Annotated in this window: 33 protein-coding genes; 11 read left to right on the top strand and 22 right to left on the bottom strand. The window is 75.2% G+C overall.

From position 1 onward, the window contains the following. On the top strand, window positions 1–2473 hold a 2473-nt coding region (locus A0J59_RS12615), incomplete at its 5' end, for an ABC transporter permease (RefSeq protein ID WP_064316324.1). 64 nt (window positions 2474–2537) lie between these two features. Here A0J59_RS12615 and A0J59_RS12610 read toward each other — a convergent pair. Together A0J59_RS12610 and A0J59_RS12605 are read right to left on the bottom strand one after the other, a co-directional pair. After that, on the bottom strand, window positions 2538–3896 hold the full coding sequence (locus tag A0J59_RS12610) for an MFS transporter (RefSeq protein WP_064316323.1): 1359 nt from the start codon (window positions 3894–3896) through the stop codon (window positions 2538–2540). 1 nt (window position 3897) lies between these two features. Next, on the bottom strand, window positions 3898–4443 hold the full coding sequence (locus A0J59_RS12605) for a MarR family winged helix-turn-helix transcriptional regulator (protein ID WP_064316322.1): 546 nt from the start codon (window positions 4441–4443) through the stop codon (window positions 3898–3900). A gap of 283 nt (window positions 4444–4726) precedes the next feature. Between A0J59_RS12605 and A0J59_RS12600 the strand changes: the two genes are divergently transcribed. Continuing rightward, window positions 4727–5872 carry a glycerol dehydrogenase gene (locus A0J59_RS12600; protein ID WP_053369460.1) on the top strand — a complete coding sequence of 382 codons (1146 nt, stop codon included), beginning with the start codon at window positions 4727–4729 and terminating at the stop codon, window positions 5870–5872. A gap of 102 nt (window positions 5873–5974) precedes the next feature. On the opposite strand, the gene topA is transcribed toward A0J59_RS12600, so the two are convergent. The 3 genes from topA to A0J59_RS12585 all read right to left on the bottom strand — a co-directional run bounded on the left by topA (window position 5975) and on the right by A0J59_RS12585 (window position 11778). Further along, window positions 5975–8737, bottom strand: a complete 2763-nt coding sequence (topA, locus tag A0J59_RS12595; RefSeq protein ID WP_064316321.1) for a type I DNA topoisomerase — start codon at window positions 8735–8737, stop codon at window positions 5975–5977. Between the two features lie 168 nt (window positions 8738–8905). Then, the gene (locus A0J59_RS12590; protein ID WP_082918998.1) at window positions 8906–10000 is read right to left on the bottom strand and encodes a phosphatase PAP2 family protein; all 1095 of its coding nucleotides are present in this window, start codon (window positions 9998–10000) and stop codon (window positions 8906–8908) included. Window positions 10001–10062: 62 nt separating this feature from the next. After that, window positions 10063–11778 carry an ABC transporter substrate-binding protein gene (locus tag A0J59_RS12585; protein ID WP_064316320.1) on the bottom strand — a complete coding sequence of 572 codons (1716 nt, stop codon included), beginning with the start codon at window positions 11776–11778 and terminating at the stop codon, window positions 10063–10065. A gap of 136 nt (window positions 11779–11914) precedes the next feature. Between A0J59_RS12585 and A0J59_RS12580 the strand changes: the two genes are divergently transcribed. Beyond that, on the top strand, window positions 11915–12622 hold the full coding sequence (locus tag A0J59_RS12580) for a TetR/AcrR family transcriptional regulator (RefSeq protein ID WP_255365184.1): 708 nt from the start codon (window positions 11915–11917) through the stop codon (window positions 12620–12622). A 138-nt stretch (window positions 12623–12760) separates the two neighbouring features. Here the strand turns inward: A0J59_RS12580 and A0J59_RS12575 are convergent, their stop codons facing one another. The 3 genes from A0J59_RS12575 to A0J59_RS12565 are packed head-to-tail and all read right to left on the bottom strand — an operon-like array spanning window position 12761 to window position 18884. Further along, window positions 12761–16423, bottom strand: coding sequence for an ATP-binding protein (locus tag A0J59_RS12575; RefSeq protein ID WP_064316319.1), 3663 nt, complete (start codon window positions 16421–16423; stop codon window positions 12761–12763). Next, window positions 16423–17187: a DUF4194 domain-containing protein gene (locus A0J59_RS12570; RefSeq protein WP_064316318.1), complete on the bottom strand. Its 765-nt coding sequence runs from the start codon at window positions 17185–17187 to the stop codon at window positions 16423–16425. Before A0J59_RS12570 ends, A0J59_RS12575 begins: the two co-directional genes overlap by 1 nt. After that, window positions 17184–18884 (bottom strand): DUF3375 domain-containing protein, encoded by a 1701-nt coding sequence (locus tag A0J59_RS12565; RefSeq protein WP_064316317.1) that lies wholly within the window; start codon window positions 18882–18884, stop codon window positions 17184–17186. Before A0J59_RS12565 ends, A0J59_RS12570 begins: the two co-directional genes overlap by 4 nt. Window positions 18885–19260: 376 nt before the next feature. Between A0J59_RS12565 and A0J59_RS12560 the strand changes: the two genes are divergently transcribed. Next, entirely contained in the window at window positions 19261–19965 is a 705-nt protein-coding gene (locus A0J59_RS12560) for a vitamin K epoxide reductase family protein (protein ID WP_255365183.1), read from the top strand. A 122-nt stretch (window positions 19966–20087) separates the two neighbouring features. On the opposite strand, the gene A0J59_RS12555 is transcribed toward A0J59_RS12560, so the two are convergent. Both A0J59_RS12555 and A0J59_RS12550 read right to left on the bottom strand, forming a co-directional pair. Further along, window positions 20088–21584 (bottom strand): S1 family peptidase, encoded by a 1497-nt coding sequence (locus tag A0J59_RS12555; protein WP_064316329.1) that lies wholly within the window; start codon window positions 21582–21584, stop codon window positions 20088–20090. 118 nt (window positions 21585–21702) lie between these two features. Beyond that, on the bottom strand, window positions 21703–22674 hold the full coding sequence (locus A0J59_RS12550) for a LysR family transcriptional regulator (RefSeq protein WP_064316316.1): 972 nt from the start codon (window positions 22672–22674) through the stop codon (window positions 21703–21705). Window positions 22675–22761: 87 nt separating this feature from the next. On the opposite strand from A0J59_RS12550, the gene A0J59_RS12545 reads away from it, so the two are divergent. After that, window positions 22762–23418 (top strand): TetR/AcrR family transcriptional regulator, encoded by a 657-nt coding sequence (locus tag A0J59_RS12545; protein WP_064316315.1) that lies wholly within the window; start codon window positions 22762–22764, stop codon window positions 23416–23418. A gap of 34 nt (window positions 23419–23452) precedes the next feature. Here A0J59_RS12545 and A0J59_RS12540 read toward each other — a convergent pair whose 3' ends face one another. From A0J59_RS12540 to A0J59_RS12525, 4 genes are all read right to left on the bottom strand, one after another. Next, window positions 23453–25129, bottom strand: a complete 1677-nt coding sequence (locus A0J59_RS12540) for a methyltransferase (protein WP_255365182.1) — start codon at window positions 25127–25129, stop codon at window positions 23453–23455. A gap of 103 nt (window positions 25130–25232) precedes the next feature. Beyond that, on the bottom strand, window positions 25233–25769 hold the full coding sequence (locus A0J59_RS12535; RefSeq protein ID WP_064316314.1) for a hypothetical protein: 537 nt from the start codon (window positions 25767–25769) through the stop codon (window positions 25233–25235). Between the two features lie 109 nt (window positions 25770–25878). Then, window positions 25879–26496, bottom strand: a complete 618-nt coding sequence (locus A0J59_RS12530; RefSeq protein WP_156532992.1) for a hypothetical protein — start codon at window positions 26494–26496, stop codon at window positions 25879–25881. 93 nt (window positions 26497–26589) lie between these two features. After that, window positions 26590–27327, bottom strand: a complete 738-nt coding sequence (locus A0J59_RS12525) for a DUF981 domain-containing protein (protein ID WP_255365181.1) — start codon at window positions 27325–27327, stop codon at window positions 26590–26592. A 107-nt stretch (window positions 27328–27434) separates the two neighbouring features. Between A0J59_RS12525 and A0J59_RS12520 the strand changes: the two genes are divergently transcribed. Both A0J59_RS12520 and A0J59_RS12515 read left to right on the top strand, forming a co-directional pair. Next, complete coding sequence (locus A0J59_RS12520) at window positions 27435–28118, top strand: TetR/AcrR family transcriptional regulator (RefSeq protein WP_064316312.1); 684 nt, start codon at window positions 27435–27437, stop codon at window positions 28116–28118. 136 nt (window positions 28119–28254) lie between these two features. Then, window positions 28255–30492, top strand: a complete 2238-nt coding sequence (locus A0J59_RS12515) for a glycoside hydrolase family 3 N-terminal domain-containing protein (protein ID WP_255365180.1) — start codon at window positions 28255–28257, stop codon at window positions 30490–30492. Window positions 30493–30576: 84 nt separating this feature from the next. Here A0J59_RS12515 and A0J59_RS12510 read toward each other — a convergent pair whose 3' ends face one another. Next, complete coding sequence (locus tag A0J59_RS12510; protein ID WP_064316310.1) at window positions 30577–32892, bottom strand: sodium-translocating pyrophosphatase; 2316 nt, start codon at window positions 32890–32892, stop codon at window positions 30577–30579. A gap of 232 nt (window positions 32893–33124) precedes the next feature. Between A0J59_RS12510 and A0J59_RS12505 the strand changes: the two genes are divergently transcribed. Beyond that, window positions 33125–33658, top strand: coding sequence for a sigma-70 family RNA polymerase sigma factor (locus A0J59_RS12505; protein ID WP_047231616.1), 534 nt, complete (start codon window positions 33125–33127; stop codon window positions 33656–33658). Next, window positions 33655–35082 carry a hypothetical protein gene (locus A0J59_RS12500; protein ID WP_064316309.1) on the top strand — a complete coding sequence of 476 codons (1428 nt, stop codon included), beginning with the start codon at window positions 33655–33657 and terminating at the stop codon, window positions 35080–35082. The genes A0J59_RS12505 and A0J59_RS12500 overlap by 4 nt, the downstream gene beginning before the upstream one ends. A gap of 76 nt (window positions 35083–35158) precedes the next feature. On the opposite strand, the gene A0J59_RS12495 is transcribed toward A0J59_RS12500, so the two are convergent. Further along, window positions 35159–35929, bottom strand: a complete 771-nt coding sequence (locus A0J59_RS12495; RefSeq protein WP_064316308.1) for an alpha/beta fold hydrolase — start codon at window positions 35927–35929, stop codon at window positions 35159–35161. 87 nt (window positions 35930–36016) lie between these two features. Between A0J59_RS12495 and A0J59_RS12490 the strand changes: the two genes are divergently transcribed. Further along, complete coding sequence (locus A0J59_RS12490; RefSeq protein ID WP_255365179.1) at window positions 36017–37414, top strand: M18 family aminopeptidase; 1398 nt, start codon at window positions 36017–36019, stop codon at window positions 37412–37414. Window positions 37415–37485: 71 nt separating this feature from the next. Here A0J59_RS12490 and A0J59_RS12485 read toward each other — a convergent pair whose 3' ends face one another. Beyond that, window positions 37486–38145: a hypothetical protein gene (locus A0J59_RS12485; RefSeq protein ID WP_064316306.1), complete on the bottom strand. Its 660-nt coding sequence runs from the start codon at window positions 38143–38145 to the stop codon at window positions 37486–37488. 102 nt (window positions 38146–38247) lie between these two features. Here A0J59_RS12485 and A0J59_RS12480 point away from each other — a divergent pair, with 102 nt between their 5' ends. Then, entirely contained in the window at window positions 38248–40758 is a 2511-nt protein-coding gene (locus A0J59_RS12480; protein ID WP_255365177.1) for a DEAD/DEAH box helicase, read from the top strand. Between the two features lie 232 nt (window positions 40759–40990). On the opposite strand, the gene A0J59_RS12475 is transcribed toward A0J59_RS12480, so the two are convergent. The 5 genes from A0J59_RS12475 to A0J59_RS12455 form a co-directional block, all read right to left on the bottom strand. Beyond that, window positions 40991–41458 (bottom strand): Rv3654c family TadE-like protein, encoded by a 468-nt coding sequence (locus A0J59_RS12475; protein ID WP_082918994.1) that lies wholly within the window; start codon window positions 41456–41458, stop codon window positions 40991–40993. After that, window positions 41455–41907, bottom strand: a complete 453-nt coding sequence (locus A0J59_RS12470; RefSeq protein WP_313661723.1) for a TadE family type IV pilus minor pilin — start codon at window positions 41905–41907, stop codon at window positions 41455–41457. Before A0J59_RS12470 ends, A0J59_RS12475 begins: the two co-directional genes overlap by 4 nt. Before the next feature lie 3 nt (window positions 41908–41910). Next, window positions 41911–42117, bottom strand: a complete 207-nt coding sequence (locus A0J59_RS12465) for a DUF4244 domain-containing protein (protein ID WP_053369445.1) — start codon at window positions 42115–42117, stop codon at window positions 41911–41913. A 251-nt stretch (window positions 42118–42368) separates the two neighbouring features. Next, window positions 42369–43175: an aminoglycoside 3'-phosphotransferase gene (locus A0J59_RS12460; protein WP_082918993.1), complete on the bottom strand. Its 807-nt coding sequence runs from the start codon at window positions 43173–43175 to the stop codon at window positions 42369–42371. A 133-nt stretch (window positions 43176–43308) separates the two neighbouring features. Continuing rightward, window positions 43309–43801, bottom strand: a 493-nt coding sequence (locus tag A0J59_RS12455; RefSeq protein WP_064316305.1) for a type II secretion system F family protein, incomplete at its 5' end; no start/stop codon positions are given.

The raw sequence follows: 43801 nt of genomic DNA, 5'->3' as shown, positions 1-43801 counted from the left end.
GGACGCAGCCGGTCCGGGGGGCGGCGGGGGCGGCGGGAACGGGTTCGCGGGCGACCGCACGCTCGTTCCGGCCGACCTCGCGGCGGACGTCGAGGCGGTCGACGGCGTCTCGCGCGCCGTGCCGGACGTGTCCGGCCCGGTGGTCCTCGTCGCGGCCGACGGCACCGCCGTCGTGACGACGGGCCCGCCCAGCACGGCGTTCTCGATCGACCCCGAGGACCCGAGCCTCACGCTGCTCGACGGCGCCTGGCCGGCCGCGGGCGAGATAGTGCTCGAGCAGAGCGCGGCGGAGACGGCCGGGCTGACGACCGGCGACGAGACGACGGTCGTGCTGGGCGGCGAGCCGACGCCGGTGACCGTCTCCGGGGTCTTCGGGATCGAGGCCGCCGCGGCGGGCGCGGTGCTCGTCGGGATCGACGGCGAGACCGCCCGCGCGGTGTACGCGCCGGACGGCATGGTGCCGCAGCTCTCGGTCTGGTCGTCGCAGACGTCCGGGGAGGTCGACGAGGACGCGCTCGCGGAGCGCGTCGGCGACGTGCTGCCCGACGGCGCCGAGGCCGTGACGGGAGAGCAGGCGCGCGCCGAGGCGAGCGAGGCCGTCGAGGAGGTGCTCGGGTTCGTCGAGACGTTCCTGCTCGTCTTCGCCGCGATCGCGCTCTTCGTCGGGGCGTTCATCATCGCGAACACGTTCGCCATGTCCGTGCGGGAGCGGCTGCGCGAGCTCGCGCTGCTGCGGGCGCTCGGTGCGTCGCCCGGCCAGGTCTTCAGCTCGGTGCTGGTGCAGGCGCTCGTCGTCGGGCTCGTGGGCGGCGGGATCGGAGTCCTCGCCGGGGCAGGGCTCGTGCGCGTCATCCGGTGGGGGCTCGCCCTCGCCGGCATGGAGTTCTCCGGCCGCGTGCCGCTCGGCGCGCCGCAGGTCGTGGCGGCGGTCGTGCTCGGGGCGGTGGTCAGCGTGCTCGCGGCGGTCCTGCCCGCGCGGCGTGCCGCGGCGATCCCGCCGGTCCAGGCGATGCGCGACGACGTCGCCCCTGACCGCGGGACCGGCGTCCGTGCGGTGGGCGGGATCGTGCTCGTCGCGGCGGGGGCCGGGGTCCTGTGGCTCGCGTCGTTCCTCGGGTCGTCGGTCGCCGACGCCCCGACCGGCTGGGCGTTGGTCGACGACCTGAGCCCGCGCGTGCTGCTCGGCGTCGGCGCGGGGCTCGTGCTGGTCGGCGTGCTCGTCGGGTCCCCGGCCGTCGCGCGCGGCGTGCTCACCGTGCTCGCGTGGCCGCTCGTCGTCGCGCTGCGACCGCTCGGTCGCCTCGCGCGCGGCAACGTGACGCGCATCCCGCGCCGCACGGCGAGCACCGCGGGCGCGCTGCTCATCGGCATGGCGCTCGTGTCCGTCACCGGCGTCATCGCCGCCTCGACCCAGGCGTCCGTGCGCAGCATCGTCGAGAACGAGGTGCGCGCCGACCTCGTGGTGGACTCCGCGACGCGCGTCGTCCCCGAGGGCGCCGTCGAGGCGGTGGCCGCGACCCCGGGCGCCGCGGTGGTGGACACCGTGCGGCTGGGCCTCGCGTCGGTCGCGACGGTGGGCGGGGGCACCGGGGCGGAGGGCTCCGGTGGCGACGCGGCCGACGACGGCGAGCCGCGCGGGACGGACGTGGCCGGCGTGCCCGCGGGCTTCTTCGACACCGCCCTCGACCCCGTGGCGCTCGCGGGAGACCCGACGGCGACGCTCGAGGCGGGGGACGTCGTCGTGCACCGGCGCACCGCGCGCGAGCGCGGGTGGGAGGTGGGCGACACGCTGCGCCTCGGCGAGGGCGCCGCCGCGGTCGAGGTGCGCGTGGGCGCGGTGATCGACAGCCAGCTCGTCGGGACCGGGATCCTCGTGCGCGACGACGTGTTCGACGCCGTCGTGCCCGCCGCGCAGGCGAGCGTCCGGATCGTCTACGTGTCGGCGGCGGAGGGGGCGTCGGCGGCGGAGGTGGAGGACCTGCGCGCGGCGCTGACGACCGCCGTCGAGCCGTTCCTCGTCGTCACCGTGCTCGACCGCGAGGAGACCGCGTCGGCGTTCGCCGACCAGGTGAACCAGGTGCTCGTCATCCTCTACGCACTGCTCGCGCTGTCGATCGTCATCGCGCTGCTCGGCATCGTCAACACGCTCGCCCTGTCGATCATCGAGCGCACCCGCGAGATCGGGCTGCTGCGCGCCGTCGGGCTCGGGCGGCTCCAGCTCGCGGGCGTCATCGCGATCGAGTCGGTGCTGACCGCGGTCTACGGGACGGTGCTGGGCGTCGCGACGGGCATCGGGATCGGCGCCGCGCTGCCCGGCGTGCTCGCCGACGAGGGCCTGAGCACGCTCGCCGTCCCGTGGGGCCAGGTGCTCGCGATCCTCGGCGTCGCCGTGGTGATCGGCCTCGTCGCGAGCGTGTGGCCCGCGATCCGCGCCGCCCGCCTCCCGGTCCTCGACGCGGTCACGGTCGACTGACCTCGCCCCTGCTGTGCATGAGACGGTCGCGCTCCGGGCACCCGGGCGCGACTGCTTCATGAACTCACCGGGTGGGGGACGGGGTGCGGTAGCGGCGGAGAGGAGCGTTGCGCCACGCGACGAGCCCGACGACGGCGCTCGCCGCCAGGCCGCCCACCGCCAGCGCGACCGGGGCGGACGTGAGCGACGCGAGCACCCCGCCGCGGAAGTTGCCGACCTCCGGACCCGCGACTCCGACGACGTGCTCGACCGACGACACGCGACCGCGGAACTCGTCGGGCGTCTCGAGCTGGACGAGCGCGCCGCGGGTCACCACGCTCACCGTGTCGGCGGCTCCCGCCACCGCGAGGCACGCGAGCGCGAGCCACAGCGGCCCCGCGAGGCCGAACGCGGCGAGCGCGACGCCCCACGTCGCGGCCGCGGCGAGCTGGAGCGCGCCCGCCCGCGGCGCCCGGGTCACCGCACCCGAGAACAGCCCGGCCCCGATGCCGCCCACCGCGACGGCGGACAGGAACAGGCCGAGCGTGCGCGGGTCGCCGTCGAACCGGAGCTCGTTGACGAGCGGGAAGAGCGAGATCGGCATCGCGAGCACGGTCGCCGCGACGTCGGTCGCGAACGAACCGCGCAGCGTCGGCTTGCGCCACACGATCCACCACCCGCCCGCGGCGGCCCGACGGCGCGGCGCGGGCGCGGCAGCCGGCGCGCCCGTCGCCAGGGCCTCGACCAGGGGTTGCGTCCCCACCGCACGGTCGTCGCCAGGAGCGCCGACGGGGACGACGGCAGCCACGGCGTCGGACGGTGCCGGAGGCGTCGCTGGCGGGCTGCCCGGCGGGAGCGGCGGGAGGCGCACGAGCCCGAGCAGCGCGACGAGCGCCGCCACGGCCTGCAGCCCGTACGCCGCCGGGAGGTCCCAGCGTGCGAGCACCAGACCGGCCAGCGCGGGGCCGATGAGCATCGCGACCTGGAACGCGAGGTTCTGGAGCGCGAGGCCTGCGGCGACCTGGTCGGGAGGGAGCAGGCGGGGCGGCACCGTCCGCCGGGCCGGGGATCCCAGCGCGTTGCACGCGGCGCCGAGGCTCACGAGGCCGAGGAGCACCCACACCGACCCGTTGCCCGCGAGGGCCTGCGCGACGAGCCCCACGGCGGCCAGCACCTGGCCCGCAGCGGCGAGCCGCATGATCGTGCGCCGGTCGTGCACGTCGGCGAGGTGACCGCCCACGAGTCCGAGCGTCAGGAGCGGGATGGCCGTGGCGAGGCCGATCGTGCCCGTCCACAACGGGCTGTGCGTGAGCTCCCAGACCTGGAGCAGCACGGCGACGTTGGCGATCTGGAACCCCAGCCCGCCGACGGCGGACCCGGCCCACAGGTCCCGGTACGCGCGGTTGGAGCGCAGGGGGCGGACGTCGAGGACGTGGTCGCGCACCTCAGCGCTCCTCAGGCGGGGCCGCGTCGGCGTCGGGCTCGGTGGGCCCGGCGGGCAGCGGGTAGCCCGCCGCGTCGAGCCGCTCCACGAGGCGGTCCCGCAGCGAGCGGCGCGCGAGGACGCGCTCGAGCTCGACCACGACGGCGCTCAACGCGTGCGGCAGCTCGTCGTCGATCTCGGCGACGGACTCCTCGGTCGCGCGCCACTCCGCCTCCAGGAGCGGGACGAGCGCGCGAGCCTTCTCGGTGAGCGCGACCCGGCGCGTCCGGGCGTCCGGGCCGGGCTCGGTCTCGACCAGTCCCTCGCGCCGCATGGCCGCCACGGTCTGGCTCATCGCCGAGTGCGTCCGCCCGAGCGACTCCGCCAGCTCACGGATGGTCAGCGGGCCGGTGTGCGCGAGCCGGATCAGCGGGTAGACGAACCGCGACCGGACGCCCTCGATGCCTCGGTCGGTGTAGACCGTGCCGATCTCGTCGTCGAGGCGCCGCAGCAGCGCGTGCAGGGCGTCCCAGCGCCCGGGCACGGTCGTCGGGTCGATTGATGTCATAGCACTGTTATAACAGCGCTCATGCATTATGCGCCAGAGCAGGCCCCGCTGCGCGCGGCGCTCGCGCACGACGTAGGCACCGTCCTGGCGAGCAGGGTCGTGACGGGTGCTCGTCACCGCCGCGCTGCTCGCGCGCTGACCGGCCGGGACCAAGGTCACGCGTCCCGGCGTCCCGGTGGTAGTCGCCTGGGTCGCGTGACACGGTGGGGATGGCCGGCGGGCACCGGCCTCGCACGGCTGCGGCGCGCCCGACGGCGACCCACCGACTCCACAGGAGGCCACGATGTCCGAGGTTCCCGTCCGCACGCTCATCAGCCCGTTGCGCTACGTCCAGGCCCGCGGCGCGCTCACGCGGCTCGGCGAGTTCGTCCGCCCGATCGGCACGAAGCCGCTGCTCGTCGCCGACGACGTCGTGTGGGGCATCGTCCAGGACACGGTCGCCGTGTCCTTCCAGGACCAGGACCTCCCCCGCCACCGCACCGGGTTCGGCACGTACGCCACCGCCGCGGAGGTCGACCGGCTCGCGCGCGAGATCGACGAGCTCCAGGCCGACGTGATCGTCGGCATCGGCGGCGGCTCGACCATCGACGCGGTGAAGGCCGCGGGCCACCTGCGCGGCATCCGCTGGGTCTCCGTGCCGACGGTCGCGTCCACCGACGCCCCGTGCTCCGCCCTGTCCGTCATCTACACCGAGGACGGCGCGTTCGAGGAGTACCGGTTCTTCCCGCACAACCCGGACCTCGTGCTCGTCGACACGGGCCTCGTCGCGAACGCTCCCGTGAAGTTCCTCGTCGCCGGCGTCGGCGACGCGCTCGCGACATGGATCGAGGCACGTGCCGTCGCCGAGGCGAACGCGTCGACCATGGCCGGTGGTCTTCCCCTCGTCACGGGCACGGCGCTCGCGCAGCTCTCGTGGGACATCCTGTGGGAGAACGCGCTGCCCGCGATCGACGCCGTCGCGAACCACCTCGTGACGCCCGCCGTCGAGAAGGTCGTCGAGGCGAACACCCTCCTGTCCGGGTTGGGCTTCGAGTCCGGCGGCCTCGCGGCGGCGCACGCCATCCACAACGGCCTCACCGCCGCACCCCAGACGCACGGGCTCACGCACGGCCAGAAGGTGAACATCGGCTCCGTCACACAGCTCGTGCTGGAGGGCGCACCGACCGAGGAGATCGAGGAGTTCGTGCGCTTCACGACGCGGGTCGGGCTGCCGAACACGCTCACCGAGATCGGACTCACCGCCGACGACGTCCAGGACCTCCAGCGTGTCGCGGAGGCCGCCACCGCGGAGGGCGAGACGATCCACGCGATGCCGTTCCCGGTCCGCGTCCCGGAGCTCGTCGACGCCCTCCGCTCCATCGAGGGCTTCTCCCGCCGCGTCCGGGCCGAGGCCGGCCTCCCCGAGCCGGTCAAGCACGCCGCGCACTGACGCGCGCCCCCGGGCCGGAGCCCAGCCGTCGCGGCGGGAGCCCGGCCCGGGGCAGGCCGACCTGGCGGCCCGTCCCCTCGATCAGGTTCAGCGGGAAGGCTGCTACTTCTTGGCGGCGGTCTTCTTCGCGGCGGGCTTGCGCGCCGTCGTGCGCTTCTTGGCCGGGCCCTGGGCGCGCTTCTCGGCGAGCAGCTCGATCGCACGCTCGGGCGTGATCGACTCGGGCGTGACGTCGCGCGGGAGGGTGCGGTTGGTCTCGCCGTCGGTGACATACGCGCCGAAGCGGCCGTCCTTGACGACGATCGGCTTGCCGCTGTTCGGGTCGTCGCCGAGCTCACGCAGTGGCGGGGTCGCGGCGCGCTGGCCGCGGCCGCGCTTGGGCTGCTTGTAGAGCTCGATCGCCTCGTCGAGGGTGACGGTGAACATCGACTCCTCGTCGGGCAGCGACCGCGAGTCGGTGCCCTTCTTGAGGTAGGGGCCGTAGCGGCCGTTCTGCGCGGTGATCTCCTCGCCGGACTCGGGGTCGGTCCCGACGACGCGCGGCAGCGACAGCAGGCGCAGCGCGTCGTCGATCGTGATCGCGTCGAGCGTCTGCGTCTTGAGCAGCGACGCGGTGCGCGGCTTGGGCTGCGCGGCCTTGGCCTTCTTCTGCGCGGCGGCGGACAGGCTCGTGTCGATCGGCGGGAGGTCGAGCACCTCGGTGACGTACGGCCCGTAGCGGCCGGCCTTGGCGACGATCTCGTTGCCCGACACGGGGTCGGTGCCGAGCACCTTGCCGTCGTCGGCGCCGGCCGCGAGGAGCTCGCGCGCCTTGGCGACGGTCAGCTCGTCGGGGGCGACGTCGTCGGGCACGGACGCGCGCGGCGGGTTCTCGCCCTCCTTGACGGGGACGGAGAGATCCTCCACGTACGGGCCGTACCGCCCGACCCGGAGCTGGATGCCCTCCCCGATCGGCACCGAGTTGATGCCGCGCGCGTCGATGTCGCCGAGGTTCGCGACGAGGTCGCGCAAGCCCTCGGCGTCCTCGCCCTTCGCGGCGTCGCCGAAGTAGAACTCGGTGAGCCACGCGACGCGGTCCCGGCGTCCGGCGGCGATCTCGTCGAGGTCGGCCTCCATGCGCGCGGTGAAGTCGTAGTCGACGAGGCGGTCGAAGTGCTCCTCGAGCAGCCGCACGACGGCGAACGCGAGCCAGCTCGGCACGAGCGCCTGCCCGCGCGAGAGCACGTACCCGCGGTCCTGGATCGTCGAGATCGTCGACGCGTACGTCGACGGCCGTCCGATCCCGAGCTCCTCGAGCGCCTTGACGAGGCTGGCCTCGGTGTACCGGGGCGGCGCGGAGGTGGAGTGCCCGTCGGCGGTGAGGTCGTCGGCGCGCAGGGCGTCGCCCTCGCTCATCTGCGGCAGGCGCGCCTCGTCACCGCCCTTGGCCCCGACCACGGGCGCGTCCTCGGCGTACCGGTCGACGTCCGAGCTCTCCTCGTACGCGGCCAGGAACCCGCGGAACTTGATGACGGTGCCCGACGCGGCGAACACCGCGTCGCGGCCCGCGACGTCGCCCGCGGCGGCCGAGAGGGTTGCGCCGAGGCGGACGGACGCCGTCGACCCCTTCGCGTCCGCCATCTGCGACGCGACGGTGCGCTTCCACACGAGCTCGTAGAGCTTGAACTGGTCGTCGCTCAGCTCGCGCTTGACCTGCGCGGGCGTGCGGAACGAGTCGCCCGCGGGGCGGATCGCCTCGTGCGCCTCCTGCGCGCCCTGGTTCTTCGCGGCGTAGACCCGCGGCTTCTCCGGGACGAACTCGGGGCCGTAGAGCTCGGCCGCCTGGCGGCGGGCGGCCGTGGTGGCCTCCGCCGACAGCGACGGCGAGTCCGTACGCATGTAGGTGATGTAGCCGTTCTCGTACAGCGACTGCGCGGTGCGCATAGCCTGGCGCGACGACATGCGCAGCTTGCGGCTCGCCTCCTGCTGGAGGGTCGACGTCGTGAACGGGGCCGCGGGGCGGCGTGTGTACGGCTTGGTGTCGAGCGAGCGCACCGCGAACGCGGCGTCCGTGAGGCCGGCCACGACGGCGCGGGCCGTCGCCTCGTCGAGGTGCGCGACGCCGTCGCGCACTGCCGCGGCCTTGAGCTGCCCCCGGTCGTCGAAGTCGCGGCCCGACGCGACGCGCGCGTCGCCGACCTGCACGAGCCGGGCGCCGAACGCCTTCCCGGCGTCGGCGGCGGACGCGTCCGCGTGCTCGAAGGTGCCCGTGACGTCCCAGTACTCGGCGGGGACGAACGCCATGCGCTCGCGCTCGCGCTCGACGACGAGGCGCGTCGCGACCGACTGCACGCGACCGGCCGAGAGCCCCTGGGCGATCTTGCGCCACAGCACCGGCGAGACCTCGTAGCCGTAGAGGCGGTCGAGGATGCGGCGCGTCTCCTGCGCGTCGACGAGGTGCTCGTCGAGGTCGCGCGTGTTCTGCAGGGCCCGCTGGATCGCCTCGCGCGTGATCTCGTGGAACACCATGCGCTTGACGGGGACCTTGGGCTTGAGCGCCTCGAGCAGGTGCCACGCGATGGCCTCGCCCTCGCGGTCCTCGTCGGTCGCGAGGTAGAGCTCGTCGGCGTCCTTGAGCGCGCGCTTGAGCTCGGCGACCTTCTTCTTCTTGTCCGCGTAGACCTCGTAGTACGGGTCGAACCCGTGGTCGACGTCGACGGCGAACTTGCCGTACGGGCCCTTCTTCATGTCCGCGGGCAGCTCGGACGGCTGCGGCAGGTCGCGGATGTGCCCGACGCTCGCCTCGACCTCGTAGTCGTCGCCGAGGTAGCCCTGGATCTTGCGAGCCTTGGCGGGCGACTCGACGATCACGAGCTTGCGTGGCATCCGATCCTGCTTTCGTCCGTGCGTACGTGTCCGTGGCGGGCGCTCCCCGCCCGACGGCGGCCGGGCACCACCCGGGGCGCGCCCGGTGCGTCGTGGTGCCGCGAGGACGACCCTCCGGTCGTCCGCCGTGGCAGCCTACGACGTTACGCCAATCGCGCCAGCCGCACCCTACCGCCGAACCGGACGGGCGTCCGGGCGGGCTGTGGACTGGCGGACGAGGAGCAGCACGGCGAACGCCGCGGCGGTCACCGCGAGCACTCCCGCCACCCCGCCGGCGTACGCGGTGACCTCCTGCGCGGCCGTCGTGTCCCACGTCGCGGGCGTCGCCCGCAGCGCGAGAGCCGCCGCCACACCGGCCGCACCCGCCCCGAGGAGGAGCAGCACGGCCATGACCGTCGAACCGGGCGAGGCGCCGGCGCCCGGGTCGAGCGCCGACCGCGGCGTGAAGGCGCACACGAGCGCGGCCCACGCCAGGACGACGAGCACCGCGGCGACGACGTCGCTCGGCCGGTGCCACTGCCCGACGAGCGTCGAGACCCCGGTCGCGGCCGTGTACGCACCGCCGAGGACGGCCACGAGCGGTCGGGCCGCGCGCGGCACGACGAGCAGCAGGGCTGCGGCGACCGACCCGGCGACCGTGGTGTGGCCGCTGGGCAGCGAGTTCTCCCAGTGCCAGCCGCCGATGAGCTCCTCGCGGCCGAGGAGCGAGTGCTTGACGAGCTGCGTCGTGACGTTCGCCCCGACGACGAGGAACGCCACCTGCACGGCGAGGCCCCAGCGGCGACGCAGGAGCGCGATCCCCATGGCGGCGCCGAGGCCGCCGACGACGAACGCGACCGAGACCGTGTCCAGGACCGGCTTGGCCACCGCCCAGAGCTCGCCCTGGCCGGTGACGGCGCCGTCGAACGCGGCGCGCTCGAGCATCTGCCCGGCGAACGTGTCGACGAAGAACCGCCACACGAGCCAGGCGCACGCGACGGCGAGCGCCGCGACGACGGCGGCGACGACGCGCGACGCGGTGCTCGGGCCGTCCGCCTCGACGGTCGGGAAGGGGCGGGGCGCCGGCTGCGGCGCCGGCGGGTGGGACGCCCCGGGCGGGTACGTGCCGGCCGGCGGGTACGGCGCCGGAGGGGGCGGAGCGGCCGGCGGGTACGGAGCGCCGGAGGGCGTGGGCGGCAGCACCGGCGGCGTCGCCGGGAGCGGTCGCGTTCCCGACCCGCCGCTGGTCGGCAGCGGCCGGGTCGGGGCGTGGTCGGCAGGCATCCCTCCACGGTAGAGGACGCGTGTGTGCGTTCGGGGAAGACGGCGGGAAGAGCCTCCGTGCGCTACTCCCCCGCGCTGGGCACGAGCCGCGTGAGGATGAGCGACGCGGCCGGGCTGGTCGGCTGCGGCGACGCGTACGGGTCGGCGTCCGACGGGAAGCCGGTGTAGGCGACGGTCGAGTACTGGGCGGCCGTCGGCCGGCCGAGGACCGGGATCGCCGGGACCTGGTCCACGTAGACGTGCTGGATCGTCGCCAGCGCCGCGGCGCGCTCCGCCTCGTCGGTCGAGGACGCGTAGGTCTGGAACGCTGCGTCGGCCGCGGCGTCCTGGAACCGGCCGAAGTTGGCGTCGGCACTGGTGCCGAGAGGGCGCAGGTGCGCGCCGTTCATCTGGCTGGAGTACGTGTCCCAGGGCGTCGCTCCGCCGTCGGTCCAGTGCATCGACGCCTGGAAGTCGCCCTTGCCGATCTTGTCGAACCACTCGGCCTCGTCCTGCCCCTCCACGGTCGCGACGATGCCGAGCCGCGCGGCCGCCTCCTTGACCGCCTCGAGCTCCCACATGTAGTCGGTCCACCCGGAGGGGTTCGTCAGCGTGAACGTGACGGGCGTGCCCTCCTCGTCCTGGAGGACGCCGTCCACCAGCTCGTAGCCCGCGTCCTCGAGGATCGCGGTGGCACCGGGGACGTCGACCGCGAGGGCCCGGTCGGCGAGCTCGGGAGCGACGAACGGGTCGCCGGCCGGCAGCGGCAGCCCGGTCGCGCTGCGCAGCGGCGGCCAGACGCCGGAGGTGGCGGAGTTCGAGATGCTCTCGCGATCGAGCACGGCGTTCAGCGCGCGCCGCACGGCGACGTCGTCGAACGGCGGCACCTGCGTGTTGAGGAAGAGCGCGTCGATCGCCAGACCGGTCGGGGCGAACTGGTGGAGGTGGTCGGGGTCGGCGGCGAGGTAGACCCTCTCGTAGCCAGGGATGTACGCCCAGCCCCACTGCACGTCGCCGCTCACGTACGCCGCCGTGAGCGAGTCGTTGTCCGGGTACGCGACGTACCGCAGCTCGGGGACGGCGAGGGGTCCGCCCCAGTAGTCGTCCCGGGCCGTGAGGGTGACGCCGTCGGGCGCGAACTCCTCCAGGACGTACGGGCCCGTGCCGACGGGGTCGACGTTCGGGTCCTCCAGGAGCGCGTCGGCGGGACGGTCGGCCCACACGTGCTCGGGCACGACGAACGTGTTGATCGCCTTCGTGCGGTTGACGTACTGGCCGCTCCCGAACGTCACGACGACGTCCCGCCCCTCGACGCGGACGTCCTCGTACGGGAGGAGGTCGGGGTTGAGCGCGGGGTCGTCCCTGCGGAGCGCGAACGTGAAGGCGACGTCGTCGGGCGTGAGGGGCTCGCCGTCGGACCAGAGCACGCCCTCGCGCACCGTGACCCGCAGCTCCGTGTAGCCCGCGTCCCAGGACCAGGCGCTCGCCAGCCACGGGGTCGGGTCCTGGGCGGGGTCGACGAGGTTGACCTGCGCGAGCGGCTCGTAGAGGACGTGCGCGTACCCGAGCTTCTGCGCGGCGGACCCGCTGTCGAAGGGGTTGTTGTCCTCCTCGTCGACCGAGTTGGGCATCCCGATCGTCAGCACGGAGGGGGCCGCCTCGTCCGCGGGCTCCTCGGCCGGGCTCACGAGGCCGCAGGCCGAGGCGGCGAGCGCGACGGGGACGGTGAGGGAGGCGACGACGGCCGCGCGACGCACCGCGGCGCGGACGGTACGGCGGGCGGCGGTGCGAGTGGTCACGCGGGGCTCCTCGGCGAGTCCGTGATCTGCGGCGACGCCGGGCGCTCCGTCGCCCTCGACGCCATTCCGGAGGCGATTCAACCACACATTACTTACTCGTCAGTAAGAGATACTGGGTCACAGTATGGTTACCGTCATGACCGATGCCACCCCCGCGCGGAGCGCCACCGACGCCGCCCCCGCACGGACGCCCCGCCCCCGCCGTACGCGACCGGCGACGCTCGAACGTCGCGAGGAGATCCTGCGCGCGGCGATGCGCGTGTTCGGGTCCAAGGGCTACCACCAGGGCTCGCTCGCCGAGGTCGCCGAGCAGGTGGGCATCACCCACGCCGGGGTGCTGCACCACTTCGGCTCCAAGGACCGCCTGCTCACCGAGGTGCTGGAGTTCCGGGACCGCGTCGACGTCGAGCACCTCGAGGGGCAGCACATCCCGGGCGGGCTCGACCTCTTCCGGCACCTCGTCAAGACCGCCGCGATCAACGCCGAGCGGCCCGGGATCGTCCAGGCCTACACCGTGCTCACGGGCGAGGCCGTCACCGACGGCCACCCGGCCAGCGCCTGGGTCACCGAGCGCTTCACCGGGCTGCGCGCCGACATCGCGGGCGCGCTGCGCGAGGTGATCGAGGAGCGCCGCGCTGCAGGCGACACCGACACGGACTACGAGCTCACCGACGCCGCGCTCGACCTCGCCGCGTCCACGATCATCGGCGCGATGGACGGGCTCCAGATCCAGTGGCTCCTCGACCCCGACGCCGTGGACCTCGCCGAGTCGACCGCGTTCGCGATCGAGTCGATCCTCGCCTCGACCCTCGCCGGGGCACGGCGACCGCGCCCGCTCGACTGACCGGTCGTCGTCGGGCACGGCGTCCGCTCAGGGGACCTCGCCGGGACCATCGCTCTACCTCGCGTGACCATCGCTCTACCTCGCGTGACCAGCGCTCTACCTCGCGTGACCAGCGCTCTACCTCGCGTGACCGGGGCTCTACCTCGCGGCGGGCTCGGGCTCCGCCGCGGTCTCGAGTCCGGCGTCCGACGGCGGCGCCTCGCCGGCCGTGCGACCGTCGCGGTACGCGGCGATGGACAGGGTCCGCAGGCGTGACGACCGGCCCGACGGGTTGTCCACGAACCCGACGGCCGAGATGTACGGCTCGATGACGTGGATCTTCTGCAGCGGCGTGACGATGAGCAGCTGGAGCCCCAGACGGCGGAACAGCTCGAGCGCGAAGCGCGTCGACTCGTCCGACCCCCGCCCGAACGCCTCGTCGATGACGACGAACCGGAACGCCGTCGACCGCACCGCGCCCCAGTCGAGCTTGAACTGGTAGGCGAGCGACGCCGCGAGCACGGTGTACGCGAGCTTCTCCTTCTGGCCACCGGACTTGCCGCCGGAGTCGGAGTAGTGCTCGTGCTCGGAGTCGTCGGCGCGGGACCGCTCGGACGCGGAGAGCACGAACCAGTTGCGCACGTCGGTCACGCGGCGGCGCCACGCCTCGTCGAGGTCCGTCATGCCCTCGCGGCCGCGGAACCGCTCGACGAGCGCCTTGACCCGCAGGAACCGGTCCTCCGAGTACGACAGCGCGCCGTCGGCGAGCGACCCGTCGCCCTCGGCGAGCGCGCGGTCGTCCTCGGCGAGGATCCCGTCGCCGTCGGTGCACGCGCGCAGGTCCTGCTGGAACTCGCGCACCTCGAGGTTCGGCGTCCGCGACATCTCGAGCCGGATGTACCGACCCGGGTTGTAGTCGATCGCCCGCAGCGAGTCGTTGATCGTGTCGATCCGGTCGCGGATGACGTCGGCCTGCTTGGCGAGCTCGGCCGCGAAGCCCGCGATGTCGCGGATCGCGTTGGTGTTGAGGTACGCCTTGAAGTCGGCCTCGAAGCGCGGCAGGTCGTCGCGGACGAGCCGGTCGTGGATCTCGCGGTAGCCGTCGGCCGACCGCACGTCCGCGTCGAGCTCCGCGGTCTCCACCGGGTACGCCGAGCGGAAGGACGCCATCTGCCCCGCGACGCGCGTCCCGAGGTCGGCGCGCTCGCGCTGCGCCTGCTCCGCCTCGGCCGTGAGCCGCGAGCGCACCGCGTTCTCGACGGCGTCCAGGTCGGCCGCGCGCGTCGGGCCGGTCGCGCCGTCCCCGTCGGCGGGGCCGACCGCCGCGAGCTCGCGGTCGAACTCCGCCGCGAGCGCCGCCGTCGTCTCCTCGTCGAGCGTCTCGCCCGCGCCGTCGAGCACCGCCCGTGCCCGCTCGCGCGCGGTGCGCGCCTCGTCGAGCGCGTGCCGGTCGGCGCCGAGCGTCGCGACGACGCGGTCGCGCTCGGCCTCCAGCTCGCCGTGGCGGCGCGCGTTGTCGTCGAGCAGGCCCGCGATCCGGCCGAGCTCGTCGCTCGCCTGCTCGAGGCGCCGCTTCTCCTCCGCGAGCTCCGCGATCCGCGCCGTCTCGGCGCCACGGTCGAGCTCGTCCCAGTCGCGGTAGACGTCGAGCCGCCCGAGCGCGGCCGAGCGCGCCTGGAGCTCGCCGCGCACGGCGGCGGCCTCGTCGCGGCGCCGCGCGAGCGTGTCGCGCCGCGCGGTCACCTCGGCCGCCTGCTCCAGCAGCGCGTCGATCTTGGCCTGCGTCGACCACCCGAGCACGTAGCCGCGACGGTCGTCGACCGCACGCGTGTCGTTCTTCTCGTGGTGGTCGGGCGAGTGCTTCACCTGGCCGGCGCGCGTGATCGCGCGGGGCAGCCGGCGGAACGCGTCGAGGTCGGGCGCGCACGCGTGGTCCGCGCGGCGCTCCAGCTCGGCCTCGACCCACGCCGTGAGCGACGGCGCGTCGTCGAGGCGGCGCACGTCGAGCAGGTCGGCGAGCAGGGGGACGTCCTCGCGCGGCGCGGGCCGGGCGGCCGGCACGCGCTCGGGCACCCGGTGGTACACGAGCCGCAGGCCCAGGTGCTCGCGGTCGACCCACGCGGCGACGGCCTCGTAGTGCGCCGCCGGCACGAGGAGCGAGAGCGCGAAGCCGCGCAGCACGCGCTCGGCCGCGCCCTCCCAGTCGGCGTGCTCCGGGCGCACCGCGAGCAGCTCGCCGACGAACGGCACGTCGCCCGGAGAGAACCCGACGCCGGCGCACAGCCGGTCACGGACCTCCAGGTGGGTGCGCGGCAGGTTGGAGCGGCGGTCGGCGAGGCTCGCGAGCTCGGCCTTGACGTCGGCGGTCTCCTGCTCGACGGCGCGCAGCTCCGCGGCGACCTCGCTCACCCGCTCCTCCGCCCGGGCGAGGTCGTCGCGCACGCGCACCGCGGCGTCGTCGGCCCGGCGCCGCAGCGCGGCGAACGCCTCGGCGTCGACGAGCGCGGCGGCCACGGCCGCCGCCCCGCCGCCGAACCCGGGGTCGTCGTCACCGCGGCCGCCGAACCCGGGGACGTCGCCGGGTTCGGCACCCCGGGGGGCGGTAACCCCGGGTTCGGCGCCGTCGGCGCCGCCGAGCGTGAGGCCCGCCGCGGCGGCGTAGCCCGCGAGCTGGGTGACGCGTCGCTCGCGCGCGGCGCGCTCGACCTCGCGGCGGGCGACCTCGCCCTCGATCGCGGCGAGCCGGTCACCGCCGTGCCCCGCGCGATCGAGCTCGAGCCGCTGGCGCTCGGCCGCGAGGAGTCCCAGCTCGTCGCCGACGCGCTGCCGGCGGGACTCGCCGTCCGCCACGCGCTCGTCGAGCGCGCCGATCAGCCCGTCGAGGTCGGCCACGCGGCGCGACGCCGTGAACGCGCGCAGCGCGTCGCGCCGGGCCACGAGCGCCGCGGACCGCTCCCCCAGCGCGTCGTGCGCGTCGCAGTCCGTGAGCAGCGGCGCGAGGCGCTCGATCTGCGCGGTGGCGCGCACGACGGCGTCGTGCGCGCTCGTGAGGTCGTCGAAGTGCGCGACGAGCCGGTCCGTCCAGCGGTCGGCGTCGAACGGCTCGAGCATGTGCTCGCGCACGAACTCGCCGAGGTCGCCGACCGACTTCATGGACACGGTCTGGTGGAACAGGTCCATCGCCTGCTCCGACGGGATGCCCAGCAGGCGGCGGAAGTCGCGCCCGTACTCGGGGAAGTGGTCGCGCACCTGGGCTCCGGACTCGCGCAGCCGGCGCCGCAGCGCCGCCACGTCGCCACCGAACCCGGCGAAGTCCTCGGTGATCGTCAGCGGCCGGTCGGCCGTGACGAAGAACCGGTCCGGCTGGCCCGACTGCCCCGGGGCGAGCCAGAACACCTGGGCGAGCGTGACCTCCTGGTCGAACCCCCGGTTGGAGAACCGGCCCAGCACCACCGAGTACGTGCCGCGCTCGCGCAGGCCGACGTGGCGCGTCGTGCCCGTGGCCTCGTCGCGCTCGGACTTGTAGTGCCCCGCGACGTACGAGCGCAGGGACCGCTCGCGCGCGCCCGCGCCCGCCGCCTTGTTGTAGGAGATGCGGTGCGACGGCACGAGCAGCGTCGTGACGGCGTCGACGATCGTCGACTTGCCCGACCCGATGTCGCCCGTGAGGAGCGCGTTGCGGCCGTCGAGGTCGAACGCCCACACGCGCTGGTCGAACGTGCCCCAGTTGAGCACCTCGAGCCGCTCGAGGCGGAAGCCCGCCCGGGCGTCGAGGTCCGCCGCCGGGTCGTGCAGCTCGACCGCGCTGAACAGGCCCTCCATCACGCCACCGTCCTCGTCGTCGTGCCTGCACTCGTCGCTGCACTCGCCCCCGTGCTCGTGCCGGTGCCCGCCGTGCCCGACGCCGTCCCGCGCGCCCCGCCGTCGGCGGCGAGCTCCAGGTACTGCGCGAGGCGTGCGTCGAAGTCCGCGAGCCACTGGGCGTCCACGAACGCCTTGAGGATGCGGCGCACCTCGTACCGCCGCGCGTCCCCCGCGGCCGGGTCGCCGTCCTCGACCGGGGCGGCCCCGCCGTCGGGCGCACCGTCCGGGTCGGGACGGCCCGCGGGACGCAGGAAGCCCAGCTCCACGACGCGCCGCACCAGACCGTCGACCCGGTCGACGAGCCGCGCCTCGTTGGCGGCGGCGCCGGCGTCCTGCGCGAGGAAGACCCGCAGCAGGTCGACGATCTCCGTGCGCGCGAGCACGAGGCGCGTCTCGCCGCCCTCGGAGTCCGCCTGCGCGAGCCGCTTGCGCAACAGCGCGAGCAGCAGGCTCACGTCGAACGGCAGCTCGCGGCGCGGGATCAGGCGGGGCACGCGCTCGTCGCGCTCGTGCTCGGGCTGCGAGCGCAGATAGGCGTAGCCGTCGCCCTCGTCGACGACGACCTGCAGGCCCATCATCGCGACGGTGTCGCGCACCTGCGCCTCGCGCGCGAGCAGGTCGCGCCACAGCGCCTCGCCGGACTCGCGGTAGACGACGCCCTTGAGCAGCGACGTCACGACGACGGACAGCTCCGGGTCGCGCGCGGTGCGGGTGGTGCTCACGGGGTCTCCTCCGGGGCGGGGTCGGCGGTGTCGTGCAGGTGCTCGTCGCGTGGGGTCGCGGGCGGGCGGTGCGGGACAGGGTCGCGCGGCGCCGGCGGGACCCCGCCGCCCGCCCCCGTGCGCCGCGCGTAGGTGACGCGGGGCAGGCGCGCGACGCGCACCACGGGGTCCGGCGCACCGTCGTCGGCGACCGGCCCGCTCGGGGCCTCGCCCTCCCAGCGCACCTCGTCGGTGCGCTCGTCGTCGTGCACGACGACGAAGCGCGGGTCCTCGAGCGACAGGTACGTCACGAGCTCGGCCAGGCCGTGCTCGAGCGGCGCCGCCTCGAGCAGGTCGACGAGCGCGACCTCCCCCGGTCCGCCCGGGGCGGTGAGCGTCGCCCGGACCGTGCGCGCGAGCCGCTCGGGGTCCACGTGCACCTGGTCGTAGAGCGCGTCGACCTCGAAGTCGTCGTCGCCGGCCTCGACGTGGTCGGAGTCGAGCCGGGCCGTGGGTCGCGGCGTGAACAGCGGCCGCTCCGTCGGCAGCACGACGTCCGGGGCGACGGCGTCGATCGCCATGCCCGGCGGGCCGCCCGGTCCGTGGCGGACGTCGCGCGCCGCGAGCGCCTTCGCCTCGACCCCGCGCAGGATGTCCATGACCCGCCGGTTCTCGAGCCAGACCTGGTCGTCGAGGAAGCGGCGGAGCTGCTCCGAGAGCGTCCGCACGGTCGCCTGCGTGCGCTCGCCGGCGTCGAGCCAGTCGTAGTGGACGCGCCGCAGCCGGCGGTGCTCCTGCTCCCGTGCCGCCGCGTCCGTCGCGGCGGCGTCCGGGACCGGGCCGGGGGCCCCCGGGGCCGGCCGGACGACGTCGGGCGCGATCGCGTCGAGGGACTGCACGCGCTCGACGAGCGCGGCGAAGTCCTCCTGGCGGCGGCGGTCGAGCAGGAAGTCGTAGAACGCGTGGAACGACCGGCCCTGGTCGGACTCGGCGATGGCCGTGCGCGACCGCACGACCTCCTCCAGCAGCTCGCCCTTGGCGCCGTCCCAGCCGGTGATGCGCTCGCGCAGCTCGCGGTCGAGCGAGCGGAAGTTCGCCTCGACCTCGCGGAAGTCGGAGAGCAGGTCGGCCGCGGTCTGCGTGAGCTGCTGGTAGCGGTCTCGCTGCGCCGCGGCGTCGAGCACGGCCACGCGTCCGGCGCGCACCTGCGCGATCTCCTCGTCGATCGCGGCGCGCCGCTCCTCGAGCTCGCGCAGGCGCTCCGCCGGGTCGGTCTGCGTCCCGACGGCGAGCTGGCGCAGGAGCTCGAACACCGTGTTGAGCCGTGACTCCGTGCCCACGAACCCGCGCCCGCGCAGCGACGCGACCCAGCGCACGGCCTGCTCGACGGCGGGCGTCGCGTCGTAGTGCGGCTCGCCGGAGCCCGGCGGGTACCAGGCGCGCAGCCAGCCCTGGTCCGGGTGCGCCCAGTGGTCGACGTACGCCTGCGGGGCACGCGGGTAGCGGGGTTCCGAGCCGGACGCCCGGGCGGACCGGCCGTCGACCGCCCACAGGTGGTCGTCGAGCCGCGCGACGAGCTCGCTCTCGGGGATCGCGCGCACGTTGTCCTCGACGAACAGCGAGCCGAGGAACGACAGCACGAGCGGCGCCGTGTCCGCGCGCAGGAGCCGCCACGCCGCGCTCGACCGTCGCAGGGAGTCGACGTCGTCGTGCTGCACGCAGGTCCTCTCGGGGGGCTCGGGCCGGTCGGCGCCGCGGGGAGCGCGGGCGCCCCCAGATCTTAGGCGGGGACGCCCGCACCGCCGGGACGACCCACCGGAGGTCGGCACCCGACGCGACGGCGAGCGCTGCGTCCGTGCGCGACGGATGCGTCCGCGGACGCAGCGCTCGAGCGGGAGCGCATCGCTCGGCAGCGGCCTGAGCGCGGGGCGAGGATCCGGGACCATGGTCCCTGTCGGCGGCGGGTGCGTGCTTCGTAACCTGGGTGCGGCGCCGAGCCGGCAGCGCGCCCACCCTGCCGGCCGGCGCCACCTTCTGCCCGCCCGCCGGGGCGTCCCCCGACCCGGCGGGGCCCCGCGGACCCGAGGACCGCCCGTGACCGGAACGACCACCGCCCTGACGGACGACGCGCGACCGGGCGACCGGGCGCCGTCGGGCACGGAGCGGGTGCAGGACGCGGGGTTCGACCCGTTCGTGAGGCCGACCGGCTGGACCCACTCCCGCGGCGCGCTGTTCGGCGAGATGCTGCTGTTCGGCCTGCTCAGCCTCACCGCGGCGTTCGTGCTCTCGTACGACGCCGTGCTCCTCGCCGCCAACCCCACCGCCACGCTCTCGTGCGACGTCAACACCGTGCTGTCGTGCGGGACGGTCGCCCAGTCGTGGCAGGCACAGGTGTTCGGGTTCCCCAACGCGTTCCTCGGCCTGATCGCGGAGCCGATCGTCATCACGACGGCGGTCGCGGCGCTGGGCGGGACGCGGTTCCCCCGCTGGTTCCTCTTCGCCGCCCAGTGCGTGTACTTCCTCGGGGTGGTGTTCGCCTACTGGCTCTTCTACCAGTCGATGTTCGTCATCGGCGCGCTGTGCCCGTGGTGCCTGCTCATCACGGTCTCGACCACGCTCGTCTTCGCGTCGCTCCTGCACTGGAACGTCCTAGAGGACAACCTGTACCTGCCGCGGGCCGCGCAGGCACCCATGCTCGGCTTCGTCCGCTCGGGGGCCTACGGGTACCTGGTGGCCGCGTGGCTCGTGGGGCTCGCGATCCTCGTGGTGCTCAAGTACGGCCCGGCGCTGCTGGCCTGACGGCCCCCGCGCGCGGCGAGCCGCGACCACGTCCCTGCACGCCGCCGAGCACGAGGCTGCTCCCGGCCAGAGGACGGGAAGAACGGCAACCTCGTGCTCGGCGATCGGACGGTCAGGACGCGTCAGGGGGTCGTGGCCCCCAGCGAGTAGGCACCGGAGCCCGCGTACGCGTGCACGACGAACCGGTAGTAGCCCGCCGCGCCGCTGTAGGTCAACGACTCGTTCGCCCCCGGCGACGTGGACTGCGCGACCGAGACCCACGACGACCCGTTCCACTTCTGGAGGTACAGGTCGTAGTCGGTGCCGGCCGGGCCGGTCACGCAGCCGCGGTGGGAGCCCGCGGTCGCGGCCGTGTAGTAGGACCCGTTCGGCTGGACGGCCGTCGCCCCGGCCGAGAGCGTCCCGGAGTACGTCCGGGCATAGCCGGTGCAGCCCGTCGGCGGCTCGGGGTTGCCGCCCCCGCCGTCGCTCGTGACGAGCGTGAGCCCGTACGCGGACAGGATCTCGCCGACGGGCTGGAAGTAGGTCGTACCGCCGGAGGAGCAGTTGCCCGACCCGCCCGACGTCACGCCCTGCGCCTGGTTGCCCGCGACGAGCGAGCCGCCGGAGTCGCCCGGCTCGGCGCACACGTTCGTGCGGATGAGCCCGCTCACGGTGCCCTGTGGGTAGGTGACCGAGGCGTTGTACGCCTGCACCGTCCCGCAGTGCCAGCCCGTCGTGGAGCCCGACCGGCACACCGACGCGCCGACCGGCGCCTGCGTCGCCCCGGCCACGGCCACGCGGCCGCCCGCGTAGTTGTTCACCGCGCCCACCGGCGTGTTGCCCGCGTCGACCTGGACCCAGGCGTAGTCGTTGCCGGGGAAGCTCGACCCCCGGAACGTGCCGGCCGGTCCCGACGTGCGCGCGCCGGTCGAGCCGCAGTGCCCGGCCGTGACGAACCCGCCCTGGACCGCGAACCCGACGGAGCAGCGGCTGCCGCTGCCGATCGTGTAGGCGTTGCCGCCCACGACGTCGATCAGCGGGCGCGGTGTCTCCGCCGTCTCCTCGTACGCCACCGCGTCCGCGGGCACGCCCGCCGCGGCGACCTGCGCGGCGACGTCGGCCTCGCCGCCGTCGCGCACGGAGACGACGACGCGGTTGCGCGTCACGTCGACGTACCAGCCCGGCAGCGCCGCCGGGTCGTCGGCGAGCGCGCCGTCGAGGGCCGCCCGCCAGGTCTCGAGGTCGGCGAGCGTGTGGTCCACGGTCACCGCGGTGGCGCCCTCGGCCCGCACCGCGCGGGCGTCGGCGGCGTCGGTGACGCCGACGTAGAGGACGTTCGCGGCGTCGTCGACCCAGGCGCCGGCGTAGTCGGCGCCCAGACGACGCTCGAGCGCCGCCTCGGTGCCCGCGGCGTCGGACTGGAAGGCGAGCCGCGTCCGTGCGTCCCGCGCGCTGAGGCCCAGGTCGCGCTGGAGCGCGCGCTCCAGGCCGGGGGTCGTCTTGGGGACCGCGCGCACCGTCGCGCGCTGGTCCTCGGGGGCGGGCGTGCCCGCGACGGCGTGCGTCGCGGCCGCGCCCGTCAGGAGCGTCGCGGCGGCGGTGACCGCGGCGATCCTCCTGCGGAGTGGTCGTGTCATGTCGTCCATTCCCTTCGCCGGGCCCGGGTGGCCCGGTCGAGGGCCACGCTAGGAAGACGCCCAGGGCGCGCCCAGATCACGATCAGGTCATACGCGGGCGCTATGTGCGGGAGCGCCCCTACGCGATCTCCACCGGGTGCTCGGCGCGCCAGCGCCGGTAGCGCGGCGAGCGCTGCACCGCGTCGCGGTGGGCCCCCGCGGCGGCGCGCTCGATGACGTCCAGCGGCAGGCGCTCCGCCGCGTCGCGGCGCCATCCCACGTGGTGCGTCCAGCGCAGCGGGGCCCCGTCGAGGGCGACCGTCCGCACGCCCGGCGCATCGAGCAGGACGGGCTGGACGAGCGCGACCGCGTGGCCCCCGCGCACCTGGTCGATGCACGACGTCCGGTCCGACTCCCCCATCGCCCGCGGCGTGAACCCCGCCCGGACGCACGCGCTCACGAAGCACCGCTCGAAGCACCCGCTGCCCGGGGCCGTGAGCCACAGCGCGTCGGCGAGCTCGCCGAGCCCGACGGCGTCCCGCGCCGCGACGGGGTGGTACTCGTCGACGAGGACGAACACGGGGTCCGTCGACACCGCCCTCCACACGAGCCCTCCGTCGGTCGGCGGCGACGCGTCGTCGCACATGCCGACCAGCGCGACGTCGAGGGTCCCGCTCGCCAGCCGCTCCGCCGTCTCCTCGACCGCCCACGACGTCGCCGTGGTGACGAGGAGGTCGTCGACCCCGAGGGCCGCGGGCAGCGCCGCGTGCAGGCGGCTCGCGAACAGCCCGCCGATCGCGGAGCTCACCGTCCCCACGCGGACGGAGCCCGCCGTCGCCCGGTCGCTCACGTGCCGCCGCGCGTCGTCGACGAGCGCCGCCATCGCGGGCAGCACGACGCGCGCGTGGCGCAGCACCAGCTCGCCGAGCTCGGTCGGGCGCGCCCCCTGGCGGTCGCGCGTGAACACGCACCCTCCCAGCGCGCGGTCGATCCGGTTGAGCTGGGCGGTGAGGGCAGGCTGCGCGAGACCGAGCGACGCCGCCGCCTTGGTCACGCTGCCCGACTCGGCCACCACCACGATCATGCGCAGGTGACGCACCTCGAGGTCCATGCGACCTGAACGTATCGGTGCGGCCCAGCCCTGTCTCGCCGCGGTCCCGCCGGTCTCCGGGACCACGCGAGCGCATAGGCTGCCCCCGTGAGCGCCGACGACGACGCAGGCGTCCCCCCGACCCCGGGCTCCCGCGGTCGTGGCGGCCGTCGCCGCCAGGAGATCCTCGACGTGGCCGCGGCGGCGTTCGCGACGCGCGGCTACCACGGGGCCTCGCTCGCCGAGATCGCCGACGAGGTCGGGATCTCCGCGCCCGCGATCCTCCACCACTTCCGGACCAAGGAGGGGCTGCTCACCGCGCTCCTCCACGCGCGCGACGCCGAGGACGCGGACGGCGACGACGGTCCCGCCCGCGCGTCGTCCCGTCCGCACGGGCTCGCCTACCTCGACCACCTCGTCGCCACGGTCGCGCGCAACGTCGCGCGGCCGGGCATCACCCAGCTCTACGCGGTCCTGTCCGCCGAGTCCGTCACCGACGGCCACCCCGCCCAGCAGTGGTTCCGCGACCGCTACGTGGGCCTGCGCGCCCTGGTCGAGCGCGCACTGGAGGAGGCCCTGGAGCGCGGCGAGGTGCCCGTGGGCACCGACGTCGAGCAGACCGCGGCCGCGATCGTCGCCGTCATGGACGGGCTCCAGGTCCAGTGGCTCCTGGACCCCGACCGCGTCGACATGGTCGCCGTGACGCGGCGCACGATCGACGCGCTGGTCGCCGCGCTCGGGGCGGCCCCCGCCGGACGCCCCTGACCGCGGGGCGCCGACGGCGCCGCGGCCACGGCTCTCAGCCGACCGGGGTCAGGAAGCCGTCGCGCACGAGGCCCCGCACGGTCGGCAGCAGCTCGCCCGCGAGGTCGTCCGCCGGCACCTCGAAGAGCGCGGCGATCGCCCCGACGAGCTGCCCGACCGTGAGCTCGCCGTCGCTCGCCCCGACGAGCGCGGCGAGCCCCGTCGACGCCTGGACGGCCCGCCCGAACCCGTCGCCCTGACGCAGCAGGACGACCGTGGGGTCGGGAGCGCCCGGCGTGTGGAACCGCTCCTCGGTCACGTCGGGCGCGACGGCGAGGCGCGTGCCCGCGAGCGCGGCGTCGTCGCGGGCCGTGAGCCAGTCGTGCGCGGCGAGCGCCGCCGCGAGGTGCCCCCCGAGGGGCTGGCGGACCGGCCCGGTGCGCTCCTCGAGCCGACGCAGGCCGGGACGCGCACCGTCGAGCGGGCGTCGCAGCGTCACGATCCCGAACCCGACGGCCTCCACGTCGCGGGCCTCGAAGTCGTCGAGCCACGCGGCGTAGGCGGCCGCCCACGCCGCGGGCTCCCGCTCCGGGGTCGTGCCGCCGTCACGGATCCACGTCTCGGCGTACTCGGCCGGGTCCTGCACCTCGCGCTGGACCACCCAGCCGTCCAGCCCCGCCTCGTCGAGCCAGGCGCCGACGCGCTCGTCCCACGGGACGCCGCGGCGGTGCTCCCAGTTGCCGAGGAGCTGCGCCACGCCACCGGGCGCGAGCACCGCACCGACGCCCGTCACGAGGTCGCGCACGACGTCGTCGCCCGCCCGCCCACCGTCGCGGTACTCGTAGTCGGGCAGGGCGTCCGCACCGTCGCGCCCGCCACGCGGGGTGATGACGAACGGCGGGTTCGACACGACCAGGTCGAACCGCTCGCCCGCCACGGGCTCGAGCATCGACCCTGCGCGGAGCTCGATCGGCGTGCCGGGCCTCGCCACCCCGGCGTCGGGCACCGTGCTGGTCGCCACGTTGAACGCCGTGTTGAACGCTGTGAAGCCCAGGGCGCGGCGCGAGATGTCGGTGCCGACGACCGACCGCGCGTGCCGCGCGGCGTGCAGGGCCTGGATCCCGCAGCCCGTCCCGAGGTCGAGCACCCTCCCGACCGGGGTCCGGACCGTCACCTGCGCGAGCGTCAGGGACGCCCCGCCCGCGCCCAGCACGTGGTCCGGGGCGAGCCGGCGGCCCGTCGCGAGCTCGCCCAGGTCCGACGACAGCCACCACGTCACCGGACCCGCCGCGTCCGACGCCGCGTAGGGCCGCAGGTCCACGACGGCGCGCACGGCGTCGTCGTCGGCCGCGCCCGCGGCCTCGACCAGCCCGAGCCGCCGCGCGCCGTCGACCCCCGTGCGCCCGAGGGCCGCGTCGAGCGCGGCGCGCGGGACGTCGTCGCCCAGGAGGAACAGCGCGGCCAGGGCGGCCGCGGGGTCGGACTCACGGCCCCGCAGCGCGCGCCGCGCCGGCACGGCCTGCTCGCGGTGCAGCGCGGCCGAGGCCACCGGGCCGAGCACCCGCTCGACGCCGTCGACCGTGAATCCCGCCGCCGCGAGGTCCTCGCGCAGCGTCGCCGCGGCGACCGCGAGCTCCGCCGGCGCCAGGCCCGCACCGGGCGGGGCCGGGCTCACGACGACGTCCGGCGGGGCGGGCATGGAGGAGGCAGGGGCGGCGTCGGCGGGAGGCATGGGTCCATCCTGGCGGATCAGCACGGCGACGGCCGGTCCGGCCCCGGACGCACCGGACCCCGGCGCGCCGAGGCGGGCCGGGGTCCGGTGGGAGCAGGGGACGTCAGCAGTTCTGCGTGCCGTACACCGCGACGTTCTGCGCGGAGGTCTGGAACGTCTCGTCGGTCATGGCCGACGTGATGGCGGACATGTCGGCGCTGGCCGGGTCGTCGACCGCGGTCTTGAGCGTGTCGGTGAGCTGGCGGAAGACGCCGGTCACGTTGTCCCAGTCGGCGCTGATCTCGGCGGGAGCCTCGGCAGCCTCGAGCGACGCGGTGAACGTCTCGAACTCGGTCACGGCGCCGGCAGGGTCGCTGGTGTCGATCGAGCCGAGCGAGCTCTGGGCGTCGATGAGGGTCTCGTAGGCCGTGCAGAAATCGCCCGACGCCTCGGCGTCGCCGGACTCCTCCTCCGTGGGCTCCTCCGACTCGGTGGTGTCGCTGGCCTCGTCCTCGGCCGGGGTCGTCTCCTCCGACGCGGTGGTCTCGGAGTCGGTGCTCGCGTCGTCGCCCGAGCCGCTGCAGGCGGCCAGGCCGAGCACCAGCAGGGCGCTCGTCGCGAGGGCGGTCGTGGTCTTCGTGATCGTCAGTCGGTTGCGCATGGGACCCATGGTTTCCCATGTCGGTGCCTCGCGCGCCCCCAAACCGCCGAGGTGGGGAGCCCTCCCCATGTGTCGAGCGCCACCGGGTGAAAAGACCGCCGTGCCCCGGTCAGCGCGCGCAGCCCGCCCGGAAGTAGTCCGTGACGGCCTGCGACGACGTCGTGAGCGCGGCCGTGTCGATGCGTCGCCCGACGCGGTCGATCGCCCGGGACAGCTCGCCCGTGTCGCGCGCGCCGGTCGCCTCGACCTCGTCGGCGATCATCGTGAGATAGGTCGTCACGACGGCCCAGTCGCGGGCGATCTCGCCCGGTGGCGTGGCCCCGGTGAGCGCGTCCCGCGCCGTCGTGAAGCCCTCGACGAGCGCCTCGGGGTGCTCGACGGTGAGGTTGACCTGCGCCTTGGCCGCGGCCCCCCACGCGACCTCCGCGTCCCGGCAGACCGGGTCGACGACGGTCGGGGCGGCGGGATCCGCCGTCGCGCCCTCGTCCCCGTCCCCCGGCTCGGCCGCCCCGTCGTCGGGCACGGCCCCCGGGGTGCCGGCACCGCCGCCGTCCACCGGGGCGGCGTCGTCGCCCTCCGCCGCGGCGGGCGGGGACGGTGCGGCGGCGGGTGCCGCGTCGGGCAGCGACACGACGTCGAACGCGCCGCTCGCGACGACGGCGAGGCAGAGCCCGGCGACGACGGCGAGGACCGCGGCGTGTGCCACGACGCGCACCGGTGATTGCATGGCCCTATGATGACGCCTCGCGCGCGCGAGGCGAACCCCGCGAGCCGTCCCGGCCCACGGGGTCCTGTCCCGCCGCTCGGCGTCGGCCCGTCGTCAGCCCATCGTGTTGACGATGAGCCCGATGTGGGTGAAGAAGTTCATCGCGCCGAACAGCAGGAACGCCACCCCGGACAGGCCCCAGGCCCACCCGATGACGGTTCGGACGGCGCGGCGACCGGAGCGCACCGCGAACGGGAAGAGGATCGCCCCGACGCCGACGAGCGCGATCAGCCCGGACATGAAGATCGCCTCGACGAGCGGGTAGGCGGCGAACGCGCCCGAGATGGGCTCCTCCGGCGGCGCGGCGAAGAGCTGGTACGTCACGCCCGCGATCGCGATGGCGACGAGCCCGAGGCCCATGCCGAGCACGAACACCGAGACGGGGCGGGCCACGGCCTGGAGGTGCTCGGTCGCGTCCGCGCGCTCGAGCGCCGCGCGACCGCGCGTCCACAGGTAGAACGCCGCCGCGAGCAGCAGCACGCCGAACGCGAGGCTCGTCTCACCGAAGATGATGTTGTCGAACGGGAAGCCCCCCGCGGCGAGCGGCCACGTGAGCGTCATGTGCAGCCCCGTCGCCGTGAGGATCGAGCCGAGCACGCCGAACGCGAGCGACCACCCCTCGACGACGACCTTCCCCGGCGACCGCAGCAGCTCACGGCCGAGCATGACCAGCAGGATCAGCCCGGCGCCGACGGCGACGGACATCACGGTGTTGTAGGTGGGCATCTGCGCCCAGTCGATGACGAGCCCCTCGGCGGCGACCATCTCTGTCCACTCCTCGTTCGTTCCCACGAGCCGCACTCACGACTCGTGGGCAAGAACCATACGCACGTATAGGTTATTCCCCGGGGTGGCCGCACGTCCCCCGGCAGGAGCGACCGCCTCACTACGATGGCCCCGTGGACGACGGAGCGGGCACCATCGACCGGGCAGAGCGGCGCGACGGGGAGAACGCCGGAGCCGGGGCGACGCGCGAGACGCTCCACGACCCGGCGCACGGCGCGCGAGCCACGGTGCAGGGACGCAGCGCGCAGCGGCAGCGCGCGATGGTCGAGGCGGCGGCGCACCTGCTCATCGAACAAGGATTCGGGGCCGTGACCCACCGCCAGGTGGCGCGCGCTGCGGGCGTGCCGCAGGGCTCGGCGTCGTACTACTTCCCGACGAGCGCGTCGCTGGTCTCGACGGCGGTCGAGGCCGCGGAGGACGTGCGCGCGACGGCGGCGCAGGAGCGGGCGGACGCGCTGACGCGGGAGCCTCGCTCGAGCGCGGCGACGGCGCGCGAGCTGATCGAGACGCTGTACGCGCCGCACGTGGACGACACGGTGGTCGACGTGCGGCTGGACCCGATGCTCACGGCGATGCGCGACCCTGCGCTGCGGCCGATCATGCGCGCGTCGCGGCCGCGTCTGCTCGCGGCGGCACGGAGCGTGCTGGACGCGTCGGGGCACGCGCACGTGACGGACGTCGACCTGGTGGCGCACGTGGTCGACGCGGCGCTGCTCTCCGCCGCGGCGGCGGAGGACGGGCGCGTGCTGGACCATGCGACGGAGACGGTCGCGCGCTTCCTGGACCACTGGCACTGATCGCTCAAACTTACTTACCGGTTATTCAGTTTTACCGGTAGAGTGGCCGCGCCCGGGCTCCCGAGCGCGTCGGTGGCGACCCGCCCGACGCGCACCGCCCCGGGGAACCGTCGCCGTCGCCGTGGAAGGACCGTCCGTGAGTACCCTCCCCTACCTCGACCCCGCTCTGCCCGTGGCCGACCGCGTCGAGGACCTCCTCGCGCGGATGACGCTCCCCGAGAAGGTCGGGCAGATGCTCCAGCTCGACGCGCGCGACGGCGTCGGGCCGGCGGTCCTGGACAAGCACGCCGGGTCGCTGCTGCACACGTCCCCGCAGAACGTGGTCGAGGCTCACGCGCTCACGGGTCAGACCCGGCTCGGCATCCCCCTGCTCGTCGCCGAGGACTGCATCCACGGCCACTCCTTCTGGGTCGGCGCGACGATCTTCCCCACGCAGCTCGGCATGGCCGCCACGTGGGACCCCGAGCTCGTCGAGCAGGTCGCGCGCGCCACGGCGGTCGAGGTCGCCGCGACCGGCGTCCACTGGACGTTCTCCCCCGTGCTGTGCATCGCGCGCGACCTGCGCTGGGGGCGCGTCGACGAGACGTTCGGCGAGGACCCGTACCTCATCGGCGAGCTCGCGTCGGCGATGGTGCGCGGGTACCAGGGCGACGGCCTCGCGGACCCGACCGGGATCCTCGCGACCGCCAAGCACTTCGCCGGCTACTCCGAGACCCAGGGCGGCCGCGACGCGAGCGAGGCCGACATCTCGCCGCGCAAGCTCCGGTCCTGGTTCCTGCCCCCGTTCGAGCGCGTCGCGCGCGAGGGCTGCGCGACGTTCATGCTTGGCTACCAGTCCATGGACGGCGTGCCCGTCACCGTCAACGGCTGGCTGCTCGACGACGTCCTGCGGGGCGAGTGGGGCTACACGGGCACGCTCGTCACCGACTGGGACAACGTCGGCCGCATGGTCTGGGAGCAGCACATCCAGCCCGACTACGTGCACGCCTCCGCCGCCGCCGTGCGCGCGGGCAACGACATGATCATGACCACGCCCAAGTTCTTCGAGGGCGCGCTCGAGGCGGTCGCGCGCGGCCTCGTGGAGGAGGCCGCGATCGACGCGGCCGTGCGTCGCATCCTCACGCTCAAGTTCCGGCTCGGGCTGTTCGAGGACCCGCGGCGCCCCGACGTCGCGCGCCAGGAGGCCGTCATCGCGTCGGCGGAGCACACCGCCGTCAACCTCGAGGTCGCGCGGCGCTCGCTCGTCCTGCTCACGAACGACGGCACGCTCCCCTTCACGGGCGGGCGGACGGTCGCCGTCGTCGGGCCCAACGCGGACGACGACCACACGCAGCTCGGCGACTGGGCCGGCGCGTCGGGCCAGGCCGACTGGCTGCCCGACGGCCACCCGCGCGAGATGACCACGACCGTGCTCGACGGCTTCCGCGCCCTCGTCCCCGAGGACTGGACGGTCACGCACGCGCGCGGCGCCGACATCCTCACGCTCGAGCCGGACCCCGAGGGCGAGCTGTTCCCCGACGGCCAGCCGCGGCCGCAGGTCGTCGTGCCCGCCGAGCCCGACGACGCGCGGATCGCCGAGGCCGTGGCCGCGGCGCGCGAGGCGGACCTCGTCGTCGCCGTCGTCGGCGACCGGATCGAGCTCGTCGGCGAGGGCAAGTCGACGGCGACGCTCGAGCTCGTCGGCGGCCAGGTCGCCCTGCTCGACGCGCTCGTCGCGACCGGCACCCCCGTCGTGGTCGTCGTCGTCGCGTCCAAGCCGCTCGTGCTCCCGCCGTCCGCCCACGCGGCGGCCGCGATCGTCTGGGCGGCGAACCCGGGCATGCGCGGCGGCCAGGCCGTCGCGGAGCTCGTGCTCGGGCAGATCGAGCCGGAGGGCCGGCTCCCGATCTCGTTCGCCCGCCACGCCGGCCAGCAGCCCACGTACTACAACGTGGTCCGCGGGCAGCACGGCGACCGGTACGCCGACCTCACCCAGAGCCCCGCGTTCGCCTTCGGCGAGGGCCTGAGCTACACGACGGTCGACTACGCGGACCTGCGCGTCCTCGGCTCGGTGCACGGCCCCGACGACGTCGTGCGCGCCCAGGTCACGCTCACCAACACCGGCACGCGGCCCGTCCGCGAGACCGTGCAGGTCTACGTGAGCGACACGGTCACGTCCGTGACGTGGGCCGAGAAGGAGCTCAAGGCGTACCGCAAGGTCGCGCTCGCACCGGGAGAGCGGGTGACGGTCGACCTCGAGGTGCCCGTCGCGGACTGCACGCTCGTCGACGCCCAGGGCCGCCGGGTCGTCGAGCCCGGCGAGTTCGAGCTCCGCGTCGGCCCGTCGTCCCGCGAGGACGCGCTCCTGCGCGCGCCGTTCACCGTCAAGGGCTGAGAGCACGCCCGTCCGCTGGACCAGGACGAGGACGCCCGGGCCGCGCACGGCCCGGGCGTCCTCGTCCGTGCTGGTCCGCGACGGTCAGGCGCCGGTCGCGATGCGCTCCGGCTCCACCGTGGACTGCTCGCGGTCGACGCGCGCCGCGCGGAGCCGCGACATGATCACCGCGCCGAACGCGATCGCCGCCGCGACGACCGCGATACCGATGCGCAGCGCGTGGTTCGCGTCGTCCGGCACGCTCATGAGCACCACCGCGGGGGCGATGAGCACGGACACGAGGTTCATGACCTTGATGAGCGGGTTGATCGCCGGACCGGCCGTGTCCTTGAACGGGTCGCCGACCGTGTCGCCGATGACGGTCGCCGCGTGCGCCTCGGAGCCCTTGCCCCCGTACGCGCCGTCCTCGACGATCTTCTTCGCGTTGTCCCACGCGCCGCCGGAGTTGGCGAGGAACACCGCCATGAGCACCCCCGCACCGATCGCCCCGGCGAGGAAGCCGGCGAGCGGCCCGACGCCCAGGCCGAACCCGACCGCGATGGGCGCGAACGCGGCGAGCAGACCCGGCGTCGCGAGCTCGCGCAGCGAGTCGCGTGTGCAGATGTCCACGACCTTGCCGTACTCGGGGCGCTCCTTGAACGTCATGATCCCGGGGTGCTCGCGGAACTGACGTCGCACCTCGAAGACGATCGCCCCGGCGGCCCGTGTCACGGCGTCGATCGCGAGGCCGGAGAACAGGAAGACCGTCGCGGCACCGAGGATCAGGCCCACGAGCGTGATGGGCGAGATGATCTGGTAGTCGAGCATGGCGGTGACGAGGCCGCTGCCGACCGCCTCGACGTCTGCGAGCGCGTGGCTCACGGCGTCGGCGTACGACCCGAAGAGGGCCGTCGCCGCGAGGACGGCCGTCGTGATCGCGATGCCCTTGGTGATGGCCTTCGTCGTGTTGCCCACCGCGTCGAGGTCCGTGAGGATCTGCGCCGCCTCCGCGTCGCCGTCGCCGGACTCGCCGACCGACATCTCGTAGATGCCCTGGGCGTTGTCCGAGACCGGGCCGAACGTGTCCATCGCGACGATGACGCCGACCGTGGTGAGCAGCCCGCACCCGGCGAGCGCGACGAGGAACAGCGCGAGCCACACCGAGCCGCCCGCGAGGAGGAACAGGCCGCAGATCGCGGCGGCGATCACGCCCGCCGTGTACACCGCGGACTCGAACCCGACGCCGATGCCCGACAGGACGACGGTCGCCGCGCCCGTGCGCGAGGTGGCCGCCACGTGCAGCGTCGGCTTCGACGTCGTGCCGGTGAAGTAGCCCGTGATCCACAGGATGATGCCCGCGAGGACGATGCCGATGACGACCGCGAGGCTCGCGACGACGCGCGGGTCGGCCGCGAGGCCCGACAGGTCGCCGAGGTCCGCGGTGCCGTCGAGCGCCGAGAACGACGACGGCAGGTAGACGAACGCCGCGACGGCGGCGAGCACCGCGCCGATGAGCGCGGAGAGGTAGAAGCCGCGGTAGATGGCCTTGAGCCCGTTCTCCTGGCCGCGCACGCGCGTGATGAAGACCCCGAGCACGGCGACGAGCGCGCCGATCGCGGTGACCACGAGCGGGAAGACGAGGCCCTCCTCGCCCATGGCCGCCTTGCCGAGGATGAGCGCCGCGACGAGCGTCACGGCGTACGACTCGAAGAGGTCGGCGGCCATACCGGCGCAGTCGCCCACGTTGTCGCCCACGTTGTCCGCGATCGTCGCGGCGTTGCGCGGGTCGTCCTCGGGGATGCCCTGCTCGACCTTGCCGACCAGGTCCGCGCCGACGTCGGCCGCCTTGGTGAAGATGCCGCCGCCGACGCGCATGAACATGGCGAGCAGCGCGGCACCGAAGCCGAAGCCCTCGAGCACGGCCGGGGCGTCGCCCTTGTAGATCAGCACGACCCCCGCGGCGCCGAGCAGACCGAGGCCGACGACCGACATGCCGACGACGCCGCCCGTCCGGAACGCGATGCGCGCGCCCTCGGTGCGTCCGCCGGGCCGGGTCGCGGCCGACGCGACGCGCACGTTGGCCCGCACCGCGAGCCACATGCCGAGGTAGCCGATCGCCGCCGAGAACCCCGCGCCGACGAGGAACGCCACCGAGCGCCCGACGCGGATGCCGCCGTCACCGGGCAGCAGGAACAGCAGGCCGAACACGATCACCGCGAACAGGGCGAGCGTGCGGAACTGGCGGCTCAGGTAGGCCCCGGCGCCCTCCTGCACGGCCTGGGCGATGTCCTGCATCTTCGCCGTGCCGTCGTCGGCGGCGAGGACCTGTCTGCGCAGGACGAACGCGAAGACCAGCGCGACGAGCGCGATCACCGCGATGACGGTGACGATGGTGAGACTTTCCGAACCGAGCGTGAGCATCCGTCCTCCTTGACGAACCGCGCGACCGTCGCGCCGGTCCCCTGCCGGAGCGATGGGGGTGAGTCTACGCACGTGTGGCGTGCGTCACGACCACTCGTGCACGGCCTCACAAGCGAGCCCCTGCTCGTGCTGCGCCACGTCGTGAGGGAATGTGCGCGCGACCCCCAACCGAATGCTCGACACGGTCGTTGAGAAGGGCGACGGTGTTCACGACAAGCAGGAGGCATGCGCGATGGCGCGTTGGGAAACGGTGCTGGACGAGATCGTCCGCACGCGGCGACGGGCGCTCGTGGGGTACGCCTACCTCCTCACGGGGGACGCCGCCGAGGCGGAGGACCTCGTCCAGGAAGCCCTCTTCCGGACGTTTCGCCGCGGCCGCGCCGCGACGGACTTCCAGCTCGCCGAGAGCTACGTGCGCCGTTCGATCCTCACGGCCTTCGTGGACGGCACACGCCGCCGCAAGCGATGGGACGGGGTGCTGCACCTGCTCGGTCCTCGACCCGAGACGCACACGACGCACCTCCCCGAGGTACGCCTCGACATCGTGGAGGCGCTCGGCGCGCTCTCGCCCCGAGAGCGCGCCTGCGTGGTCCTCCGGTACTTCAGCGACCTACCCGTCCGGAGCGTCGCCACGCAGCTCGGGATCAGCGAAGGGACGGCCAAGAGGTATCTCAGCGACGCGAACGCCAAGCTCGCCGCCCGCCTGGGCCCGGTCCGAGCGACCGACGACGACCTGACCGTGCAGAACCAGCGAGGTGCGCGATGAACCGGCCCATCCCCGACGAGCCCTTCGACCTCGAGGGAGCTCTGCACTCCGCCGCCGACGCGGTACACCCGACGACCGCCGACGCGATCGCCCGCGAGCGCCTGCACGGGGCCGTGCGGCGCGCCCGTCGTCGCCGCGCGGCGCTGGTCGGTACCGCCGCCGCTCTCGCGCTCGTCCTCGGTGGCGTGGGCGTCACGGCAGCCTGGGACCGCAGTCCCGAGCCCCTCATGCCGGCGCCCGCACCGAGCCCCGACCCCACGCCGACGGACCCTGGCCCCACGCACCCGGCCGACTTCCCCGCGCCAGTGACCGAGGACGACCTCCGCTGCGGCAGCCCGGCCCCGGCCGCCACCGGCGCCGACCTGCTCGCGACCGCGACCGTCGAGACCTCCGCCCTGTCGGTGCCCTCGCCCGGGCTCGCCGACGTCGTCGCGCAGCTCCGGGTCGAGGACGGCGCCGACGTGGTCGCGCTCGACCCCACGGTGCGCGCCGGCTACGTGCTGGTCCAGGACGGCACGATCGTCTCGACCACCGCCAGGTGGCCCGACCCGGCGCACGACGAGGCACCGACCGAGCTCGCCGCCGGGTCCGTCGTCCCCCTCGCTCTCTCCGTCGACTCGTTCGCCGTCTGCGACCTCTACGGCGCGGGCGAGTCGCCCTCGCTGGAGCCGGGCGAGTACGAGCTCGCCGTCATCGTGCCGTGGACCGTCCTGCCCCACGCGGCGGAGACCCACGACGACGGGGAGTCACCGTCGGGCGCGGGCCGCGCGACACCGCTCTTCGACGGCTGGCTGGTCTCCACCACCGTGCCGGTCGTCGTCGACCCGCCGGACCCGCCCGGGCAGGCGGAGGGGGCCGAGGCGCCGGACCCCCTCCTGCACGCAGCCACGGGCCCGTCCACGACGTTCCCGTCCGGGCCCACGTCCGCAGACCTCGAGTGCGGCATGCCCGCGCCCACGCCGTCGACGTCGGTCCTCGCGTACCTGGCTCGACCGGGGGCGATCCAGGTGGGGTCGGGCACGACCACGACGCGTGCCTCGATGCTCTACGGCGACTCGCTCGCCCAGGTCCGGGCCGCCTACCCGACCACGGCGAACGCCTACGTCGTGGTGCGCGACGGCTTGATCGTCAGCTCCACGAGGTCGAGCTCCCGGACGTCGGCGGACCTGCGGACCACGGTGCTCGCCGCCGAGGAGCCGGTGCCGTTCGAGTACTCCGCCGAGATCCGCTGTGACGACGGCGCCGCCACGGGAGAGACCCTGCCTCCCGGTACGTACACCTACTACGGGCTCCTGCCCTGGACGATCACGTCGTACAGCCTGTTGCAGAAGGATGGCTCCTGGGGTGCCACCCAGACCGGCGACGATGCTCCTCTCTTCGAGGGCTGGCTGGTCTCCGAGCCGGCGTCGTTCGTCGTCCGCTGAGCGACCGCGGGCCCGGTCGCCTTCGTCACCGGACCGCGGTGCGCGCATCGTGGAGGCGCTCCCGGCGGACCCGCCATCACGCCACGGCGCTCGCGGTCCCCCCACCGGCTGAGCCCAGCGCGAGGTGCGCGACGACGTCGGGCCGGGTGAGCGGGAAGAGGTGGCCCTCGCCCGCGAGGCCGACGCGCGGGACGGCGAGCCGGTCGGAGAGCTCGCGCTGCTGGCGCAGGAAGCGCGCGCTCGCCCGGAGCCCGGTGACGAGCAGGGGGTCGACGGACGTGGGGAGCGCGCGGCCGCCGTCGAGCAGAGCACGGACGCGCGGTGCCTGCTCCCAGCTCGCGAACCACTGGTGGGCGAGCGTCGTCCACGCGTCGCGCGACCCGTAGCGGGCGCGGGAGACGTGGTGCGGGAGGCGGTCCGGCCGACGCGCGACCACCCGGACGCCCACGCGGCGCAGCTCCGGTCCCGTCACGGCGAGGCCGGCCGCGAGCACGCTCGCCGCCGCGGTGCCCGCCCGGGCCAGGGCCCGCCCCGTGTGCAACGCCGGGAGGTGCGCCTCCCACGGGCTCGTCGGGTCGAGGAGCACGAGACGGCGGACCTCGTCCGGGTGGAGCAGCGCCCACTCGAGCGCGGTGAGCCCGCCGACGGAGTGCCCGACGAGGTCGACGGGCTCCGACCCGTCGACGCCGAGCCCGGCGCGCACCGCGTCGACCGGTCCCGTCACGGGCACGCGCCACGCGTCGAGGACGCGGACGTCGTCGGTGCCGCCCGCGGCGCCGAGGGCGCGCGCGAGAGGGACGAAGTCCTCGGGGGTCAGGGCGAGGCCCGGCAGGACGACCCAGGTCATGTGGACTCCGTTCTTCTCGCGCCACGCTCCGGCACCCGGCCTCGACCACCCTACGGAGCGCTCCTGGGCGTGCGTAGGGTGGAGCCTGTGTCGACGCCCAGCACCCCCGTGACCGACCCCACCCCCCACGAGCGCGCGCACGCGCACGCGCAGGACCTCGCGACGTTCGTCGAGGCGTCCCCGTCGTCCTACCACGCGGCCCACGAGGTCGCGCGCCGCCTGGAGGCTGCGGGCTTCGAGCGGCTCGACGAGACGGCGGCGTGGCCGTCGGCGGGCGGCGGCGGGGGCGACGGGCCCGCGGGCGGGCGGTACGTCGTCGTGCGCGACGGCGCGGTGATCGCCTGGGCGGTCCCGGCCGGCGCGACCGCGACGACGCCGTTCGCGATCCTCGGTGCCCACACCGACTCCCCCGGCTTCAAGCTCAAGCCGCGCCCGAGCGTGGGCCGCGAGGGCTGGTGGCAGGCAGGCGTGGAGGTCTACGGCGGGCCGCTGCTCAACTCGTGGCTCGACCGCGAGCTCGAGCTCGCCGGACGCCTGGTCACGGTCGACGGCGAGGAGCACCTGGTGCGCACCGGGCCGCTCCTGCGCATCCCGCAGCTCGCGATCCACCTCGACCGCGCGGCGAACGACGGGCTCGCGCTCGACAAGCAGCAGCACACGCAGCCCGTGTGGGGGCTCGCGTCGGCGTCGGGGCCGGCCGGGTCCGACGCCGCGGGCGCGCCGCACGGGACGAGCGGCGGGGACGTGCTCGCGGAGCTCGCTCACCACGCGGGCGTGCGTGCGAGCGAGGTCGCCGGGTACGACGTCGTCGTCGCGGACACGCAGTCGCCGCGCGTCTTCGGTGCGCACGGCGCGTTCCTCGCGTCCGGGCGGCTCGACAACCTGCTGTCGGTGCACGCCGGGCTCGTCGCGCTGCTCGAGGTCGCGGGCACGCCCCACCGGCCCGTCGAGGGCGACGCGATCCCCGTGCTCGCCGCGTTCGACCACGAGGAGATCGGGTCGGAGTCGCGCTCCGGGGCGTCGGGCCCGTTCCTCGCCGACGTGCTCGACCGGGTCGCGGCCGGCCTCGGCGCGACCGACGAGGAGCGGCATCGTCAGCTCGCGGCGTCGCTCTGCGTGTCGAGCGACGTCGGGCACTCGGTGCACCCCAACTACCCGGAGCGCCACGACCCCGCGAACCGGCCCCTCGCGGGCGGCGGGCCGATCCTCAAGATCAACGCCAACCAGCGGTACACGACCGACGCGCACGGCGCGGCGGCCTGGGCGCGGGCCTGCGCACGGGCCGGGGTGCCGAGCCAGGAGTTCGTGTCGAAGAACACCGTGCCGTGCGGCTCGACGATCGGCCCGCTCACCGCGACCCGCCTCGGCATCCGCACGGTCGACGTCGGCGTCCCCATCCTCTCGATGCACTCCGCGCGCGAGCTGACCGCCGTCGTCGACCCGTGGTACCTCTCCCGCGCGGTGGTCGAGGTCTTCCGCGGCTGACCCGCCCCGCGGGCCCCGCCGAGCATGCGGTGGGCTCCCGTCGCACGACCCTGACGGGACACCACCGCATGTCAGCGGGGTGCGGCGGCGTGCTCGGCGCGGGTGCGGATGCCGCGCAGCATCTTCTGCGTCATGAGGAAGCTCACGGGCTGCACCGCCTCGACGACGGCCCGGCCCGCGGCGCCCAGTGGCAGGTACCGCTCACGGACCAGCAGACGCGACCGGGGCGTGCCGTCCTCGCCCGGCGGGAGCGGGCGGACGACGAACGCCCAGGAGAACCGGAACGGCATCGTGTCCGGCTGCGCCGAGCCGGGGGCGCCGAGCAGCACGAGGTGCGAGCCCGGCTCCAGGAGCGCGACGCGCAGGACGGCCTCGTCGGCGAGGTGGACGTCGTCGCCCAAGGCCAAGCCCTGCCAGCGCTCCTCGATCGCGTCCGCGCTGCGGATGTCCAGGCCGACCAGGTTCTCCAGCGCGTCGTAGGAGTAGAACCCGCCACGTCCCTGACCGAGCTGCACCAGCCACGGCCAGACCTCCGACGGCGGCGCGTCGACCGTGACCGCGCGCGTCGCGACGACGGCGCGCGCGTCGGGCACGAGGTCGTCGCCCGGGAGCACGCACTCGTGCTCGCCCTCCCACGTGCCCCACGTCTGGGTCATGCGCCGGGTGAGCAGGAGCGCCCCGACGGCGAGCGCCGTCGTCGCCACGAACCGGACCCCACGCACCGCTCCCATGACCCGATCCTCGGCCGCGCGCCGTGCCTGGCGCGAGGGCCGGAGGTCCCGAGCGCGACCGCCGTCGGCCGAAGGGTGGGCCGGAGGTGGGAGACTCGGAGCGTGCCGCACGCCCCCGCCTCCACCTCCCTGCGACCGACGAGCGCGGCCCTGCTCGACGTGCTGCGCGCGGGCGGGCGGCGCGACGAGCGGCTGCTGCACGTGCGCGAGCTGCCCGCGCGAGCGGGCACGCAGGCGGAGTGGCCGGACTGGGCCGACGCGTCGCTCGTCGCGGGGTACCGCGCGCTCGGCGTGGACCGCCCGTGGGAGCACCAGGTCGTCGCGGCCGACGCCGCGTGGTCGGGCCGGCACGTCGCGCTCGCCACCTCGACGGGATCCGGCAAGTCGCTCGCGTTCTGGCTCCCCGCCCTCTCCTCGGTACGGGCCGACGCCGCCGCACGTCTCCTCGACCCCGGCCGCATCGAGTCGGTCGCCCGACGTGGCGCCGTGCTCTACCTGTCGCCCACCAAGGCGCTCGCCGCCGACCAGCTCTCGGGGCTCCAACGGCTGCTCGACGCGGCCGGGACGCGCGACGTGCGGGTCGCGACGTGCGACGGCGACACCGGGCAGGACGAGCGGCGCTGGGTCCGCGAGCACGCCGACGTCGTGCTGACCAACCCGGACTTCCTGCACTTCGCGCTCCTGCCGTACCACCGCGGCTGGTCGCGGCTGCTGCGCGACCTGCGGTACGTCGTCGTCGACGAGGGCCACGCCTACCGCGGGGTGTTCGGTGCGCACGTGTCCCTGGTCCTGAGACGCCTGCGTCGCCTGGCCGCGCACTACGCGCGCGAGGGCGACCGCCCGCCGACGTTCGTCGTCGCGTCGGCCACGACGGCCGACCCCGCGACGAGCGCCGCGCGCCTCGTGGGGGTCGAGCCCGACGACGTCGTGACGGTCGCGCAGGACACCTCGCCCGCGGGGCGCAAGACGTTCGCGCTGTGGGAACCGCCCGTCGTCGTGGGCTTCGACCCGGCCACCGCCGCCGGTCCCGCCGAGGGGCACGACGACGACCCGACCGTCCCGACGACGGTCGACGCCGCGGCCGAGCACCCCCGCCGCAGCGCGACGGCCGAGGCCGCGGACCTGCTCGCGGACCTCGTCATCGCGGGCGCGCGCACGCTCGCGTTCACGCGCTCGCGCCGCGGGGCGGAGTCGGTCGCGGTCCAGACGCAGGACAGCGTGCGCGTCGTCGACCCGCGGCTCGTGCGGCGCGTCGCCGCCTACCGGGGCGGATACCTGCCCGAGGAGCGGCGCGAGCTCGAGGACGCCGTGCGCACCGGCGACGTCCTGGGCCTCGCGACGACCAACGCGCTCGAGCTGGGCGTCGACATCTCGGGTCTTGACGCGGTCCTCATCGCGGGCTGGCCGGGAACGCGCATGTCGGTGTGGCAGCAGGCGGGCCGCGCCGGGCGCGCGGGCGCGGACGGCCTCGTGGCGTTCGTCGCGCGGGAGGACCCGCTCGACACGTTCCTCGTGCACCACCCCGAGGCCGTGTTCGACGCCCCGCTCGAGGCGACCGTGTTCGACCCCGCGAACCCGTACGTGCTCGCGCCCCACCTGTGCGCGGCCGCGGCCGAGAACCCGCTGCGCTCCGACGACCTCGCGGCGTTCGGCGACCCCGACGCCGTGCGCGGTCTGCTCGACGTGCTCGTCGCCCGCGGCGCGCTGCGCCGTCGCGCGTCCGGCTGGTACTGGACGCACGCACAGCCCGCGTCGGGCATGACCGACCTGCGCGGCTCGGGCGGCGCGCCCGTGCGGGTCGCCGAGGCGCGCACCGGCCGGCTGCTCGGCACGGTCGACGCCGCGTCCGCGGACGGGTCCGTCCACGACGGCGCGGTGTACGTCCACCAGGGGCGCACCTACGTCGTCGAGCACCTCGACCTCGCCGACCACGTCGCGCTCGTGCGCCGCCAGGACGTCGACCACGGGACGTGGTCCCGCTCTACGACGTCCATCACGATCGTCGACGACCCCGCCGACGGCGACGTCGCGGCGGGGCGCGAGGTCGTCGAACGGTCCTGGGGACCCGTCGGCTGGGGTTACGGCCCGGTCGACGTGTGCTCGCAGGTCGTGAGCTTCCAGCGTCGCCGCCTCCTCGACATGCAGGTCCTCGGCACGGAGACGCTCGACCTCCCCGAGCGCACGCTCCCCACGATGGCCGTGTGGTGGACCGTCCCGCAGTCGGTGATCGAGGAGGCGGATGTCGACGCCGACGAGCTGCCCGGCGCGCTGCACGCCGCCGAGCACGCGTCGATCGGTCTGCTCCCGCTCCTCGCGACGTGCGACCGCTGGGACCTCGGCGGCGTCTCCACCGCCCTGCACGCCGACACCGGCGAGGCGACCGTGTTCGTGCACGACGCCTACCCCGGCGGTGCCGGCTTCGCCGAGCGCGGGTACGAGCTCGGCGCGACGTGGCTCCGCGCGACGCGCGACGCCATCGCGCGCTGCCCCTGCCACGACGGCTGCCCGGCGTGCGTCCAGTCCCCCAAGTGCGGGTCGTACAACGCCCCGCTCGAGAAGGCCGCCGCCGTCCGCCTGCTCGACGCCGTCCTCGCCCACGCCCCCACGCCGTAGAACCGCGGGCCGCCGAGGGAGAACCGGGTCGTACCTCGCGGTGCGCTGGGTCGTCGGGTGGCTGGTGGTGCCGCGTCTCCCGTCCGCCGCTCGTTCCTCGCGGCCGCCGTGTCCTCGGTCGGGATCTCGTCCAGGCACGACCACGGACGCGGCACCAGCACCACCCCGCCCGGCTCCGTCTCACCGTGGCCCGTGGCCCGTGGCCCGTGGTCACCGTGACCAGGGTGCTCGTTCAGCGCGCGGTCGCCGGGCCGGCGCGGGCGGCGGCGCTCGCCCGGCCCAGCGCGACACCGAGGACGGTGACACCGGTGGTCGAGGTGACGTCCACCCGCACGACCCCGCCGTCCTGCTCGGCGCACGCGGTGACCGAGACCGCGTTGCGCGCCGCGACCTCGCGGGCACGACCGCACGGGTCCCAGCCGTCCCGAGCGGCCGTGGCCGCCGCGAGCGCCGCGAGGTCGGCGCCGGTCTGCGCCGCCCCGCGTGCTGACTGGGCGTGTGCGAGCGCGCCCAGCCCGAGGGCGAGCACGAGCACGGCGGCAACGATGCCGAGCACGAGCACCGTGCCCGCACCTCGCTCCGCGTCGGGCGCCGTGTCGTGCCGCCCGACCCCGGCCTGGGCCGCGCGGCGACCGGTGCGGCGCCCCGCCCGTGCACGCGCGGCCGAGCCTCGCCGGACCACGGCCGGGTACCGCGTCATGGCTCGACCCACGCGACGGCCTCGCCGCGCGCACGCAGTGGCGACCCGGAGAGCCACCCGCCGACGACGGGCGTCGTGACGCGGACCTCGACCCACGGGTCGCCGCGCACGACGCCGACGGTCGCGTCGTCCCCGGCCACCCGGAGCGCCGTCGCGCGGACGGTCGCGTCGTCCTCACCGATCGCGGCGGCACGGGCGGCGGCCCTCGCCGCGTCGGCGGAGCGCATCTGGGCGCCCGCCGCCGCGGCGAGGGTGAGGACGACGACGAGGACGAGGACGACCGCCGGGAGCGCGACGGCGAGCTCGGCCGTGACCGCACCCCGCTCCCGGTCGTCCCGAGACCGGATCCCGCGGGAGCGGACCTCGCGCGGGCGGACCTCCCGCGAGCAGAGCGTCCATGGCCGGGACCCGCGCCACGTACCGGTGCCCGTGCCTGCGTCCCGTCGCACGGCTCAGCCCAGCGACAGCGCGCTGCGCACGATGCCGAGCAGCAGCTCGCGCACCTCGCCGCTCTTGAGCACGACGATGAGCAGCCCGGCGAAGCCCGCCGCCGCGACGGTCGCGATGGCGTACTCCGCGGTCGCGAGACCGGCCTCACCGTCCTGTCCCTGGCTCGTCCCCGTCAGGCGCGCGAGCGCGCGCCGAACCCGTCCTGGCATGTCAGGTCTCCCCTCTCGTGGCCCGCGTCCGCGGGCGGTCCAGGACACCGTGGCGGGTCGACGACCGGGCACGCACCCTGCCCCGCGCCGCCGGTGGACGGGACCCTCGCGCGACTGACCTGTGGACGGCGTCGGTCCCCGCCCCTCGGGGCATCGTCGCGGAAAGGACCGCGCCCGCGTGCACGTGCCGAGGCCCGCGCTCGCCGGTGTTGCCGCTCGAGGCGACCACGACCCTGCCCGCGCGCGGACCGTCAGTCCCAGGTCAGCGGGTCCAGGAGGAGGTGGAACCGGAGCCGGTCCGCGTCGACCGGAGAGCCGTAGAGCCGCTGGAGCTGGTCCTGGAGGTGCTGGGCCTCGTCCGGCCACGTGTCCTGCGCGCTCGCGAGCAGCAGCGACAGGTCGGCGTGCCGGTCGGCCGCGCCGAGGCGACCGAGGTCCACGAACCCGGAGACCTCCAGCGTCTCGGGGTCGAGCAGGATGTTGGGCAGGCAGAGGTCGCCGTGGCAGACCACCTGGTCGGCAGCCTCCTGCTCCTCGCGTACGGGCATCTCGGCGGCGAGCTCGGCGAGCAGGTCGCGACCCGTCCGAGCCTCCTGCTCGGGGCGCAGGAACTCCCGGCGCACGGCGCCACGCGCCACCACGTCCTGCGCCAGCGCGTACATCGTGCGCAGCCCCCGGTCGAACGGGCAGTCGCCGGCGGGGACGTCGTGGAACGCCGCGACCGCCGCGACGATGTTCGTCCACGCCTGCCGGACCTGGTCCGGACGGACCTGGTCGGCCGGCGTCCCGGGCACCGCGCTGGTCGTCAGGACCGCCCCGTCCGGGGTTTTCGCCCATCCCAGCAACCGGGGCCCGGGGATCCCCTGGTCGGCGGCCCACCGCACGCGATCGCGCTCGCCGGCCAGCGCGGCCGTCTGGTCGTCGCTCACGACCTTGGCGTACCGAGCACGGTCCGTGCTCACGAAGACCCGCGCCGACGACTCGCCGCTACCGCCCTCCTCCCAGAGCCCCTGGGCGAGGGCTCGCCGCACGGTCGGGCCGACGGCGGTCGCGTCCATGGACCCACCGTAGCGAGCGGCCCGTCGGTAGGCAGGAACGGCACTCGCGCTCGACCCAGCACGAGCAAGAACCGGGCACGGGCGCGGGGCCCGGTGCCGACAGCCCGACAGCCCGAGAGCTCGGCAGGGTCGACTACCCGCCCAGCAGGCCCGAACCCAGAGAGACGAGGACGGGCACCAGCCCGACGAGCACGAACGCCGGGAGGAAGCACGCGCCGAGCGGGAGGACGAGGTGGACGGCGAGGCGCGCCGCGGCGGCCTTGGCCGCGGCGGTCCGGTCCTGGCGCGACGCCTGCGCCGCGGCGTGCAGCGCGGGCGCGGGGGCCGCACCGTGCAGCCAGGCCGGACGCAGCGCGCGCTGCACGACCGCGAGCCGCGGTGGCGCCGTCGCCCAGGCGGCGTCCCACGACGCGCCGAGGAGGAGCGCGGCACCGGCGGCTCGCAGGCCGGCACCCTCCCGACCGCCGACGCACGACCCGACCACGTCCAGAGCACGCGGGACGGCCGCGCCGGAACGGACCGCCGCCGCGAGAAGCTCGAGGAGCACGCCCGTCTCGAGGGACCCGGTGTCGTCCGGCCGTCCCCGACCCCCGGCTCGTGCCTCCCGCTCCCCCTCGCCCCAGTCC

The sequence above is a fragment of the Cellulosimicrobium sp. I38E genome, assembly GCF_001647255.1.
GTDB classification, from domain to species: domain Bacteria; phylum Actinomycetota; class Actinomycetes; order Actinomycetales; family Cellulomonadaceae; genus Cellulosimicrobium; species Cellulosimicrobium cellulans_E.
This window is presented reverse-complemented; position numbering and strand designations above follow the sequence as displayed.

Bases quoted from the DNA above. Each gene is read 5' to 3' on its own strand.
- A0J59_RS12605 (WP_064316322.1), bottom strand. From the start codon at position 4,443: ATGACATCAATCGACCCGACGACCGTGCCCGGGCGCTGGGACGCCCTG.
- A0J59_RS12600 (WP_053369460.1), top strand. From the start codon at position 4,727: ATGTCCGAGGTTCCCGTCCGCACGCTCATCAGCCCGTTGCGCTACGTC.
- topA (WP_064316321.1), bottom strand. From the start codon at position 8,737: ATGCCACGCAAGCTCGTGATCGTCGAGTCGCCCGCCAAGGCTCGCAAG.
- A0J59_RS12590 (WP_082918998.1), bottom strand. From the start codon at position 10,000: ATGCCTGCCGACCACGCCCCGACCCGGCCGCTGCCGACCAGCGGCGGG.
- A0J59_RS12580 (WP_255365184.1), top strand. From the start codon at position 11,915: ATGACCGATGCCACCCCCGCGCGGAGCGCCACCGACGCCGCCCCCGCA.
- A0J59_RS12575 (WP_064316319.1), bottom strand. From the start codon at position 16,423: ATGGAGGGCCTGTTCAGCGCGGTCGAGCTGCACGACCCGGCGGCGGAC.
- A0J59_RS12555 (WP_064316329.1), bottom strand. From the start codon at position 21,584: ATGACACGACCACTCCGCAGGAGGATCGCCGCGGTCACCGCCGCCGCG.
- A0J59_RS12550 (WP_064316316.1), bottom strand. From the start codon at position 22,674: ATGGACCTCGAGGTGCGTCACCTGCGCATGATCGTGGTGGTGGCCGAG.
- A0J59_RS12540 (WP_255365182.1), bottom strand. From the start codon at position 25,129: ATGCCTCCCGCCGACGCCGCCCCTGCCTCCTCCATGCCCGCCCCGCCG.
- A0J59_RS12535 (WP_064316314.1), bottom strand. From the start codon at position 25,769: ATGCGCAACCGACTGACGATCACGAAGACCACGACCGCCCTCGCGACG.
- A0J59_RS12530 (WP_156532992.1), bottom strand. From the start codon at position 26,496: ATGCAATCACCGGTGCGCGTCGTGGCACACGCCGCGGTCCTCGCCGTC.
- A0J59_RS12510 (WP_064316310.1), bottom strand. From the start codon at position 32,892: ATGCTCACGCTCGGTTCGGAAAGTCTCACCATCGTCACCGTCATCGCG.
- A0J59_RS12505 (WP_047231616.1), top strand. From the start codon at position 33,125: ATGGCGCGTTGGGAAACGGTGCTGGACGAGATCGTCCGCACGCGGCGA.
- A0J59_RS12500 (WP_064316309.1), top strand. From the start codon at position 33,655: ATGAACCGGCCCATCCCCGACGAGCCCTTCGACCTCGAGGGAGCTCTG.
- A0J59_RS12495 (WP_064316308.1), bottom strand. From the start codon at position 35,929: ATGACCTGGGTCGTCCTGCCGGGCCTCGCCCTGACCCCCGAGGACTTC.
- A0J59_RS12485 (WP_064316306.1), bottom strand. From the start codon at position 38,145: ATGGGAGCGGTGCGTGGGGTCCGGTTCGTGGCGACGACGGCGCTCGCC.
- A0J59_RS12475 (WP_082918994.1), bottom strand. From the start codon at position 41,458: ATGACGCGGTACCCGGCCGTGGTCCGGCGAGGCTCGGCCGCGCGTGCA.
- A0J59_RS12465 (WP_053369445.1), bottom strand. From the start codon at position 42,117: ATGCCAGGACGGGTTCGGCGCGCGCTCGCGCGCCTGACGGGGACGAGC.
- A0J59_RS12460 (WP_082918993.1), bottom strand. From the start codon at position 43,175: ATGGACGCGACCGCCGTCGGCCCGACCGTGCGGCGAGCCCTCGCCCAG.